Source organism: Stenotrophomonas sp. GD04054 (assembly GCF_029836955.1).
In the GTDB taxonomy this organism is placed as follows: domain Bacteria; phylum Pseudomonadota; class Gammaproteobacteria; order Xanthomonadales; family Xanthomonadaceae; genus Stenotrophomonas; species Stenotrophomonas maltophilia_A.
The window spans coordinates 1-49,648 of record NZ_JAOECR010000038.1 but is presented as its reverse complement, the minus strand read 5'-3'; the positions used below and the strand labels follow the sequence as shown (position 1 = coordinate 49,648).

At 66.0% G+C, this 49,648-nt stretch carries 39 protein-coding genes and 1 tRNA gene; 28 read left to right on the top strand and 12 right to left on the bottom strand.

Going from position 1 to position 49,648, the window contains the following annotated elements:
* The first annotated feature begins 117 nt into the window (after positions 1-117).
* Entirely contained in the window at positions 118-606 is a 489-nt protein-coding gene (locus tag N7573_RS16265) for a hypothetical protein (RefSeq protein ID WP_279913927.1), read from the top strand.
* Between the two features lie 27 nt (positions 607-633).
* On the opposite strand, the gene N7573_RS16260 is transcribed toward N7573_RS16265, so the two are convergent.
* Together N7573_RS16260 and yhbY are read right to left on the bottom strand one after the other, a co-directional pair.
* The gene (locus tag N7573_RS16260; RefSeq protein ID WP_012510659.1) at positions 634-1,008 is read right to left on the bottom strand and encodes an Mth938-like domain-containing protein; all 375 of its coding nucleotides are present in this window, start codon (positions 1,006-1,008) and stop codon (positions 634-636) included.
* Between the two features lie 13 nt (positions 1,009-1,021).
* The gene (yhbY, locus tag N7573_RS16255) at positions 1,022-1,327 is read right to left on the bottom strand and encodes a ribosome assembly RNA-binding protein YhbY (protein WP_004152868.1); all 306 of its coding nucleotides are present in this window, start codon (positions 1,325-1,327) and stop codon (positions 1,022-1,024) included.
* A 65-nt stretch (positions 1,328-1,392) separates the two neighbouring features.
* Here yhbY and rlmE point away from each other — a divergent pair, with 65 nt between their 5' ends.
* From rlmE to N7573_RS16180, 15 genes are all read left to right on the top strand, one after another.
* Positions 1,393-2,025: a 23S rRNA (uridine(2552)-2'-O)-methyltransferase RlmE gene (gene rlmE / locus N7573_RS16250; RefSeq protein ID WP_005409014.1), complete on the top strand. Its 633-nt coding sequence runs from the start codon at positions 1,393-1,395 to the stop codon at positions 2,023-2,025.
* A gap of 69 nt (positions 2,026-2,094) precedes the next feature.
* Positions 2,095-4,029 carry an ATP-dependent zinc metalloprotease FtsH gene (gene ftsH / locus N7573_RS16245; protein ID WP_162292081.1) on the top strand — a complete coding sequence of 645 codons (1,935 nt, stop codon included), beginning with the start codon at positions 2,095-2,097 and terminating at the stop codon, positions 4,027-4,029.
* Positions 4,030-4,131: 102 nt separating this feature from the next.
* Entirely contained in the window at positions 4,132-4,317 is a 186-nt protein-coding gene (locus N7573_RS16240; RefSeq protein ID WP_100471916.1) for a hypothetical protein, read from the top strand.
* 568 nt (positions 4,318-4,885) lie between these two features.
* Positions 4,886-5,782 carry a dihydropteroate synthase gene (folP, locus tag N7573_RS16235; RefSeq protein WP_279943218.1) on the top strand — a complete coding sequence of 299 codons (897 nt, stop codon included), beginning with the start codon at positions 4,886-4,888 and terminating at the stop codon, positions 5,780-5,782.
* Positions 5,782-6,735, top strand: coding sequence for a tRNA (adenosine(37)-N6)-dimethylallyltransferase MiaA (gene miaA / locus N7573_RS16230; RefSeq protein ID WP_279943217.1), 954 nt, complete (start codon positions 5,782-5,784; stop codon positions 6,733-6,735). The genes folP and miaA overlap by 1 nt, the downstream gene beginning before the upstream one ends.
* Positions 6,736-6,831: 96 nt before the next feature.
* The gene (gene hfq / locus N7573_RS16225) at positions 6,832-7,107 is read left to right on the top strand and encodes an RNA chaperone Hfq (protein ID WP_004152891.1); all 276 of its coding nucleotides are present in this window, start codon (positions 6,832-6,834) and stop codon (positions 7,105-7,107) included.
* 14 nt (positions 7,108-7,121) lie between these two features.
* On the top strand, positions 7,122-8,432 hold the full coding sequence (gene hflX, locus N7573_RS16220; protein ID WP_279913921.1) for a ribosome rescue GTPase HflX: 1,311 nt from the start codon (positions 7,122-7,124) through the stop codon (positions 8,430-8,432).
* Positions 8,433-8,554: 122 nt separating this feature from the next.
* A complete protein-coding gene (locus N7573_RS16215) occupies positions 8,555-9,049 on the top strand; it encodes a nicotinamide-nucleotide amidohydrolase family protein (protein WP_010484249.1) in 495 nt (164 codons plus the stop codon).
* A 34-nt stretch (positions 9,050-9,083) separates the two neighbouring features.
* Positions 9,084-10,766: a 2-polyprenylphenol 6-hydroxylase gene (ubiB, locus tag N7573_RS16210; RefSeq protein WP_049461320.1), complete on the top strand. Its 1,683-nt coding sequence runs from the start codon at positions 9,084-9,086 to the stop codon at positions 10,764-10,766.
* Positions 10,767-10,978: 212 nt separating this feature from the next.
* Entirely contained in the window at positions 10,979-11,614 is a 636-nt protein-coding gene (gene lexA / locus N7573_RS16205; RefSeq protein ID WP_032128412.1) for a transcriptional repressor LexA, read from the top strand.
* Between the two features lie 204 nt (positions 11,615-11,818).
* The gene (gene recA / locus N7573_RS16200) at positions 11,819-12,856 is read left to right on the top strand and encodes a recombinase RecA (protein WP_049449560.1); all 1,038 of its coding nucleotides are present in this window, start codon (positions 11,819-11,821) and stop codon (positions 12,854-12,856) included.
* A gap of 110 nt (positions 12,857-12,966) precedes the next feature.
* A complete protein-coding gene (gene recX, locus N7573_RS16195) occupies positions 12,967-13,458 on the top strand; it encodes a recombination regulator RecX (protein WP_279912516.1) in 492 nt (163 codons plus the stop codon).
* A gap of 109 nt (positions 13,459-13,567) precedes the next feature.
* The gene (alaS, locus tag N7573_RS16190; RefSeq protein ID WP_279912517.1) at positions 13,568-16,216 is read left to right on the top strand and encodes an alanine--tRNA ligase; all 2,649 of its coding nucleotides are present in this window, start codon (positions 13,568-13,570) and stop codon (positions 16,214-16,216) included.
* A gap of 147 nt (positions 16,217-16,363) precedes the next feature.
* The gene (gene csrA, locus N7573_RS16185; RefSeq protein ID WP_006432031.1) at positions 16,364-16,567 is read left to right on the top strand and encodes a carbon storage regulator CsrA; all 204 of its coding nucleotides are present in this window, start codon (positions 16,364-16,366) and stop codon (positions 16,565-16,567) included.
* Positions 16,568-16,645: 78 nt separating this feature from the next.
* A tRNA-Ser gene (locus N7573_RS16180) sits at positions 16,646-16,738 on the top strand.
* Between the two features lie 84 nt (positions 16,739-16,822).
* Here the strand turns inward: N7573_RS16180 and N7573_RS16175 are convergent.
* Complete coding sequence (locus N7573_RS16175) at positions 16,823-17,284, bottom strand: DUF4189 domain-containing protein (protein ID WP_180844142.1); 462 nt, start codon at positions 17,282-17,284, stop codon at positions 16,823-16,825.
* 121 nt (positions 17,285-17,405) lie between these two features.
* Positions 17,406-19,736, bottom strand: coding sequence for a TonB-dependent receptor (locus tag N7573_RS16170; RefSeq protein WP_279912519.1), 2,331 nt, complete (start codon positions 19,734-19,736; stop codon positions 17,406-17,408).
* Between the two features lie 139 nt (positions 19,737-19,875).
* Between N7573_RS16170 and N7573_RS16165 the strand changes: the two genes are divergently transcribed.
* The 3 genes from N7573_RS16165 (at position 19,876) to N7573_RS16155 (ending at position 23,711) form a co-directional block, all read left to right on the top strand.
* A complete protein-coding gene (locus N7573_RS16165; protein ID WP_279912520.1) occupies positions 19,876-20,814 on the top strand; it encodes a helix-turn-helix transcriptional regulator in 939 nt (312 codons plus the stop codon).
* A 111-nt stretch (positions 20,815-20,925) separates the two neighbouring features.
* Entirely contained in the window at positions 20,926-23,106 is a 2,181-nt protein-coding gene (locus N7573_RS16160; protein WP_279912521.1) for a TonB-dependent siderophore receptor, read from the top strand.
* Positions 23,107-23,228: 122 nt separating this feature from the next.
* Positions 23,229-23,711 (top strand): LuxR family transcriptional regulator, encoded by a 483-nt coding sequence (locus N7573_RS16155; RefSeq protein ID WP_110711893.1) that lies wholly within the window; start codon positions 23,229-23,231, stop codon positions 23,709-23,711.
* A gap of 51 nt (positions 23,712-23,762) precedes the next feature.
* Here the strand turns inward: N7573_RS16155 and aceE are convergent, their stop codons facing one another.
* Positions 23,763-26,435, bottom strand: a complete 2,673-nt coding sequence (aceE, locus tag N7573_RS16150) for a pyruvate dehydrogenase (acetyl-transferring), homodimeric type (protein WP_279912522.1) — start codon at positions 26,433-26,435, stop codon at positions 23,763-23,765.
* Between the two features lie 265 nt (positions 26,436-26,700).
* Positions 26,701-27,000: a hypothetical protein gene (locus N7573_RS16145; protein ID WP_032128423.1), complete on the bottom strand. Its 300-nt coding sequence runs from the start codon at positions 26,998-27,000 to the stop codon at positions 26,701-26,703.
* A 138-nt stretch (positions 27,001-27,138) separates the two neighbouring features.
* On the opposite strand from N7573_RS16145, the gene N7573_RS16140 reads away from it, so the two are divergent.
* From N7573_RS16140 to N7573_RS16125, 4 genes are all read left to right on the top strand, one after another.
* Positions 27,139-27,654: a sigma-70 family RNA polymerase sigma factor gene (locus N7573_RS16140; protein WP_032128424.1), complete on the top strand. Its 516-nt coding sequence runs from the start codon at positions 27,139-27,141 to the stop codon at positions 27,652-27,654.
* A complete protein-coding gene (locus N7573_RS16135; RefSeq protein ID WP_279912523.1) occupies positions 27,651-28,673 on the top strand; it encodes a FecR domain-containing protein in 1,023 nt (340 codons plus the stop codon). The genes N7573_RS16140 and N7573_RS16135 overlap by 4 nt, the downstream gene beginning before the upstream one ends.
* 141 nt (positions 28,674-28,814) lie before the next feature.
* On the top strand, positions 28,815-31,748 hold the full coding sequence (locus N7573_RS16130; protein WP_279912524.1) for a TonB-dependent receptor: 2,934 nt from the start codon (positions 28,815-28,817) through the stop codon (positions 31,746-31,748).
* 10 nt (positions 31,749-31,758) lie between these two features.
* Positions 31,759-33,354, top strand: coding sequence for an alkaline phosphatase D family protein (locus N7573_RS16125; protein ID WP_279912525.1), 1,596 nt, complete (start codon positions 31,759-31,761; stop codon positions 33,352-33,354).
* 113 nt (positions 33,355-33,467) lie between these two features.
* Here the strand turns inward: N7573_RS16125 and N7573_RS16120 are convergent, their stop codons facing one another.
* Entirely contained in the window at positions 33,468-35,576 is a 2,109-nt protein-coding gene (locus N7573_RS16120; protein WP_279912526.1) for a phospholipase C, phosphocholine-specific, read from the bottom strand.
* An 8-nt stretch (positions 35,577-35,584) separates the two neighbouring features.
* Entirely contained in the window at positions 35,585-37,963 is a 2,379-nt protein-coding gene (locus N7573_RS16115) for a TonB-dependent receptor (protein ID WP_279912527.1), read from the bottom strand.
* A 150-nt stretch (positions 37,964-38,113) separates the two neighbouring features.
* On the opposite strand from N7573_RS16115, the gene N7573_RS16110 reads away from it, so the two are divergent.
* Positions 38,114-39,643, top strand: coding sequence for an OmpA family protein (locus tag N7573_RS16110; RefSeq protein WP_279912528.1), 1,530 nt, complete (start codon positions 38,114-38,116; stop codon positions 39,641-39,643).
* 12 nt (positions 39,644-39,655) lie between these two features.
* Here the strand turns inward: N7573_RS16110 and N7573_RS16105 are convergent, their stop codons facing one another.
* Positions 39,656-40,582 carry a c-type cytochrome gene (locus N7573_RS16105; protein WP_201118728.1) on the bottom strand — a complete coding sequence of 309 codons (927 nt, stop codon included), beginning with the start codon at positions 40,580-40,582 and terminating at the stop codon, positions 39,656-39,658.
* Complete coding sequence (locus tag N7573_RS16100) at positions 40,579-41,925, bottom strand: cytochrome c (RefSeq protein ID WP_279912530.1); 1,347 nt, start codon at positions 41,923-41,925, stop codon at positions 40,579-40,581. Before N7573_RS16100 ends, N7573_RS16105 begins: the two co-directional genes overlap by 4 nt.
* A gap of 183 nt (positions 41,926-42,108) precedes the next feature.
* On the opposite strand from N7573_RS16100, the gene N7573_RS16095 reads away from it, so the two are divergent.
* Positions 42,109-43,227 carry an alpha/beta fold hydrolase gene (locus tag N7573_RS16095; protein WP_049400454.1) on the top strand — a complete coding sequence of 373 codons (1,119 nt, stop codon included), beginning with the start codon at positions 42,109-42,111 and terminating at the stop codon, positions 43,225-43,227.
* An 82-nt stretch (positions 43,228-43,309) separates the two neighbouring features.
* On the opposite strand, the gene N7573_RS16090 is transcribed toward N7573_RS16095, so the two are convergent.
* Positions 43,310-44,449 (bottom strand): MFS transporter, encoded by a 1,140-nt coding sequence (locus tag N7573_RS16090; RefSeq protein ID WP_049461323.1) that lies wholly within the window; start codon positions 44,447-44,449, stop codon positions 43,310-43,312.
* A 184-nt stretch (positions 44,450-44,633) separates the two neighbouring features.
* On the opposite strand from N7573_RS16090, the gene N7573_RS16085 reads away from it, so the two are divergent.
* Both N7573_RS16085 and N7573_RS16080 read left to right on the top strand, forming a co-directional pair.
* Complete coding sequence (locus tag N7573_RS16085; RefSeq protein WP_279913812.1) at positions 44,634-45,329, top strand: alpha/beta hydrolase; 696 nt, start codon at positions 44,634-44,636, stop codon at positions 45,327-45,329.
* A 147-nt stretch (positions 45,330-45,476) separates the two neighbouring features.
* Positions 45,477-47,681, top strand: coding sequence for a TonB-dependent siderophore receptor (locus N7573_RS16080; RefSeq protein WP_279913814.1), 2,205 nt, complete (start codon positions 45,477-45,479; stop codon positions 47,679-47,681).
* Between the two features lie 115 nt (positions 47,682-47,796).
* On the opposite strand, the gene N7573_RS16075 is transcribed toward N7573_RS16080, so the two are convergent.
* A complete protein-coding gene (locus N7573_RS16075) occupies positions 47,797-48,498 on the bottom strand; it encodes a pirin family protein (RefSeq protein WP_279913815.1) in 702 nt (233 codons plus the stop codon).
* 140 nt (positions 48,499-48,638) lie between these two features.
* On the opposite strand from N7573_RS16075, the gene N7573_RS16070 reads away from it, so the two are divergent.
* Positions 48,639-49,559, top strand: a complete 921-nt coding sequence (locus tag N7573_RS16070) for a LysR family transcriptional regulator (RefSeq protein ID WP_154352291.1) — start codon at positions 48,639-48,641, stop codon at positions 49,557-49,559.
* The last annotated feature ends 89 nt before the right edge of the window (positions 49,560-49,648 follow it).

Here is a 49,648-nt window from a genome sequence, read left to right as displayed (position 1 = left end):
CATGCTCGACCCGGGTACCGCAGAGTGGTCATTTGCGATCTTGTGTGTCGCAGGATCACCTTCACGGCGGACGGGATACCCGGCATTCTTGAGCGGCCCCAGTCAATCCGGTGCCCCATGCTCCGTCCTGCTTCCACTCTCGCGTTGCTCATCGTCGCGCCGCTGGCCTCCGCGGCCAGCGATCCGCGCGACGTGGTCACCCGTCTTTACGCGGCCGTCCAGGCGCCGGCTTCGGACGAAGCGACCATTCCGCCGTTGCTGGGCGATGCGCTGCGCTCAGCCATCGATGCGCAGCGCGCTTACGAGCGGACCTGTGCGGTGCTGGCCGCGCATGACGAGAAGCCGCACATGCTGGACCAGAGCCCGTATCTCATGGCGCCGGATCGGCCGGAAACGGTAAAGGTGGGGCTGCCCGCGACGAGCGGCGATGGCAGTTGGGTGTCCGTCGAAATGGCGATAGGCGACTATCGCTGGACCGACCGTGTCCTGCTGCAAAGGCAGGGCCAGGACTGGAAGGTCATGGACATCCGCTGGGGCCAGGGCGGCAACCTGATCGGGCGGCTGAAGCAGTTCTCGGCCTTCCGCTGCACCGCTTCTGGCGGCTAGCGCCGGGGCGCGCCCGACGCCTCGACCTCAGCCTTCCAGAATGAAAGCGGCCGCGACCTTGCGGCCTTCGCCCGCCAGGATGTTGAAGGTGCGCGCGGCGGCCGGATTGTTCATCACTTCCAGGCCGATGCCGCGTGACAGGCAGGCAGCCATTACCACTGCCGGCGGGAATACCTGGCGGTCACCCGTGCCGAGCACGATCAGCGCCGGGTTCAGCGCCAGGATCGGCTCCAGGTCAGCCAGCTGCAGCGCGGTGGCGCTCACTACCGGCCATTGCGTGACCAGCTGGTCCGGGGTCAGGAAGAAACTGCTGCCCAGCACCTGGTCATTCACCTTGGCCGAGCGGCCATCGGCGGCGCGCAGGCTGTAGGCGTAATCGGGCGGTTCGTGGTTCAGCTGCATGGCAGTAAGGCGATCAGCCGCGCGGCAGCACGATCTGGCGCTGTTCCTTGCTCGGGCGGTACAGCACGGCGACGTGGCCGATGCGCTGTACCAACGCGCTCTCGGTGGCTTCGACGATCTCGCCGATCATCACGTCACGGGCGTCGCGATCCTCGGCAGCGACCTTCACCTTGACCAGTTCGTGGCGCTCCAGCACTTCGTTCAGCTCAGCGATGAAGGCCGGGGTCACGCCCTTGCCGCCGGTCTGCAGCAGGGCCTTCAGGTCGTGGGCTTGGCCGCGCAGGAAACGGGTCTGGGAGGCGGTCAGGGCGATGGACATGCAGGAAAACACGGTTGAATGGGGCGATCAGGGTATCATGAGGACCCCATCAGCCCCTATTTTCAATGGCTACCCGCAGCAAAAGCAGCCAGCGCTGGCTCAAGGAACACTTCTCCGACCCCTTCGTGAAGAAGGCGCAGGCCGAAGGCATGCGCTCGCGCGCCGCCTACAAGCTTGAGGAGCTGCTCGAACGTGACCGGTTGCTGAAGCCGCACATGGTGGTGGTCGACCTCGGCGCGGCGCCGGGTGGCTGGTCTCAGCAGGTTCGGAGACAGATTGGCGACACCGGCCGCGTGCTGGCCCTGGACATCCTGGACATGCCGCCATTGGCCGGCGTGGAGTTCCTTCATGGTGACTTCAGGGAAGAAGCCGTCCTATCGCAGTTTGAAGCCATGCTCGGGGATCAGCCGGTAGACCTTGTGCTGTCGGACATGGCCCCCAATAAGAGTGGTGTGGGCGCGGTCGACCAGCCGCGGATGATGCACCTGGCGGAGCTGGCCCTGGATTTTGCCGACAACCACCTGAAGACCGGTGGGGCATTCCTGATCAAGCTGTTCCAGGGCGAGGGCTTTGACGACTACGTGCGCGATATGCGCCGCCGGTACGACAAGGTCTCCATCCGCAAGCCGGAAGCCTCGCGCAAGCGCTCTCCCGAGGTGTATGCCTTGGGTCAGGGAAAACGCGCCCACATGAAGTAAGCTCGCAATGTACGCAAGTTCGACCCCAACGCAACGCCAGCACTGAGAGGAACACCGGAGCCAATGAGGATGAACGACTTGACCAAGAACCTCCTGCTATGGGTGGTCGTCGCCGTCGTGCTGATGGTGGTCTTCCAGAGCTTCTCGCCCAAGACCTCCGGGGCTGGGGCGCAGGGTGCGTCGTACTCGCAGTTCCTGGACCAGGTGGACAGCGGCAACGTGCAGAAGGTCGCCTTCGGCGGCGACATGCGCGGCGGCACCAGCCAGCTGACCTACACCACCCGCGGTGGGCAGTCGTCGACCATCACCGCACCGTTCGATCGTGACCTGATCAACGTGCTGCGCACCAAGAACGTGGAGATCGTGCAGGAGGAGCCGTCCAGCGGCATCTCCCTGGGCGCGATCCTGATGAATTTCCTGCCGGTCATCCTGATCATCGGCTTCTGGTTGTTCATCATGCGCCAGATGCAGGGCGGTGGCGGCGGTGCCAAGGGCGCGATGTCCTTCGGCAAGTCGCGCGCCAAGCTGCAGGGCGAAGACCAGATCAAGGTCACCTTTGCCGACGTCGCCGGTTGTGACGAGGCCAAGGAAGAAGTGGGCGAGCTGGTCGACTTCCTGCGCGACCCGTCCAAGTTCACCAAGCTGGGCGGCAAGATTCCGCGCGGCGTGCTGATGGTGGGCCCGCCGGGTACCGGCAAGACGCTGCTGGCCAAGGCCATTGCCGGCGAAGCCAAGGTGCCGTTCTTCTCGATCTCCGGTTCGGACTTCGTGGAAATGTTCGTCGGCGTCGGCGCCAGCCGCGTGCGCGACATGTTCGAGCAGGCCAAGAAGCACGCCCCCTGCATCATCTTCATCGACGAAATCGACGCCGTCGGTCGCCACCGTGGTGCCGGCCTGGGCGGCGGTCATGACGAGCGCGAGCAGACCCTGAACCAGCTGCTGGTCGAGATGGACGGTTTTGAAGGTGGCGAGGGCGTGATCGTGATCGCCGCGACCAACCGTCCGGACGTGCTGGATCCGGCACTGCTGCGTCCGGGCCGTTTCGATCGCCAGGTCGTGGTCGGCCTGCCGGACGTGAAGGGCCGCGAGCACATCCTGAAGGTGCACATGCGCAAGCTGCCGTTGGCCGACGATGTCGAGCCGATGGTGATCGCGCGCGGTACCCCGGGCTTCTCCGGTGCGGATCTGGCCAACCTCTGCAACGAGGCCGCCCTGTTCGCAGCGCGTGGCAACGAGAAAGAAGTCCGGATGGACCACTTCGACCGTGCCCGCGACAAGATCCTGATGGGCGCCGAGCGCCGCTCGATGGCCATGAGCGAGGACGAGAAGACCCTGACCGCTTACCACGAAGCCGGCCACGCCATCGTCGGCCGCCTGGTGCCTGAGCATGACCCGGTCTACAAGGTCACCATCATTCCGCGCGGCCGTGCGCTGGGCGTGACCATGTACCTGCCGGAGGGCGACAAGTACTCGATGAACCGCGTGGCGATCCAGTCGCAGCTGTGCTCGCTGTACGGTGGCCGCGTCGCTGAAGAGCTGATCTTCGGCGAGGACAAGGTCACCACCGGTGCCTCCAACGATATCGAGCGTGCCACCAAGATGGCCCGCAACATGGTCACCAAGTGGGGCCTGTCCGAGCAGCTCGGCCCGATCGCCTATGGCGAAGAGGACGACGAAGTGTTCCTGGGCCGCTCGGTCACCCAGCACAAGAGTGTGTCCAACGACACGGCGCGCCGCATCGACGAGGAAGTACGCAACATCCTCGACAAGGCTTACGCCCGCACCACGCAGCTGTTGACCGACAACATCGACAAGCTGCATGCGATGTCGCAGCTGCTGCTGCAGTACGAAACCATCGACGCGCCGCAGATCGACGCCATCATGGAAGGCCGCGATCCGCCGCCGCCGGCCGGCTGGAACAAGTCGAACAAGGACGGTGGCAACGACAAGGGCGGCGACGCCCGTCCGCTGCCACCGATCGCAGGCCCGGCCGAGTCGCACTGACGGCCCGCTGCACGTGACACCAGACGAGGCCGGGGCGACCCGGCTTCGTCGTTTCCGGGCCACTGGCCCATTCCGAAAAACCGAACTGACGCTGGAGCCCGCATGTCCGCCCCGAAGCCCGAACCGATTTCCCACAAGGCCGAAATGGTCATCGCCACCGTGGTCGGCGTGGGTGTGGGCCTGGGGGCCGACAACCTGCTGCTGGGCTGCGTGGTGGGTATCGCGGTCGGCATCGTGCTGAGCATCGCCAAGACCCTGTACGTGGACCGCAAGCGCCGACGCCGTTGAGGGGTATCGGCAGGGCTGCGCCCTGCACCTGCTCCGAGCCAGAGCAACAGCAACAGCAACAGCGAGTTTCTGGGGATGGCGGGGCGGTGTGGGTTGGCAGGACACGCCGTAAACCCGTCCTTGGGGGCTCGATGGCGCCATCCATGGCGCCAACGGTCCTGCCAACCCACACCGCCCCACCCCTGACAATTTCCTGCTGCTGTTGGTAGGTGTCGACCTTGGTCGACACGATAGATCCACGTCATGCGTGGATGAATCTTCATCGAAATTGAATATCTCGATATCTGTGAGATCTGAGCCGAGCATGGCTCGGCTCTACAGAAATGCCGACAGATCGCAGAAATCTGTCGAAGGCGGGGTGGGTCCGGTTGCGGGGGCGTGAGCCGCATGGATGCGGCGACCGAGCTTACATGGACGTACTTGCAGCGTCTCCCGCAACCGGACCCACCCCGCCATTCCTCAGCAAACCTGCTGCTGCTCCGGCTGTTGCTGTCGCTCTGGCCTCTGCGGGTGCAGGGCGCCGCCCTGCCGAACTAAACTACCCGCCGTTGTCCCTGCAGGATTGCCCATGTTCGATACCTCGCCCCAGCTCGATTGCGCCGGCCGCATCCTGCGCCTCGACCGCGCCCGGGTCATGGGCATCGTCAACGTCACCCCGGACTCGTTCTCCGATGGCGGCGCGCACGACACCACCGAGGCCGCGGTCGCCCATGGCCTGAAGCTGGTCGAGGAGGGCGCGGACCTGCTCGATATCGGCGGCGAATCCACCCGCCCGGGCGCCGCGCCGGTATCGGTCGAGGAAGAGCTGCGCCGGGTGCTTCCGGTGATCGAGCAGCTGGCCGCCCGTACGCAGGTTCCGATCAGTATCGATACCTTCAAGCCGGAGGTGATGCGTGCGGCCGTGGCCGCCGGCGCCGGCATGATCAATGACATCTACGGCCTGCGCCAGGAGGGGGCGCTGGATGCCGCCGCTGAAGCCGGCGTGCCAGTGGTGCTGATGCACATGCAGGGCGAGCCGGGCCATATGCAGGCCGATCCGCATTACGACGACGTGGTCGCCGAGGTGCACGGTTTCCTGGTGCAGCGCCTGTTCGCTGCCGAGATGGCGGGCATCGCGAAGAAGAACTTGCTGATCGATCTCGGTTTTGGCTTCGGCAAGACTACCGCTCACAACATGACCCTGCTAGCGCGCTCGGAACGCTTCCTGGAACTGGGCGTGCCGATGCTGGCTGGCCTGTCGCGCAAACGCAGCCTGGGCGAACTGACCGGCCGCGACACGCCGTCCGAGCGCGTGGCGGCTTCGGTAGCCGCGCACCTGATCGCGGTCCAGCGTGGCGCGCGCATCGTGCGCGTGCATGACGTGGCGGCCACCGTCGATGCGCTGAAGATCTGGCAGGCGGTGGAAGCCGTGCCGACGCCGCGTGCCGACGCCACGCCGACGATCCGCTGGCCGGACGAAGACTGATGGGCATCGACCGGCGGCCGCTGGCGATCGCCGTCATGGGGCCGACCGCCAGTGGCAAGACCGCCACCGCGATCGCCCTGGCGAAGCAGCTGGATGGCGAGATCGTCAGCGTCGATTCGGCGCTGGTGTACCGGCACCTGGACATCGGCTCGGCCAAGCCGGATGCGGCCGAGCGCGCGCAGGCCCCCCACCATCTGCTGGACCTGCGCGATCCCTGGCAGACCTACTCGGCAGCCGAATTCGCCGCCGATGCCGGCCGGGTCGTGGCCGACATCGTGGCACGCGGCAAGATGCCGATCCTGGCCGGTGGCACTGGCCTGTACTTCCGCGCCCTGTTGCAGGGCCTGTCGCCGATGCCCGAGGCCGATCCGGCGACGCGCGAAGCGCTCAGCGCCGAGGCGGCCGAGCGTGGCTGGGCGGCGCTGCACGCAGAGTTGGCCAAGGTCGATCCAGCAGCAGCGGCACGCATCCATGCCACCGACCCGCAGCGCATCCAGCGGGCGCTGGAGGTCTATCGCCTGACCGGCACCCCCATCACTGAATGGCAGCGCCGGCCGGGCGTGGCGCCGTTGCCGGTGCGCACCCTCAAGCTGATCCTGGCGCCGCGTGACCGCGCGGTGCTGCACCAGCGCATCGAGGCACGCTTCGACGCCATGCTGGCGCAGGGCTTCCTCGACGAGGTGCGGGCGTTGCGCGCGATGCCGGAAATGGCTGCCGTGGAGGCGCCACTGGACCTGCCGGCAGTGCGCGCGGTCGGCTATCGCCAGGCTTGGGAGTACCTGGACGGGGAGGGCGATGCTGCCCGCTTCCGTGACAAGGCGATCTTCGCCACCCGCCAGCTGGCCAAGCGCCAGCTGACCTGGCTGCGCGGCGAGCTTGATGCGCGCTGGTTCGACCCCCATATCGACCACGAGCGCCTGGCCGGCGCGGTGTCGACCTTCGTCGCACGCTGAACCCCCGCCAGCCGTGTAACATCATCGGTCGGCGGGCGGCTCGGGGGCCGTGGCAACCGTCGGCAACCCAATAAGAACAATAATCAGGAGTGTGCAATGTCCAAGGGGCAATCGCTGCAGGATCCTTTCTTGAATGCACTGCGGCGCGAACGCGTGCCGGTTTCGGTGTACCTGGTGAACGGCATCAAGCTGCAGGGCACGATCGAGTCGTTCGACCAGTTCGTGGTCCTGCTGCGCAACACGGTCAGTCAGATGGTCTACAAGCACGCCATTTCCACGGTCGTTCCGGCACGCAACGTGAAGGTCGGTCCGGGCGGTGGTTACGTGCAGTCGGGTGAAGGTGGTCAGGCAGGTGATGAAGCAGACGAGTAATACCGGAGCGGTGAATGTTTGACCGCTCGAAGAAGGGTGAACACGCCCTGTTGATCCAGCCCCATTTCGGCAAGCTGGAAGACGATGTGCTTGAAGAGTTCGGTGATCTGGCCCGCTCGGCTGGGGCCAGCATCGCCGCGACGATCACGGCACGCCTGGACCGTCCGAATCCGTCGACCCTGATCGGCAGCGGCAAGCTGGACGAGATCAAGGCCGCGGCCGATGCCAGCGGTGCCGACCTGATCCTGGTCAACCATGCGTTGAGCCCGGGCCAGGAGCGCAACCTGGAACGCTTCCTCGAGCGCCGGGTGATCGACCGTACCGGCCTGATCCTGGACATCTTCGCCCAGCGTGCGCACAGCCACGAGGGCAAGCTGCAGGTCGAGCTGGCACAGCTGCGTCACCTGGCCACGCGGCTGGTGCGCGGCTGGACCCACCTGGAGCGCCAGCGCGGTGGTTCGATCGGCCTGCGTGGCCCGGGTGAAACCCAGCTGGAAACCGACCGCCGCCTGTTGCAGAAGCGGGTCGAGCAGCTGCAGAAGCGGCTGGAAAAGGTCGAGGTGCAGCGGACCCAGATGCGCCGTGCGCGCGTGCGCAGCGAGCTGCCGCGTGTCGCGCTGGTGGGCTACACCAACGCCGGCAAGTCGACCCTGTTCAACGCCATGACCGGCGCCGAGGCCTATGCCGCCGACCAGCTGTTCGCAACGCTGGATCCGACCGTTCGCCGCATTGCGGTGCCGGGCGGCAACGTGGTGCTGGCCGACACCGTCGGCTTCGTCCGCGATCTGCCGCATGATCTGGTCGCTGCGTTCCGCTCGACCCTGTCCGAGGCGCGCGAGGCCGATTTCCTGCTGCATGTGGTCGACGCTGCCGATCCGCACCGCGAGGAGCGCATCGCCCAGGTGGACGAGGTACTGACCGCGGTCGGTGCCGGTGACCTGCCGCAGTTGCTGGTGTTCAACAAGATTGACCGCATCGAGGGCGCCGACGTTCGCCACGATGGCCAGGACGGTATCCCGGATGAGTCGCGTCGCGAGCGGGTGTGGATTTCCGCGCGTGACGGGCAGGGCCTGGAGCTGCTGCAGGCGGTGCTGGGCAAGCGCCTGGGCCTGCAGCATGTTACCGGCGAACTGCGCCTGCCGCCGGATGCCGGCCGCCTGCGTGCGCGCCTGCACCAGCTGGAAGTGATCCGCAGCGAGCAGGCCGACGAAGACGGCTGGCTGCTGCAGGTCGACCTGCCGATTGCCGAAGCCGAAAAGCTGGCCGCCAGTGCCGACGGCGCGCCGATCCGGGCGCTGCTGCCGGAGAAACCGCCGGAGTGGTGAGGTAGCGGCCCATGCCCGGTAGTGCCGGCCGCTGGCCGGCAGCGCAACCGTGCCGGAGGGGCGCGACATCCAGCTGTCATCTGCGGTACAACGTGCAGGTTCTTCACCCCACCGTCATGCCGATGTCCATTCCCACCGACGCTGAACTCAACGCCCAGTCCGCCGCGCTCGGGCAGCGCCTGCAGCAGGCTTCGCTGCAGCTGGTGACCGCTGAAAGCTGCAGTGGTGGCTGGATCGCCAAGTGCATGACCGATATCGCCGGTTCCTCGGCGTTCTTCGACTGCGGCATGGTGGTCTACAGCTACGAGGCCAAGCAGCGCCTGCTGGGCGTGCGTGCGCAGACCCTGGAGCAGTTCGGCGCGGTCAGCCGCGAAACCGTGCTGGAAATGGTGTCCGGTGCGCTGGTCAATTCCGGCGCCGGTATCGCCGTGGCGGTGACCGGCATCGCCGGTCCTGGTGGCGGCAGCCCGGACAAGCCTGTCGGCAGCGTCTGGATTGGCTGGAAGCGCCGCGGTGGCTATGCCCGTGCCGAGCTGTTCCAGTTCGATGGCGATCGCGAAGCCATCCGCCGGCAAACCGTGGCGGCGGCATTGCGCGGTATCGACGCCCAGCTGTGACATGCTGCTCCGGTAATCGTCCGGAGCACGCATGATGTGGGAAACGCTGGGCACGGTCCGTGACCTGGGCCGACTGCAGGAAATCGCCGTCGTCCTGATCCGCTATGGCTTCGGCGATGTGGTGCGGCGCATCGGCCTGGCCAGCACGCTGGAGCGGGCAGGGCGCCTGCTGCACTGGAACGAGGAGCGGCAGGAACTGCTGCGGATGACCGCGCCGGTGCGCGTGCGCAGCGCGATGCAGGATCTCGGCCCGACCTTCGTCAAGCTCGGCCAGGTGCTGGCGACGCGCGTCGACCTGCTGCCGCCGGAATGGATCGCCGAGCTCTCTGAACTGCAGAACGCAGTACCGGCGCTGCCGTACGCGGATATCCGTGAGCAGCTCGAGGCCGATCTTGGCGCATCGCCTTCAGAAGTGTTCGCCTTCCTTGATGAAACCCCGATGGCCGCCGCCTCGCTGGCGCAGGCCCATCGCGCGCGTCTGCATGACGGTCGCGAGGTGGTGCTGAAGGTGCGTCGCCCCGGCATCCGCGATGTGGTCGAAGCGGACCTGCGGCTGCTGGCCCGCCTGGCCGAAATCGTTGAAGCCCGGCTTCCGGACCTGCGTCGTTACCGCCCGGCCGAGGTGGTGCAGCAGTTCACGGTGTCGCTGCGCCGCGAGCTGGATTTCGCCGCCGAGTGCCGCAATGCCGAGCGCATCGCGCGCAACTTCAAAGGCCGCGACGACATCCTGATTCCCGACGTGCACTGGCAGTGGACCTGCGAAAGCCTGAACGTGCAGGACTTCGTCGACGGCATTCCAGGGCGTGATCTGGCCGGCGTCGATGCGGCGGGGCTGGATCGGCGCGAACTGGCGCGGCGTGGTGCTGACATCGTGCTGAAGATGGTGCTGGAGGACGGCAGCTTCCACGCCGATCCGCATCCCGGCAACATCATCTACCTGCGTGACGGCCGCATCGGTGTGATCGATTTCGGCATGGTCGGTGCGCTGTCCGAAGTGCGTCGTTTCCAGGTTGCGCAGCTGCTGCACGGGCTGGTCGAGCAGGACCCGCAGGGCGTGGCCGACGTGCTGCTGGACTGGGCCGGCGGCGTGGAAGTGGACGAGAACCGGCTGCAGCACGACATCAGCCAGTTCGTCGACCAGTACCGTGGCGTGCCGCTGAAGGACCTGCGCATCGGTCTGATGCTGGGCGACATCACCCAGCTGCTGCGCAGCTACAGCCTGACCCTGCCGGCCGACCTGGCGCTGATGATCAAGGCGTTCCTGACCCTGGAAGGCATGGGGCGGCAGCTGGACCCTGATTTCGACATGGCCAGTGCCGCGCGCCCGTTCCTGGAACGGGTGGTGCTGCAGCGCTATGCGCCCAGGGCCCTGCTCAAGCGCGGCCGCCGCAGCTTGCTGGGCCTGGTCGACTTCGCCGGTGAACTGCCCCGCGACCTGCGCAAGCTGGTCCAGGCCGCCCGCCGTGGGCGCCTGCAGCTGAAGGTGGAAACCACGGCGCTGCAGGGCTTCGGCGAGCAGGTCAACCGTGCGGCGAACCGGCTGGTGATGGGCATCGTCACCGCCGCATTGATCATCGGCTCGTCGATCGTGATGCACAGCGTTGGCGGCGTCTCCAGCCGCTGGCTGCTGGCACTGGGCGTGTGCGGCTTCATCGGCGCCGGCTTCTGCGGCGTCTGGATCCTGTTTTCGATCTGGAGAAGCGGCAAGCACACATAGTGTGCTTGCCGCAGCGGTTCCCAACGGGAACCGCGGAATCGCTGCGCGATTCCTGTAGAGCCGACCGCTGGTCGGCTGCTTTTGCTCCGCCTTTGTCTCTGCCAGCCAGGCCGAGCCCGGCGACGATCGCCGAGCACAGCTCGGCACCACAGATGCCGCCGTGTCGCCCCCGGCACTTGCAGCCCCGCTCATTAGTAGTAATACTACTAACCATGGACCTGACCGACACCCAGCAGGCGATCCTGCAGTTGATCGCCGAGCGTATCGAGAGCGAAGGCGCGCCGCCGTCGCAGACTGAAATCGCACGTGCGTTCGGCTTCAAGGGCGTGCGCGCGGCCCAGTACCACCTGGAAGCCCTGGAGCAGGCCGGTGCGATCCGTCGCATCCCGGGCCAGGCCCGCGGCATCCGCCTGGTGCAGGCGCCACCGGTCGAGAAGCTGGCCGAGCCGGGCCTGCCCGACAGCGTCCTGCGCCTGCCGGTATTGGGCCGTGTCGCAGCCGGCCTGCCGATCGGTGCCGATATCGGCTCGGACGACTTCGTGGTGCTGGACCGGGTGTTCTTCTCGCCGGCACCGGATTACCTGTTGAAGGTGCAGGGCGATTCGATGATCGACGAGGGCATCTTCGACGGTGACCTGATCGGTGTGCACCGCACCCGCGATGCTCATTCCGGACAGATCGTGGTGGCCCGCATCGATGACGAGATCACCGTCAAGCTGCTGAAGATCGCCAAGGATCGTATCCGCCTGCTGCCGCGCAATCCCGACTACAAGCCGATCGAGGTGCTGCCGGACCAGGACTTCTCGATCGAGGGCCTCTATTGCGGCCTGTTGCGACCCAACCGTTGACCCGTTCCATAGCGCATTACCCCGCGGTCTTTTGTGGCGATTCTCTGGTTCCACTGAGGTTGGTACGGATGTCCGATAATTCTTTTCAGAGCGCCGGGCAGAATCTCAGCCTGTGCGATACGTCCGACTTAAAGTGAACCCATGGCAAAGAAGACCCCCAAAGACAGCACCTCCAACGACACGACCTCTGCAAGGACCAATCCGATGGACGAGAACAAGAAGCGCGCCCTCGCTGCAGCTCTGGGCCAGATCGAAAAGCAGTTCGGCAAGGGCTCGGTGATGCGCATGGGCGACCGCGTGGTCGAGCCCGTCGAAGCCATCCCGACCGGTTCGCTGATGCTCGACATCGCGCTGGGCATTGGCGGTCTGCCGAAGGGCCGTGTCGTTGAAATCTACGGGCCGGAATCCTCGGGCAAGACCACGCTGACCCTGCAGGCCATCGCCGAATGCCAGAAGATGGGCGGCACCGCGGCCTTCATCGACGCCGAGCACGCGCTGGACCCGATCTACGCCGCCAAGCTGGGCGTGAACGTGGACGACCTGCTGCTGTCGCAGCCGGATACCGGCGAGCAGGCGCTGGAAATTGCTGACATGCTCGTCCGTTCGGGTTCGGTGGACATCCTGGTGATCGACTCGGTCGCCGCGCTGACCCCGAAGGCCGAAATCGAAGGCGAGATGGGCGACCAGCTGCCGGGCCTGCAGGCCCGCCTGATGAGCCAGGCGCTGCGCAAGCTGACCGGCAACATCAAGCGCTCCAACACCCTGGTGGTCTTCATCAACCAGCTGCGCATGAAGATCGGCGTGATGATGCCGGGCCAGAGCCCGGAAACCACCACCGGCGGCAACGCGCTGAAGTTCTACGCTTCGGTGCGCCTGGACATCCGCCGTATCGGCGCGATCAAGAAGGGCGACGAGATCATCGGCAACCAGACCAAGATCAAGGTCGTCAAGAACAAGCTGGCGCCTCCGTTCAAGCAGGTCATCACCGAGATTCTGTACGGCGAAGGCATCAGCCGCGAGGGCGAGCTGATCGACATGGGTGTGGATGCCAAGCTGGTCGAGAAGGCCGGCGCCTGGTACAGCTACGGTGAAGAGCGTATCGGCCAGGGCAAGGACAACGCCCGTGGCTACCTGCGCGACAACCCGACGGTCGCTGCCAAGCTTGAAGCCGAGCTGCGCGAGAAGTTCCAGCCGACCGAAGCCACCCGTGAGGAAGGCGACGACGAAGGCGACGACGAATAAGGCTTGCTGTGGGGCAGGGCGGCGCCGTCAGTGACGTCGCCCTGTCCCGCAGGTTCGAATCGCCTAGGGATGGGCTGGGCGCCACGGATGGCGCCACCCTTGGAGCACCGATGTCCGACGCCGACGACATTCCCACCGGCCGCAAACGCCGGCCGCGCGAGCAGACGCCCGTGCAACGAGCGCTGGGCCTGCTGGTCCGCCGCGAGCACTCGCGCAAGGAGCTCACCCGCAAGCTGACCGCACGTGGCATCGAAGATGAAGCCGCGCAGGCTGCTGTCGCCAAGCTGACCGAAGCCGGCTGGCAGGACGACACCCGTTTCGCCGAGAACCTGGTGCGGATGCGCGCCAACACCGGTTATGGGCCGATCCATGTCCGCGCCGAGCTGGGCACTCACGGCCTGGACAGTGCCGCGATTGCCGCGGCGATGGACAGCTATGAAGGCGACTGGCAGGAAAATGCCCGTGATCTGGTCCGCCGACGCTTCGGCGAGGCGGGTCCTCAGGACCTGACGCAGCGGCGCAAGGCCGCCGATCTGCTGGCCCGGCGGGGCTTCGACGGCGACAGCATCCGCCGTGCGACCCGCTACGACTCGGATGACTGAGACTGGCGGCGCCGGGCCTGATACCCTTTAGGTTTTCGGCGGTCCCTCGCGACCCTGGCCAACGCGGCCGGTGGTCCGGGCCCGCCGGCCCGCAGACTGCCAGCCCCCAATGAACGCATCCGCCAAATTCACGACTTCCCAGATCCGCAGCGACTTCCTTGAATTCTTCAAGGGCAAAGGCCACACCATCGTGCCGTCGGCGCCGCTGGTGCCGGGCAATGATCCGACCCTGCTGTTCACCAACTCCGGCATGGTGCAGTTCAAGGACGTGTTCCTTGGCGCGGAGAAGCGCAGCTACGTGCGCGCGGCCGACGTGCAGCGCTGCCTGCGCGCGGGCGGCAAACACAACGACCTCGACCAGGTCGGCTACACCGCACGCCACCACACCTTCTTCGAAATGCTGGGCAACTGGTCGTTCGGCGACTACTTCAAGAAGGATGCGATCGCCTGGGCCTGGGAACTGCTGACCCAGGTCTGGAAGCTGCCGGCCGAGCGCCTGCTGGTCACCGTCTACCAGACCGATGACGAAGCGTACGCGCTGTGGCGCGACATGGTTGGCGTGCCGGAAGAGCGCATCGTGCGCATCGGCGACAACAAGGGCGCACCGTTCGCCTCGGACAACTTCTGGCAGATGGCCGACACCGGTCCGTGCGGCCCGTGCACCGAGATCTTCTACGACCACGGTGACCATATCGCCGGCGGCCCCCCGGGCTCCCCGGACGAGGACGGCGACCGCTTCATCGAAATCTGGAACCTGGTGTTCATGCAGTTCGACCGCCAGCCGGATGGCACCCTAGTGCCGCTGCCGGCGCCGTGCGTGGATACCGGCATGGGCCTGGAGCGCCTGGCGGCGATCCTGCAGCATGTGCACACCAACTACGAGATCGACCTGTTCCAGGCGCTGATCCGCAAGGCCAGCGAACTGACCGGCACCGCCGACCTGGAAAACAAGTCGCTGCGCGTGATCGCCGATCACATCCGTGCCTGCTCGTTCCTGATCGTCGACGGCGTGCTGCCGTCCAACGAAGGTCGTGGCTACGTGCTGCGCCGTATCATCCGCCGCGCCCTGCGCCACGGCTGGATGCTGGGCGTGCGCCAGCCGTTCTTCAGCAAGCTGGTGCCGACCCTGGTCGAGCAGATGGGCGAGGCCTACCCGGAACTGCCGGCGGCGGTGGACACCGTCACCCGTGCGCTGCAGGCCGAGGAAGAGCGTTTCGCCGAAACCCTCGATGCCGGCATGAAGATCTTCGAGGACGTGGCCGGCAAGGCCAGCAATGGTGTGATCCCGGGTGTTGACGCGTTCCGCCTGTATGACACCTATGGCTTCCCGCTCGACCTGACCCAGGACATCGCCCGCGAGCGCGACCTGACCGTCGACATTGCCGGCTTCGACGCCGCGATGGAACAGCAGCGCGAGACCGCACGTGCAGCCGGCAAGTTCGGCGGCGGCGTGACCCTGCCGGCCGAGCTTGTGGCCACCCTCAGCCCGACCGTGTTCCTGGGCTATGACCGCCTGCAGGCCGACGGCCTGAGCGTGCTGGCCCTGCTCAAGGACGGTCGTCCGGTGCAGTCGGCCGATGCCGGTGATGCGGTCATCGTGATCACCAACCAGACCCCGTTCTACGCCGAATCCGGCGGCCAGGTCGGCGACACCGGCGTGCTCACCGGCAACGGCGTGCGCCTGGTGGTGGAAGACACCCAGAAGTTCGCCGGCCAGTTCCATGGCCACGTCGGCACCCTGTCCGAAGGCGGCCTGAAGGTCGGTGACGTGCTGTCCGGCCAGGTCGATGGCGAGCGCCGTGGCGCCACCATCCTCAACCACTCTGCCACCCACCTGCTGCACGCCGCCCTGCGCGAAGTGCTCGGCACCCACGTGCAGCAGAAGGGCTCGCTGGTCGCTCCGGACCGCTTGCGTTTCGACTTCTCGCACTTCCAGCCGATCAGCGCGGAAGAGCTGGCCGTGATCGAGCGCAAGGTCAACCAGCAGGTGCGTGCCAACAACGCTGCCGAAGTGCACAACATGGGCATGCAGGAAGCGCTGGACTTCGGCGCGATGGCCCTGTTCGGCGAGAAGTACGGCGAACACGTGCGCGTGCTGAAGATGGGTGACTACTCCACCGAGCTGTGCGGCGGTACCCACGTCAACCGCACCGGCGACATCGGCCTGTTCAAGATCACCTCCGAGGGCGGTGTCTCCGCTGGCGTGCGCCGTATCGAAGCGGTCACCGGTCAGGGCGCCCTGGACTACGTGGACGCCGAAGAGGCCCGCCTGGCCGAAGCCGCCGACCTGCTCGGTGGCAGCGCTGCCGACGTGGTCGAGAAGATCCGTGCCCTCGGCCAGCGCCAGAAGCAGCTGGAGCGCGAACTGGAAGCCGTGAAGGCCAAGGTTGCCGCCGGTGCTACCGCCGACCTGTCCGGCCAGGCTGTCGAGGTTGCCGGTGTGAAGGTGCTGGCCGCCCGTCTGGAGGGCTTCGATGCCAAGGCCCTGCGTGACGCCATGGACCGCCTGAAGCAGCAGCTGGGCGATGCGGTGATCGTGCTGGCCGGCGCCCAGGACGGCAAGGCCGCCCTGGTCGCGGGTGTGAACGGCAGCGCAATGGGCAAGGTCAAGGCCGGGGAACTGTTGTCCCATATCGCCGGTCAGATCGGGGGCAAGGGCGGCGGACGCCCGGACCTCGCCCAGGGTGGTGGCGAGGACGGGCCCGCCCTTGCCACTGCGCTGGCTGCAGTCGTCGAATGGGTCAGCCCCCGCCTGTGATGAACCTGGCCGTCCCCCTCCTTGTAGGAGCGGGACGGCTGACGGTACCATTGCGAATCTTTTCCCTTTGTCGTGGTAGCGCTTCTTGACGGAGCGTCAAGCCGGTGGGGGATACCCTTCCACACGGTTCCATGGAGACTTACAAAAATGTTGATCCTGACTCGCCGCGTCGGCGAAACCCTGATGATCGGAGACTCGGTGAGCGTCACCGTGCTTGGCGTCAAGGGTAACCAGGTGCGTATCGGCATCACCGCGCCGAAGGACGTCGCTGTGCATCGCGAAGAGATCTATCAGCGCATCCAGCGCGGTGACGAAGCCGGTGGCGCCGGTAGCGAAAATTCTGCCGAATAACGCTTTACCTTCGCACTCGATTAACGTTATGATTCACGCCCCGCTGAGGTGCAACGCACCAGACGCGGAGAAAACCCCGGAGTGATGCCCGAGTGGCCGAAGGGGCTCCCCTGCTAAGGGAGTATAGGGTCAAAAGCTCTATCGAGGGTTCGAATCCCTCTCACTCCGCCAGATACAAAGAAGCGCCTGCAGATCCTCGATCTGCAGGCGTTTTTCTTTATCCGACACTCGAAAGTACAGCCGGCGTGGAGCTGGCTATCCTGGCTGATCGGTGCGGATGGCAGGCGTTGGCATGGGCGCGGGCGTCGCCGCTGGTGCCGGAGCGGGCGCACCGGGCAGCTGTGGCGGTTCAAGATAGCGAGGCGGGGTTTCCCGCCACAGCAAGGCAAGCGTGCAGTCGTTGGCACGTTCCCTGCACATTCTTTCGGCCTTCCGCTGCGCGGCGTCCGCGGTCTTCTCACCCAGTGCAAAGCCCAACGCAATCGTGCCGGTCGCTATGGCCGAATAGCCTTCGCTGCTGGTGCTGGCGGACTGACCGCAATTGCGCGATCGCGCTGCGCAGTAGTGCAGCGACTGCTGCATCGCAGTGGTGAGGGAAGATTGGTTCATCGAATAGCCGTAGCGGCCATCCTTGTCGTAGGTGATCGCAGACGCAGCACTTGCGCCTGATGAAACGGACAACAACAGTGCCAGTGAAACCGCATGCTTCCAGTTCATCACGCTCTCCTTCTCTGCCGATGGTGAATCAACCGGGGAGCGTGGTGCAACCACGCAGGGGGTGCGATGGACGACGCCTGCAGGCCGTCTGCCTGCAGGCGTGTACCGATGCATCCGGTTGTCAGAGCTTCACCGTCACACCCACCTGGAAGCCCCGCCCGGGCAACGGTGCGATGTACTTCAACGGCGAGTTGTGCGGCCGTGCTTCTTCATTGAGCAGGTTGCTGCCGTTGACGAACACCTCCACGCCGGCGATGTAGCTGTTGCGTACCGGCAGTTCGCGGCTGACCTGCAGGTCGACCAGGTTGAACGCATCCAGTGGCACCTCCTCGCTGACGTTGCGGCCGAGGTACTTCTGCCTGTCGTAGTAGGTGCTGGACAACTGCGCCTTCCAGCCCTCGCGCTGCCACTGCAGGTTGGCGCCGTAGCGGTTGGTCGGCATGTTCGGCAGGTACTCGCCGTCATTGTGGGCACGCAGCGAATCGGGGCGGTCGGCCTTGTTCTTCACCAGGTCGGCGAAGGCGGACACATTCAACGTGCCGAAGCGGCCCAGGTCCAATGCCTGCGAAGCATCGATCTCGAAGCCCTTCACCGTGGTGTCGGTCTGCTTCCAGTACTTCAGTGGCAGGCGGTTGGCGGTCTGCAGGCCGGAGTAGCCGAGGTAGAGGTAGTTCTCGTACCGCATCCGGTATGCGGTGGCGGACAGCTCGAAACCACCGAGGTGGAACAGGCCGGTCAGTTCCAGGTTCTTCGCGCGCTCCGGTTCCAGGTTCTGGTTGCCTTCTTCCTGTGTCATCACCGAATAGTGCGCGTTGCTGGCATACAGCTCGTTGATCTCCGGGGCGCGCTGTGAGGATGAGTAACGGATCTTGGCTGAGAACAAGGGGCCGAGCTCGACGTACGAGCCGAGGCTGTAGCTGTTGAGCCGGTAGTCGCGGTTCTGCAGTTTGGTGTTGGCGGCATTGCGCGCGGTCTTGAAGCGGCTGGGCTGCAATTCGTGATCCACACGCTCGTGGCGCACGCCGGCATCGAAGGTGGCCCAGTCGAAGTCCAGCGTCTCCTTCAGGAACACCGCATTGCTGCGCGTGTCCACGTCCGGTAGGTAGCGCTGCGAGCCGCTGCCGGTGACATCACGCGACTGATGGCTGAAACCGAGCAGGCCGCTGAGAGGGCCGATGCGTTGATGGCTGAGCAGCAGCTCGGCCTGGGTGCTCTCGAAATCGTAGTCGTTGGCCTTGGTGGCGCCCAGCCGCTCGCCTGAGGTGTTGTCCAGCTTGGAAACACGGAGTTCCGCGCGCTCGAACCACGGCAGTGGATCACTCAGCAGGGCTTCCAGTGCGTAGCGCTGCTGCTTGATCACCACGCCCACCGGCAGGCCGTCGGCGTAGTTGGAGCCGAACGACAGGTTCTGCATCGAAAAGCCCGGCACGCCGTACTCGCTGTCCTTGGCATCAATGCTGACACCGACGTAACCGCGGTCGAAGAACAGCGTCGAACCGAAGGCCACCTGCGAATTGCGTGCATAGCTGTTGCCCAGCCGGTGGTGGTAATCGGGCGTCACATCGTTGTTGATCTGCTTCTGCACGTATGAAGGCGTGCCTGCGACGTAGGCCGGGTTGACCGGATTGACGTAGGTGCGGCGCTGCCAGACCGAGGTCGGATTGTTGGTGTAGAACGAGAAATCACCATCGGCCCAGTCCGGGTTCTCGGTCATGAACTGGTCGATGTATGGCTGCGAGGCTTTGTTGTAGATCTGCTGGACGCGCGCCTCTTTCTGGCAGGCGTCGGCCAGTGCCGAGTTGACGCCCCCGCCTGCCGGGAACAGCCCGGTGTTGCAGACGCTGGCCTTGCTGTTGCCGGGGATGTCGTAGTGCGAGATGCGCTGCCGCGACACCTGCAGATTGGTGGAGATGTTGCGCTGATTGTTGAAGTTCATGCGGAAGCCCTGCGCGTCGGCCGCGTTGAAGCCCTTGCGCAGGACCAGTTCCATCGACTGATCCCTGTCTTCCATGCTGCGCGAGATCAGGCCCGAGTCGATCTCCACGCTGCCGCCGATCGCATTGCCCCCATAGCGCACGGTGTCGGAAGACTTGTTGACGGTGACACTGCGTACGAACAGCGGATCGAACGGGATGTTGATGTCACCGCTGATCGCGTTCATGCCCAGAATCGATTGGCCGTCCTGCAGGATCTGCACGCGGTTGCCGCTGAGGCTGCGGATGACCGGGGCGCCCGCATTCGGCCCGAAGGCGCTGCTCTGCACACCGGAGACGTGTTCGAGCAGGCCGCCGAGGGTGCGGTTCTGCGCCTGCGGATTGTCGACGGTGACCCGGCTGTCGATGCGCGAAGGCTGGGTGGCCTGGACCTGGAGGGTGGGGAGGGTGGGTTCGTCCGCGGCCTGGGCGGTGTGGACGGCGAACAGAATGGCTGCAGCAAGGAGATGGCGGCGCATGACACGATCCGTGAAGTTGATGTGAAATGTTATAACGTAACTATTTGTATCGACAAGGGCGGATTGGGCCTTGCCATCGGGACTGGATATGAGAACGGTTCTCATATGAGAATGGCGGGTGATTCTTCACGGGCGCACCATGCACAGCCTCACCCTCGCCGACCTGGACCGCTTGGGCCGCAGCAGTGGTTTCCGCTATCGGCTGCCAGCACTCGCGTCCGCCACCGATTCGGGCGCGCTGTGCGTGGTCGAGGGCAGGGTGGAACAGCGCTGCTTGCGCCCTGGCATCAGCCTGGCGCTGTCGGACGTGGTCGCGCATCAGCCGTTCGAGGCGACTTCGGAGGCACCCCCGCCGTTCGCTGCGATCGTGATGCTGGAAGGTCGTGCCGGAGCACGCCTGGAAGGGCAGGCTGTGATCGGCATGAACCGCGGCGCCGGCGCGATGGTGTTGGCCGATGCCACGCCGATGACTGCGATTCATCCGGCCGGTCAACGGATGCGCAGTCTGAATGTCTCGCTGGATGCACCGGCCGAGATGGATGATCCGGTGATCAGCGAACTGCTGTTGCAGGCTCATCGCCATGGTCGCCGGCGGCTGCACAGCTGGCAGGTACCCGCGCAACTTGAACATGCCGCCGAACAGTTGCTGTCGGGGACCTGGCAGGGCGCAATGCATGCGCTGCTGTGCGAGGGTGTGGGCCTGCAGATGCTGGCGATGGCGTTGGGTGCGCCTGCCCAGGAGGCATCGCCGGACCAGCGTGTTTCAGCACGTGATCGCCGCATGCTGCAACGGGTGATCGACTGCCTGCAGGCATCACCTGCGGCTGACCACAGCCTGGAGGATCTGGCGCGCCTGGCCTGCATGAGCCCGAGCAGCCTGCGGCTGAAGTTCCAGCAGGTGCACCGGTGTTCGGTGTTCGCCTGGCTGCGCGAGCGGCGCCTGCAGCTGGCCTGCGAGCAGCTGCGGCAGGGCTGCAGCGTGCAGCAGGCCGCACACTTCGTCGGCTACCGGCACGCCACCAATTTCGCGACCGCATTCCGCGCGCGCTACGGCATCGCGCCCAGCGAGCTTCGCTGAGTCCGGACCACCGTCGGCAGTGCGCATACGCCTGCTGCGTCCGCGCATACGTGCGCTCACGCTCAAATGACAATAATTCTCATCCAGCCTTTCCTTCCCGCTGGATCTCCCATGCCTGCCTGTTTCCGCCCGTGTGCCCTGGCTAGCGCCATCGGCACGACCCTGGCGCTGTTCAACGCTGCCCACGCCGCCGAACGCACTCCGTCCGTAACGCCTTCCCAGCTTCCAACCGTGCAGGTCACGGCCGACCTCGATGGCAGCACCGAAACGTCGCGTTCCTACACCACCGACTCGATGGGCACGGCGACTGGACTGTCGCTGACCTCGCGGCAGACCCCGCAATCAGTCAGCGTGGTCACCCGCCAGCAGATCGAGGACCGTGGCCTGCTCAGCACCGCCGATGCCTTGGCGACCGCACCTGGCATCTCGGTCACGCGCAGCGACGCCAACCGCTACTCGTTCTCCGCACGCGGCTTCGACATCGACAACTACCAGTTCGATGGCGTGGTGATGCCGGTGCTGTCGCCGTGGAATTTCGGCGAGAACAACCTGGACATGGTGGTGTATGACCGCATCGAGATCGTGCGCGGCGCCAACGGCCTGATGACCGGCGCCGGCAATCCCTCGGCGGCAGTGAACTACGTGCGCAAGCGCCCGCTGCGCGAGTTCGCTGCCAGTGGTGGCATCAGCCTCGGCAGCTGGGACGCACGGCGCGCGTGGGCGGATGTGTCCAGCCCGCTGAGCCGGGAAGGGCGTGTGCGTGGTCGCCTGGTGGCCGCGCAGGCAGAGGGCGACAGCTACACCGCTGGCCTGGACAGTACGGCGAAGACGCTCTACGGCGTGGTCAGCGTGGACTTGGGCGAGGACACCGGGTTGATCGCCGGCATCTCCTACCAGGGCAACGACAACCGTGGCTTCGGCAGCGGCTTCGCGCTGTTCAACGCCGATGGCACGCGCACCCGTTTCGACCGCTCGGTATCAGCCACCGCGCCGTGGGCACGGATGAGCACCGACACCCGCAATGGCTTCTTCGACTTCAACCATCGTTTCGGCAACGACTGGCAGGCGCGCGTGTCCTACAGCCGCTCGCATACCGACATGGAAATGAAGCATCTCTATCGCGGTGGCTACCCCGATCCGGTTACCGGCGCCATGCCCAATGGCAACAGCTTCACCCGCTACGACGGTCCGGTGCGACGCGAAGCGATCAGCGCCAGCCTGACCGGTCCGTTCCAGCTGTTCGGCCGCCAGCACATTGCGTCCATCGGCTGGTCGCGCTCACGCGATGAAATCGCGCTGGGGCAATACCGCGCGCTGGCGCCGCTGGCGCCGCTGCCGCCGTTGGCCAGCTATCTGGACTGGCACGGGCCGGGCACGCCGGAGCCGACGTGGGCCAGCAGCAAGACTCAGGCCGATGACCTGGACAACCATCAGAGCGGTGCCTACGCGGTGGCGCGGCTGTCGCTGGCCGATCCGCTGCACGTGATCGTCGGTGGCCGCATGAGCAACTGGGAGACCGACCAGGTCTACTTTGGCACCAAGCGGAAGTACCGCTACCGCAACGAGTTCGTACCGTATGCCGGCGTGGTCTGGGATTTCAACGGCTACAGCAGCGTGTACGCCAGCTACACCGGCATCTTCAAGCCGCAGAACAACCGCAACGAATCCGGGCAGATCCTCGATCCGGTCAGTGGCCGCAGCTATGAGCTGGGCCTCAAGGGCAGCTGGCTGCAGGAGCGCTTGAATGCGTCGGCGGCGCTGTTCCGCACCCAGCAGGACAACCTGGCCGAGGCCACTGGCGGTCTGGTCGAAGGCAGCACGCAGGCGGCCTACCGTGCGGTGAAGGGCGCAACCGTGGATGGCCTGGAACTGGAGCTGGCCGGCGAGCCGCTACCGGGCTGGAGCCTGGGTACCAGCTTCACCACCTTCATCGCGCAGGATGCACAGGGACGGGCGATCAACACCGCCAAGCCGCGCAGCCTGTTCAAGCTGTTCACCACCTGGCGGCTGCCGGGTGCCTGGGACCGGCTGACGATCGGCGGTGGCGTTGACTGGCAGAACCGCATGTACCAGACCGCCACCGCGCCAGGGAATCGCCGTGTGCCGGTGGAGCAGCCCGGCTACGCGCTGGTGAACCTGATGGCGCGCTATCAGTTCAGTTCCAATGTGTCGGCCGCAGTCAACATCAACAACCTGTTCGACCGCCACTACTACTCGCAGATCGGCTTCTACAACCAGGGCTGGTACGGCGCGCCGCGAAACGTGATGTTCACTGTGAAGGTTGGCTATTAAGGCACGGCGTTGCCCTCCGTTCAGCGCCCTGCCTTGTGCGGGGCGCCGATGCTGTGCAGCATCCGGATGCTGCGCCCCACAGTGCTTCACGCAGCGTCCTCTTCACGGGAACGGAGCAACGTATGAAGCTGTTGTCCGCTGTGTTGTTGTCTGCGCTTTCATTCCCCGCCGTTCCGGCACTGGCAGTGGAGGCGTCTCCTTCACCGCTGTTGGGGCGCTGGTCGCTGGATATCGCTACGTCTGCGTTGCCCGAGGCGCAGCGCCCGAAGCAGGTGGTGCTGGAGTTCAAGGACGCCGGTGCGGGGCGTTGGAGTTCACACGTGGACATCGTCCTGCACGACGGCAAGACCATGAAGTCCGACGGCACGCTGGCGCTGGACGGCACGCCGGGGCCCTTGTCCGGCACCTATGGCGCAGACAAGGCCAACCTGAAACTGCCAGCGCCGAACACCCTGGTGATGCAGCTGGTGGACCACGGCACGCCGGCCTCCACCCGTATCTATACCGTCGCGGCCGACCGCTCGACGATGACCGAGACCAAGGCGTTCTACGGCCACGACGGTACGCCGATCCTGCAGACCAATCTGTTCAAGCGAATGCCCTAGCGTTGCCGCCGGCACCACGCCCGTAGAACGGGCGTGGTGAATGCAGCAGCCTTACACCGCAGCCGGGTCGCGCTTGCCGGTGTCGATGCCGTACTTGTCGATGGCGTCCTGCATCCGCGCGCGCTCGATGCGGCCTTCGTCGGCCAGTGACTTCAAGGCGGCCAGCACGATGAAGTGGCGGTCCACTTCGAAGAACGTGCGCAGCGACTCACGCGTGTCGGAGCGCCCGAAGCCATCGGTGCCGAGCGCGGTGAAGCGGCGGTCGTTGATGAAGGGACGGATCTGGTCGCCGACGATCTTCATGTAGTCGGTGGCCACCACCACCGGGCCTTCATGGCCCTGCAGGCACTGCTGCAGGTAGGGCACGCGGGGCTCCTCGGCCGGATGCAGCAGGTTCCAGCGCTCGGCAGCCAGGCCATCGCGGCGCAGTTCGGTCAGGCTGGTCGCGCTCCACACATCGCTGGCGATGCCGAAGTCCTGCTGCAGCAGTTCTGCCGCGGCTTCCACTTCGCGCAGGATCGAACCGCTGCCCATCAGCTGCACGCGTGGCTGCGAGTCGCTGTCGGCGGCCGTCGGGTGCAGCAGGTACAGGCCCTTCAGGATGCCGGCCTCGGCGCCCTCGGGCAGCGCCGGCTGCGGATAGTTCTCGTTGAGTACGGTGATGTAGTAGTAGATGTCTTCCTGCTCGACGTACATGCGGCGCAGGCCGTCGTGGATGATCACCGCGAGCTCGTAGTTGTAGGTCGGGTCGTAGGACACGCAGCTCGGGATCACCGACGACAGCACGTGGCTGTGGCCGTCATCGTGCTGCAGGCCTTCGCCCATCAGCGTGGTACGGCCGGAGGTGGCGCCGAGCAGGAAGCCGCGGGTGCGCGCATCGGCGGCGGCCCAGGCCAGGTCGCCGACGCGTTGCAGGCCGAACATCGAGTAGAAGATGTAGAACGGAATCGTCGCCAGCCCGTGGTTGCTGTAGGCGGTACCGGCGGCGATCCACGAACAGATCGCACCGGATTCGTTGATGCCTTCCTGCAGGATCTGGCCGTCCTTGGCTTCCTTGTAGTAGCTCAGCTGGCCGGCATCCTGAGGGGTGTACAGCTGGCCCAGGTACGAATGGATGCCGATCTGGCGGAACAGGCCTTCCATGCCGAAGGTGCGCGATTCATCGGGCACGATCGGAATCACCAGCTTGCCCAGTTCCGGGTCCTTCAGCAGGCTGGTGAGGATGCGCACGAAGCCCATGGTGGTGGACTGGCCGCGATCGCCGCTGCCCTGCAGCTGGGTGTTGAAGATCGACAGCGGCGGCAGCGGCAGCGGATCGACCTTGGCCAGGCGCGCCGGCAGCTGCCCGCCCTGGATGCGGCGGCGTTCGGCGAAGTAGGTCGCCTCGGCGCTGCCCGGCTCCGGACGCAGGTACGGCATTTCCTCCAGCTGCTCATCGCTGACCGGCAGGTTGAAACGGTCGCGGAACGCACGCACCGCGTCGGCGCTCATCTTCTTCAGCTGGTGGTTGATGTTCTGGCCTTCGCCGGCTTCGCCCATGCCGAAACCCTTGACCGTCTTGGCCAGGATCACGGTCGGCCGGCCGCTGGTATTCACGGCCTGCTGGTAGGCGGCGAACACCTTCTGCGGATCGTGGCCACCACGTGCCAGCGCCCAGATGTCGTCGTCGCTCATGTGCGCGACCAGCTCCAGCAGCTCGGGGTAGCGGCCGAAGAAATGCTCGCGCACGTAGGCACCGTTCTGCGACTTGAAGGTCTGGTAGTCGCCGTCCACGCATTCCATCATGCGCTGGCGCAGCAGGCCGCTGTGGTCGCGGGCCAGCAGGTCGTCCCAGCCGCTGCCCCAGATCAGCTTGATCACGTTCCAGCCAGCCGCGCGGAAGGTGCCTTCCAGTTCCTGGATGACCTTGGCGTTGCCACGCACCGGACCGTCCAGACGCTGCAGGTTGCAGTTGACCACGAACACGATGTTGTCCAGCCGCTCGCGGCCGGCCAGCGAGATCGCCGCCAGCGATTCGGGCTGATCCATCTCGCCGTCGCCGAGGAAGGCCCAGACCTTGCGGCCCTGGTGTTCTTTCAGGCCGCGGTATTCCAGGTAACGCATGTAGCGCGCCTGGTAGGCGGCGGTCAGCGGGCCCAGCCCCATCGACACGGTGGGGAACTGCCAGAACTCCGGCATCAATCGCGGGTGTGGATACGAGGACAGGCCTTCGCGCCCGGCTTCGCGGCGGAAGTTGTCCATGCGCGCCGGATCGATGCGGCCTTCCACGTACGCGCGGCCATAGATGCCCGGCGCGGAGTGGCCCTGGATGTAGATCATGTCGCCGTCGAAGGTGTCGGTACGGCCACGGAAGAAATGATCGAAGCCCACGTCGTACAGTACTGCCGCCGACTGGTAGGTGGCGATGTGGCCACCGACGTTGGAATGCTTGCCGGCACGCAGCACCATCACCATCGCATTCCAGCGGATCATCGCGTTCAGGCGGCGCTCGATGGCCAGATCACCCGGGTAGGCCGGCTGGCGCTCGGGCGGGATGGTGTTGACGTAGGCGGTCCAGGCACGGGTATGCAGGTCGCCGTGCTGCTGTGCATCCAGCTCGCTGAGCTGGTCGATCAGGTAGTGCGCGCGCGGCCGGCCACCGGTCTGCATCACCGCTTCCAGTGATTCACGCCACTCGCGGGTTTCCAGCGGATCGGTATCGAAGGGAATGAGCGCTTGGTTCATGACTGTCTCCAGAGGGCGCCGGTCGGACTTCTGCCTGGGCGACAACACCGGCAGGGCGCACAGCACTGGAGCGGGGTCGCAACGGCGGGGCCGTGACGCGAAGGGCGACCGTGGCGGCCGCCGAGAAGACAAGCGTAGGCCTGGCCCCCCGGCTTCGATAGGCGGGCAGAGCTTGGGTCTCTGGCAAGCAAGGGTTGGCACGGCGCGCCGTATCATGGCCGGGTGCGCCGGGTGCGCCGGGTGCGGCCGCTGATCAGGCCGCTGATCAGGCCGGGGACAGGCCCGGGAAGAACATCGGGATGACCGCCACACCAACCCCCAGCAGGCACCAGGCCACGATCGGCAGCCAGCCTGAGAGCTGCTGGCAGCGTTCCGGCAAGCGGCGCCCTCCGATCCACAGCAGCAGGGTGAGCAGGCCCAGCGCGTAGGCGAGGGCGACGACCACCGGATGCACGTGGACGACACGGCTGGGCGGCCACATCTGCTGCTGGTAGGCGGTGGTGTGTGCGACCAGCAGCAGGAACAGCAGGCTGCTGAGGGTGTTGATGGCGGTGCGGGCGTTCATTGCGGGGCACTCCTTGTGCCGGCTGCCGGAAACTGCAGAGGCGGCATTCTAGCGGCTGCCTGCCGGCAGTTGAAACGCCACTGTCATCGATGGCCGTCACCCTGCGGGGCTTTCCAGCCTTGGGGTGGTTGGCCGGCCGTGAACAGCGTGAGGATCTGGGAGAAGAGCTATGCGCTGCGGCGGCGGCTGCTGCGCGGCTTCTTCCTGCGCCGGGGTTCTGCCAGCGAAGATGCCGAAGATCTGGCGCAGGAGGTTTACCTGCGGCTGCTGCGCAGCACCGGTGAACATGCCGACGCGGTCGAAAACCCGGAAGCCTACCTGTTCACCGTGGCCGCCAATCTTGCACGGGAGCACGCGCGCGCGCGTTCGTCGCTGCCGCCGCTGGAGGACGTCGACCTCCTGGCCGAAGTGTTGAAGAGCGAAGAAGACATCGAAGGCGAATTCGAGCGCGCGCAGCGCTGGAGCGATATCCGCAGCACCATCGCACGGCTGCCGGCGACCACGCGGCGGGTGATGGAGCTGCATTATCGCGACGGGCTGGACTGCCCGGCAATCAGCCAGCAGCTGCAGGTCTCGGTGCACATGGTGCGCAAGCATATCGGCAAGGGGCTGGACGCCTGCAGGAAGGCGCTGGGCGCCAGGGAGCTCACATGAAACGGAATCCATCGGGTGCGGCCGACGACGTGATCGCCAGCGAGGCCATGGATTGGTTCCAGCGCAATCGCGAGGGCGTGCTGGGCGAAGCCGAGCGGGTTGCGTTGCTGGACTGGATGAAGCGCTCGCCGGAGCATGTGCGCGCCTATATGCACGCGCTCGCACTGCACCGGCAGGTTGGTGAGGCGCTGCAATCGGCATTGGCTGAAGAGGCCTCGGTGCCGCCACAGCAGGCCGCTGCCAAGGTCGTGCCGCTGTTCGGACACGCACAGGCCCCGCTGCGCAGTGCGCCGCACAGCCGTCGCACGCGTTGGTGGGTGGCGGCTGCCGCAGCCTGTATCGCCCTGCTCGGCGTGGGCCTGGTACCGCAGCTGATGCCTACCGAGCAGCTTTACAGCGCCGGACATGGAGAAATTCGCGACCTGGTGCTGCCCGACCAGACCCAGGTGCGGCTCAACGCGGACAGCCGCCTGCGGGTGCGCATGGGCGGGTTCAGCCGCAGGGTGGAGCTGCTGCAGGGCGAGGCCACGTTCGACATCGCCCTGGACCGACGGCCGTTCGAGGTGCAGGTGAACGGATTGCAGATCCGCGATATCGGCACGGTGTTCGACGTGTCGCGACGGCTGCAGGGCACCCGCATCGGTGTGGTTTCCGGCGAGGTGGAAGTGTGGAGCCACGGTGCGGATGCGCGGCGTCTTGCACAACTGGGCAAAGGCCAGGTGGTGCAGGTCGACGCGCGCAGCCATGCGGTCGAGTCGTTGGATGTGCCGTTGTCGATGCTGTTGGACTGGCAGCAACGCAAGGTCTCTTTCCTGGACGAGCGGCTGGATGAGGTGGCCGCCGCCTTCAACCGCCACAACCAGGTGCAGGTGCGGGTGCTGGATGAAGGTGCGGCGTCGGCGCGGTTGTCCGGCAGCCTGGACGCGCATCGCATCGGTGCGCTGCAGGCCTTCCTCGAGCGCGATCCGCGTTTCGTGGTGCGGCGCGAAGGCGACACCGTGCGGGTTGGCAGTCGCTGAGGTCGACATGGCCGTGGGCTGTCAGAAAAAATTCATCAAATCCGCGTTCTCCACTTCGGTGGATGCGGGCTCTTACTTGGGAGAAGCCGCTGCCGAGTCACGCAGCGGCACCTGCTGCCTTCTCTCTTCCAAGGACCCGTGATGCGCAACACGCTTTACCTGTCGATCATCCTCGCCCTGTCTCCCTGCAGCGTGCCGCTGGCGGCTGCGGCCACTGCCGATGGCCTCGAGGCCCGCGTTTCGGCGCCGATCGCGGCGCAGCCGCTGGCGCGCGCGCTGGAGCAGTTGTCGCGCAGTTCCGGCGTGCAGTTCCTGTATTCGGGCAGTGGTGAAGTGCACATGGCCGGGGCGGTGCCGCGCGGTGCCACCGTCAAGCAGGCGCTGGACGCGCTGCTGGCAGGGACCGGCCTGGGCTACACCGTGGTGGATGGCAACGTCATCGCCATTGATCCTGCGCCGGCACACAACGAACCGAAGCCGGCCGCGCCGAAGCCGCGCGAGGCCGAAGCGGTGGTGGCGCCGACCCTGGGCACGGTGAAGGTGATTGCTGCGCATGAGGTGATCGACCAGAAGAAGACCTCGCCGGTGATCAAGGATTCGGTGGTCTACGACGAGATGGACAGCTACGGCGACGAGACCCTGGCCGAGAGCCTGATGGCCGCGCCGGGCCTGAGTGCCGTGGAGGATGCCGGTGAGCCCCGTTACGTGACGGTGCGTGGCGTGCAGGCCAACCTCAACTACACCACCATCGATGGCATCGCGATTGCCAGCGTGGGTGGCAGTGGCTCGGGTGAGCGCATGAACAACCTGCAGCTGATTCCCAGCGACATCGGCACCCGCACCGACATCTACAAGAGCTTCAGCGCGGAGCAGGCGCCGGATGCGATCGGCGGCGTGATCGACATCATCAGCCGCAGTGCCTTCGACCGGTCCGGCAAGTACGTGTTCGCCGATGTGGCCGGCATCTATTCCACGGCGGAGACCAATGTCGAGCGCAGTGCCGGTGGCAACCACGAGACCCTGGGGCATTTCGGCAAGAGCGCCAAGATGGTGTTCTCCAACCAGATCGGTGCCGACCAGGAATTCGGCCTTGTTGCGGTAGCGCGCTATGAGCAGCGTTCACGCAACAGCGTCAAGCGCTGGGTGGAGTCGAACTACTACTACAACGACGCCGGCAAGTACCTCACCGACGGTACCACGGGGCCGGACGAGGCCAAGGGCTGGAACGGGCTGCGTGCGCCGGGCAACTTCAGCACCGGCACCTATACCAACTTCATCACCAACTTCGGTGGCTCGGCCAAGCTGGAATGGAAGCCATCGGACGATCCTTTCTACGCATCGTTGCTGCTGTACTCGTACCGGTTCTACGAGAACTCGACGATGAACAAGACCGATCTGTACGGCAACGCCAAATTTCCGATCCGCAACCAGACCGAAGACAGTGGCACCACCCAGATCAACAGCATCTACATCAAGAACCGCCACGACCGCTGGGACCGCAGCAACCGTGGCGCCATCGCCAGCTTCAACTGGGATATCGGTGATCGCTCGCGGCTGACCCTGCGCGGTGGCCACACCGAAGAGACCTTCCACAACAACCAGGTCTACTGGGGTGTGCGCGCCTACCCAAGCAATCTGTTCGTCGACTACGAGAACGACAGCCACGGTTTCCCGAACGCAGTGGCGGTTTCCGATTCCAGCCTGTTGACCAGCTCGGCGTTCAAACTCAACCCGGCACAGGCCTATGTCTCGCCGCGCGACGCCAAGGAGAGCATCGACAACCTGCGTGCCGACTTCAGCTACAACATCGACGCCGATGCGCGTGGCTTCGGTCTGGCCGCCGGCGCCGAATACCGCCATCTGAAGATCTGGCAGGACATCGACTTCGACTACTTCAAGAGCAGTGCCACGCTCAACGATTATCTGTATCCGGGTTCGACGCTGCTGGGCAGCGTGCCGGGCTTCCCGCTGATCGACAACCGCAAGTGGAACGAGGAACTGCTGCTGAAACTGGGCAACAACAATGCGGTGTATCCAAATGCCAACTTCACCAGCGACTACAAGTACGTGGAGGACATCACCAATGCCTACGTGTCCGCACACTACGCCTGGGACCGACTGCTGCTGATCGGCGGCCTGCGCTACGACCACACCCGCTTCGATGCCTACAGCCCATTCAGCGATGATGGCGGCACTACGTATACCTCTGCCTTCCGCAATACGAGCGGTGGCTACAACAACCTGCTGCCTTCATTGAATGCGACGTTCAAGTTGAGCGAGGACCAGCGCCTGCGCTTCTCCGCCAGCCGAACGCTGGGCCGGCCGACACCCAGCAACATCGCCCAGGCCACCAGCACCAGCTGTGGCGATGACGAGGAGGGCAGGGGCTTCTGCACCATCAAGCAGGGCAACGCCAACCTGCAGCCGCGCCGTTCCACCAACATCGACCTGGCGTGGGACCTGTACTTCAACGGCAACAACGGCCTGGTCTCGGTGGCTCTGTTCGACAAGGTGATCAAGGACGACATCTACACCCTGACCACCTTCGAGAATGTGGGTGATACGCGCTACCGGGTCACCCAGCCGATGAACACCGACGAGTCCAGGCTGCGCGGTGTCGAGTTCGCGGTGGCCAACCGCAACCTGCAGTGGGGCCGCCAGCGCTTCGACATGTACTTCAACGCCACGCGGCTGGAAGGCCAGACCAACTACCGCATCAGTGATGGCACCGAACGCCGCCTGGACCGCCTGCTGTACCAGCCGGACTGGTCGCTCAATGGGTCGGTGATCTGGCGCATGCCGTGGAAGAGCGCACAGCTGCGCCTGTCCGGTACCTACCGCAGCCGGATGCTGGTCGACTTCGGCGATACCCAGTGGCTGGATTCGTACTACGACCCGTACATGACTTTCAACATGGGCTTCAGCCACAAGGTCAGTAGGCACGTGACGCTGAAGTACGAGGCCAAGAACCTGTTCAACACACAGCCGACCTACAGCACCGGCCCGAACGGGCGCTTCCGTACCGAGATCGACGACTACGGCCGCTTCTTCTATTTCCACATCATCTACAACTGAGGGCGCAGCCGTGGATACGATCAATCGCAGGCGATTCCTGGCCCTGGCCGGCCTGTCCGCTGCCGGCGCGTGGATGAGCACGGCGCACGCGCTGGCCGCACAGACCGATGCCGCCGCGCTGAACCCGCGCAACCTGCTGGCGTCGCCGCGGTTCGCCAGCACGCCGTTCACCCTGGGCGTGGCCTCGGGTGATCCCTCGGCCGATGGCATGGTGCTGTGGACACGGCTGGCGACCGAGCCGCTGGTGTTCGGCGGTGGCATGCCGACCCGGCCGATGGTGGTCGAATGGCAGCTGGCGGCGGACGAGGGCATGCGCAGGGTGGTACGCCAGGGTTCGGCGATGGCGCATCCCGAACTCGGCCACGCTGTGCACGTGGAGCTGGGTGGGTTGGCGCCCGCACGGCCTTACTGGTACCGCTTCACCGTAGGCGGCCACGCCAGTGCGGTCGGTTGCACCCGCACGCTGCCCGCAGCCACGGCCGCAGTGGATCGCGTGCGTTTTGCGGTGGCCGGTTGCCAGCACTACGAAGAAGGCCACTACACCGCGTGGCGGCGCATTGCCGAGGAACCGCTGGATTTCGTCTTCCACTACGGTGATTACATCTACGAAGGCGAAAGCCAGCCGGGCCTGCGGAAAATGAACGGCCAGCCGTTCACCAACCTGCGCAATCATGTCGGGCCGCAGACCTACACGCTGGACGACTACCGTCGCCGCTACGCCCAGTACAAGAGCGATGCCGACCTGCAGGCCGCGCATGCGTCGGCGCCGTGGTTCGTCACCTTCGATGATCATGAAGTGGACAACAACTGGGCCGGCGCCGAAGACCAGGACGATACGCCCAGCGAAGTGTTCCTGCTGCGCCGTGCACAGGCGTTCCAGGCCTACTACGAGAACATGCCACTGCGCCGTTCGGCGTTCCCGCGCGATGGCCACATGCAGATGTACCGGCGCGCACGCTATGGCACGCTGATGGACCTGCACCTGCTCGACACACGCCAGTACCGCAGCAAGCAGGTAAACATGGCGCTGCGCGAGGAGGTGGAATCGCCGGAGCGCAGCATTGTGGGTGCGAAGCAAGAGCGCTGGCTGTTCGACGGCCTGGCCGATGCCGCACCGCGCTGGCACACCATTGCCCACCAGGTGGCGTTGGGCAACTACATGCGCGAGAAGGACGGGATGGTGCAGTCGTCCGACGACCAATGGTCGGGCTATCTGGACAGCCGCCGGCGCCTGCTCGATCACATCCAGAAGGTCGGATTCGGCAACGTGGTGACGGCGTGTGGCGACGCGCACCGGCATTACGCCAGCGACCTGGTGCAGGACCATCGTGATTCAGGCGTGGTCTCCAGTGAGTTCCTCGCCACTTCGATCACTTCCGGCGCCGACGGCCAGGGCGTGGATGCGTACGCAAGGAATCAGCTCGCGCACAGCCCTTATCTGAGGGCGACCACCGACAAGCGTGGCTATGTGCTGTGCGATGTCACCCGTGATGCGTGGATCGGCGACATGAAAACGCTGGATACCGTGATGCAGCCAGATGGCGCACTGCAGAGCTGGAAGCGCTATGCGGTGGAGCACGGCCGCCCGGGATTGCAGGAGGCCTGATCAGGCACGCCCCCTTGTAGAGTCGAGCCATGCTCGACTGCTTTTCCAGGCAATGATCGAACAGCGATCGAAAAGCAGTCGAGCATGGCTCGACTCTACAAGGGTGGATCGGCTCAATCGTGCTCGAAGCGCAGTGGTTCGCTGCCCATCGCCGGGTCACTGGTGCCAGGACGCCCATCCTCGGCACGGCCCGCCAGACGCAGCACACTCTCACCTGCGCTGACCTGCAGGTCATACCAGCCGGCGGTAGGCGTTGCATCCCACGCCAACGAAGTCTCTGCATGCGCGGGCAGTGCCAGCGTCTGCTCGGGCATGTGCCCGGCATAGGCACCGGCATGCACGCGCACTTGCTGTGCACTTTCACCCAGATTGCGCAGGTGCAGCCGCAGCTGGCCGTCGGCGCGCTCGACCGACGCCTGCACGATGGGCCCTTTGGCAGCACCCTGGAAGTGACGGTGGAAGCCGTTCGGGCCAAGCAGCCACAGGTCGTAACGCCCCTGTGCATCCAGCGCCCAGCGTTCGCGCAGCGGCGAGCCCGGTACCAGCGTATAGCGGCGTGGCACCGCACCCAGCCGCAGTCGGTCGTACACATGCAGGACCGCTGCCGCACCTCCGCAGGACAACATCAGTTCCACGCCCGATGTGTTGATCGCGGCAATCGATGCCTGCGGCCGGTAGGGCAGGGCACGCGCCGGACGTACGCCACGTTCCTGTTGCGCCGGTTCCAGCCCCTCCGGCAACGCTGGCACGGTGCGTCCTGGCAGGGCGGCGGCACGTGCGGCCGCCGCGCTCACGTCGGGCAGGCCGCGTACGAACGGACGGGTATCGCGCTGGGCGAAGTCGAAGGCGTTGCTCAGGTCTCCGCAGACCGCACGGCGCCAGGGTGAGATATCCGGTGCGGCCACGCCGAAGCGGCGTTCGATCAGCCGTATGACCGAGGTGTGGTCGTACACCTGCGAATCGACCCAGCCACCGCGGCTCCAGGGCGAGATCACGTACAGCGGCACGCGCGGCCCCAGTCCATACGGGCGACCGCGCAGTTCTGCGGCGTCGTACTTCTCGTCGCCCGGTGCCGGATGGCGGTGGTACTCGCCTTCGGTACTGACCGAAGACATACCCGCCCAGCCACCGTTTATCGGTGAAGGCGGTGCCGGTGGCGGCATGTGGTCGAAGAAGCCGTCGTTCTCGTCGAACATCAGCAGCAGGGCGGTGCGGCTCCAGACCTCCGGATCGGCGGTCAGTGCATCCAGCACGCGCGCGGTGTACGCCGCGCCCTGGGCCGGGCTGGAAGGGCCGGGATGCTCGCTGCCGGCCGCGTCGGCGATGATGAAGCTGACCTGCGGCAGACGCCCACCGACCACGTCCTGGCGCAGCTGCGCCAGGCCACGGGTGCTGACGCCACGTGCGCGCAGCTGCGGGTCATGCCCCGGCGCAGCGCGGTAGGCCTGGCGGAACGCCTCGAAACCGGCCAGCGGGTTGTCGGTGAAGTTGTCGGCCATGTCCTGGTAGATCTGCCAGGAGACGCCCGCCTTCTGTAGGCGTTCGACATAGCTGGTCCAGCGATACGACGCCGGATGCCCGCCGTGCTCGGGGAAGTTGTCGTGCGAGTTGGCGATCACCGGGCCGCCAGCACGCGCGTGTGCATCATTGTGACCGGTCCACAGGAACACCCGGTTCGGGTTGGTTCCGGCCTGCATCGCGCAGTGGTAGGCGTCGCAGATCGTGAAGGCATCGGCCAGGGCAAACTGGAAGGGCAGGTCGCTGCGCTGGAAATAGCCCATCGAATGGTTCTGCTTGGCCTTCGGCCATTGCCCCATGCGTCCATGGTCCCATGCGCGCTGCGCATCCGGCCAGGTGTGCGGCGTGCCTTCCACGCGCATGTAGCCGAAGTGCGCAGCGGTATCCAGCGGGAACGGTGCGATCGCGCGGGTGCCGCTGGCATCGGGTTGCAGCCACAGGCTGCGCGTGCGGCCGCCGGTCTGCAGTGCCGGCGCGGGAGCCACGAAGCGATCGCCGAACCCCCGTACGCCCGGCAGCGTACCGAAGTAGTGGTCGAACGAGCGGTTCTCCTGCATGAACACCACAATGTGCTGCAGGTCTTCGATGCTGCGCGTCTGCGCGGCGGGGGCGATCGCTGCGGCCCGGGCGATGCTGGGAAGCAGCGGAGAAAGGCCGGCGGCAACGCCGGCCTGCAACAACCGGCGTCGGCCGATATCAGTCACGGGCTCACTCACAGGTCCACACGGAAGGAGATGCCGACAGTGCGCGGGGCGCCGATGAAGGCGTTGTCGCGGCCGTCCACCCCTGCAAGATACCGCTTGTCGGTGAGGTTGCTCACCACCAGGTTGGCACCCATGCCCTTCAGACGCGGCGACAGGCCCTGCAGGTCGAAGCCGATATTGGCGTTGAACACGGTGGCCGAGGGCAGCTTGTTGACGTTGGTGGCATCGAGGTAGCGCGTGCCGAGGTAGCGACCGGACAGGCCGAAGTTCCAGTTTTCGCCCTGCCAGTCGGCCGACAGCACCAGGGTCTGTTCGGGCTGGCCGATCACCTTGGCACCGTCGACGATGCCCAGCTGGGTATCACGTGCGGCATCGCCACTGCCCAGGTACTTGGAGCGGTTGTAGGTATAGGCGGCGTTGAGACGCCAGCCGTTGTCCCAGCCATAGCCGAACGCCGCCTCCAGGCCGTTGCTTTCCACGCCACCGAAGTTCTCGTAGACACCGTCGGTCTCGCCCAGGTAGTCGATGCCGCTGACGAAACCGGCCGGCAGATAGACGATGCGGTTGTCGAACTTGATGTTGTACAGGGTGACCGAAGCGGTCAGCGGCCAGCGGCTGATACGCATGCCCACTTCGATGTTGTCGGCGGTTTCCGGTTCCACGTTGCGGAAGCGTTGCGGGTCGGTCTCGCCGAGTACGCCGGAGGGGATGGCGGCGAAGTTCTGCGAGAAGCCAGCGAAAAGCTCCATGCCTTCCACACCGGGTGCCCAGGTGAAGCCGGTGGACAGCAGCGGATCGGACTTGGAATCGGATTTGACGTGCTCGCTGGCACCGATCACGCGGCGGCGCGACTGGTCGACGAAGAACTGCTTCACGCCCAGGCGTGCGCTGAACGGCCCGAAGCGGGCCACGTCCTCGACGTAGTACATCTGCTCGTCAACCTTGTACTTGTCCTCGAACTGCACCCAGTAAGGCTGGTGGTCGAAGGCAATGTCCTGGCCGACGTTGAGCAGGCGGTGCCAGTCGCGGCGGGCAGAACGGTCCAGCTTCTCCATCCACAGGCCGCCGCGGATCGTGTTGTCGACCGCACCGAAGGTCTGCCGCCATTCGACGTCGGCGGTCACGCCCATGCGGTCGTTGTCGTAGTGGGTGTGGCGATACGACTGCGCGCCCAGTACGTTGCCGGCATAGCAGTTCGGATCGTACTCGGCAGTGAAGCCCAGCCGCGGGCTGCAGCTGGCAAGGCGCTGCGCGGCACTGCCATCGGGATTGACGAAGAAGATCTGGCCGCGGTTACTGCCGCCGTACACGGTCTTTCCACCGATGTACTCCGACTCCGGGCGACCGGCACCATCATCGCTGACCTGCGCCAGGTAGGGGGGCAGCCAGTCGCCACGACCTTCCATGCGGTGCCCGTAGGCCGCCACCGAGGCCTTGAAGCCGTTGCCGCCGTCGAAGGCCGCGCGCAGGTAGCCGAAGGTGTTCTCGCGCAGCGCACGCGAGCCGGAACGGTAGTTCTGGTCCAGGTAGGGAATGCCGGTGAGGGTGCCGACCAGGTTGTCGCGGTCCGGATTGGTGGCGAAGCCCTTCGGCGAGACGCTGGTGTATTCCGGCTCGTCGGCATCGTTGTAGGACAGGTAGCCGGTCAGCGTCCAACGGTCCAGCTCGGTGATGAACTTGCCGGCAATGTGGTCGTTGCTGGTCTTGCCGCTGCCATCGATCCAGTCGTGCACACGTGCGGAAGAAGCGCTGACCCAGGCGCGGGTATGGCCGCCGAGCAGGCCGGTGTCGTAGCGCACGTAATACTTGCGCGCCTCGTTGTCACCGGCACCGACCACGAAGCGCAGGCGGCTGTCCTGCAGCGGATCGCTGGTGAGGAAGTTCAGGGTGCCGCCGAGGGCTTCGTTCGAGCGCGAGGAGATATCGGCGGTGCCCTGGCTGACTTCCACTGTTTCCAGGTCCAGGGTATCGATGTAGCGGTTGGCCAGTGAACCGCCGCCGTATCCCGAGCCGCCATTGGGCAGACCGTCGATGGTGGTGCCGATCTGCTGGGTATCACGGTTGGTCACGAAGCCGCGCATGCTGATCTGCGTGCCCCACACCGACGAGCCTGTGGCATCGGCCTCGCTGACCACCACGCCGGGCACTTCGTTGAGCGCGTCGTTGACGCTGCTCATCACGGTCTGCCGGTTCAGCGTCTCCGCGCGTACCGAGGTCTTGGCGTAGCTGGTGGCTTGGCCGATCACCTGGACCTGGTCGAGCGTGCGTGCATCGCTGCTGCGCGCTTCGCCCGTCTCGCCCTGCGGTGCTTCTGCGAGGGCGTCCAGGGCGGGGGCGATCAGCAGGGCCAGCAGCGAGACACGGGGAAAACGCGCAATCGTTCGCATCGAAACCGGACCTTCAGAGGGAGGAAACCCCGGAGTGTCGGCAGCGGCAATGACATCGGCATGACGTGGCAGCGCAGGAACGATGGCACTGTGGGGGCGGTCACGGCCTTCGGGTATGCTCGGCGCTTCAATGGACCTGAGGTGGTGGCGATGCAGAAGCGATCGAAGATCTGGTTGAGTGGTGCAGCCGTGGTGCTGCTGGCAGGATGCAACCGGACGCCCTCGGATGGAGGAGTGGCACCGCCTGCGCCAGCTACGGCGGACGAGGCCGCAACACCGGCCGCCGACCCAGCCGGTTCAACAGCCGCCGCCGATGGCGCCGCACTCACCGACCGTGAGGGCAAGGCTGTGCCGCTGGTGCCCTTCGACCCAGCCAGCGTGCCGCTGAGCGACGCCCCGCTGGGCGAATTGCCGTTCTTCAGCCTGCCGCAGGGCTATGCACCGCAGAACGCGCCGCACCCGCGCGCCTGGGCGCGTTTCCCGTTCCGCATGGGCGAGGGTGTGCATTGGGTGGAAGGCCCGAGCTGGTCGGCACGCATCGTGACCGACAGTGAGGCGGCCCCCGACAAGGCGTTCTCTGCGCTGGAAGTGCAGCGCAACTTCGACGGTGTGATCACCGCCGCTGGCGGCCGCAAGGTCTTTGAAGGCACGCTGCTGCGCGACATCTATTACGGCCCGCAACTGGAAGGCGAGATCGGTGGTGGCTTCATCGATGCGGTGAACGGTGAACAGGACGCACCCACCACCGTCTACGTGCTGCGCCAGGCCAACCGCACCGTGTGGGTGCAGCTGGCGGTGGACAGCAACGGCGCCGGTCTGGTGGTCGTGGATGACGTTCCGTTCAAGGCCACCGCGCAGTGGTCGGACAGTTTCCCGCACCTGTCCCTGCCGGCCGGCTATCGTGAGCGCAACACGCCCGAGCAGCGTGATTTCGATGCCTTCCCGTTCTGGACCGGAGATCACTTCGAACCGGTCGAGGGCCGCACCTTCGCTGCCGATTTCGACAAGGGCGAGCGCGAGTACTCGATGCATGAAGTACGCCGCAACCTTGAAGTGATGATGGCCCAGGTCAACGGCACCAAGGTGTTCGAGGGGCGCATCCCGCACGAGGCGGCCGAGGGCGTGTCGAAGCAGGTGCAGTCGTCCTACGGCAACGCGGCCAGCTACAGCTGGGACAACTACGACACCGTGGTCTATCGCGTCGATCTGGCTGATGGCCGCCAGGTGTGGGTGCATGCTCGCCTCGAATACCTCAGCGCGGGCTGGGTCGTGGTCGAGCGCAAGGGTTTCACCCAGACCGCGGCGCTGCTGCCGGCCGATGCGTTGAAGAAGAAGCTGGACAGCGACGGCCGCGTGGCGATCCAGGTCAACTTCGCCACCGACAAGGCGCAGATCCTGCCGACGTCCGAACCGCAACTGGCGCAGGTGCTGGACCTGCTGCGTGCCGACCCGTCGCTGAAACTGTCGATTGAAGGCCACACCGACAACAGTGGCGCGGCCGCGCACAACCGCAGCTTGTCCGAGGATCGTGCGCGGTCGGTGGTGGCGGCGTTGACCGCCAAGGGCATCGCCGCCGACCGCCTGCAGGCGGCCGGCTTCGGTGCCGACAGGCCGGTAGCCGACAATGGCAGCGAGCAAGGCAAAGCGCGCAATCGCCGGGTCGAGCTGGTCAAGCGCTGAACCACGCCCTCCTCAGTACCGCGCGTCCTTGGGTTTCGGGTCGCGCGGCCAGTCCTTGGCCTTGTTGGCGAAGTCCGGCCGCGGTTGGTTGATGAAGTAGCTGGCGATGTCCACCGCATCCTGGTCGGGCATCACCTGCTGCCCCAGTGGCGGCTCGCGGGTCACCGCCGGCGGCATGTTGTGCTTGACGAAACCGGCCGCCTTGTACAGGCGCGCCATGCCGGCGCCGATGTTGAAGCTGTGGTCGCCCCACAGCGGCGGGAAGGCGATATCACCGCTGGCGTCGCGCCGGCCTTCGCCGTTGTCGCCATGGCAGGCGGCACACTGCACGGCGTACAGCGCCTGGCCACGGATCGGGTCCGGGGTCAGCGTGCTGTCGATGGGGCCCTCGCTGGGGGCGGCCACCTTTGCACCGTCTGGCACTGGACTGCTCAGCCACGCCATGTAATCGAGCATGGCGCGCATCTGCGGTGAGTCCTTCGGTAGCGGCTTGCCGTTCATTGAGCGCTGCAGGCAGCCATTGATGCGCTCGGTCAGCCCGATCACCTTGCCCGGGCGCGGCATGTAACGCGGATAGGCGCCGCCGCCGGTGTTGAAATAGTGGTTGCCGAACGGTCGCTTGCCCTCGGCCATGTGGCACGAATTGCAGTTCAGATCGTTGCCGACGTTGTCCGGCAGCAGCCGTGCGGTCTCGTTGAGGAGGCGGCGACCAAGCATCACCGATTCGGCATTGCCGAGCCCGGCGATCTCCTCGGCGCTGGGTGCATGGTAGTGGCCGACCACCTTGCCCTGCGCATCGAGGATATCGATCGTGCTGGCTACGGCGGCATCCAGGTCCGGGTACAGATGGCGATAGGCGAGGGTGCCGGCGCCGGCCAGCAGCACGAGGGTGACCACGCTGCCGATCAGCAGGCGGGAGCGTTTGCGCGAACGTTTCATCGTGCGGCCTCCTGCGGAACGTAGTGCACCGGCTTGTCACGCACCACCCGGCGCATGCGCGCCACGTCGACCTCGCTTACCGCGCTGGCCTGGTTGCCCCAGCTGCTGCGGATGAAGGTCAGGATCTGTGCCAGCTGTGCATTCGGCAGCTGCTCGAAACCGGGCATGGTGAAGGCCATGCGGTCGTGCGGGGTATGCGGCGTGCGGCCGCCGATCAGGGTTACCTGTACCAGCGAGCTGGGATCATCGGCGAACACGATCGAGTTGCCGGCCAGCGCCGGGTAGACCCGTGGCATGCCGCGGCCGTCGGCGCGATGGCAGGCCTGGCAATGCTCGGCATAGGCCAGCGAGCCGGCCACGCGATAGTCGCCACTGCGTAGTGCGGCGGTGGTGGTGTCGGTACCCGGGGACCACTGTGCGTTGCGGCCCTCGCGTGCCGGCAGCTGTTTCAGGTAGCGGGCCATCGCCAGCAGGTCGGCGTCGGACAGGTACTGGGTGCTGTGCTCGACCACGTCGGCCATGCCGCCGAAGGCCGCGGAGCGATCGGTGCGTCCGGTGCGCAGGAAGTCGACGATCTCGCCCTCGTTCCAGCTGGCCAGACCGGTTGATTCATTGCGCAGGTTCTTCGCATACCAGCCTTCCAGCACCGAGCCGGACAGGAACTGGCGGCTGCCATCATCGGCCATCGCCTTTTCCTGGAACGCCAGGCCGCGTGGCGTGTGGCAGGCGCCGCAGTGGGCCAGGCCTTCCACCAGTTCGGCGCCGCGCTGCTGGCTGGCATCCAGCGACGGATCCGGGTTGAACGTACGCGGGCGTGCGAACAGCAGCTGCCACCAGGCCAGTGGCCAGCGCATGTTGGCCGGCCACGGGATCGTGCTGTCGGCGTTGCCCTGCTTCACCGGCTGCACCGAGCCCATGAAGTAGGCGTACAGCGCCTTGATCTCGGCATCGCTGGCGATCACGTATGAGGCATACGGCATTGCCGGATACAACGGCTGCCCATCGTGACGGATGCCGCGACGGACCGCGCGCTCGAAGTCGGCGTAGTCGTAGGCGCCAATGCCGGTGTCCGGATCGGGCGTGATGTTGGTCGAGTAGATCGTGCCCATCGGCGTCTGCATGCCGAGGCCACCGGCGAACGGCTTGCCGCCCGGCGCAGTGTGGCAGGCGGCGCAGTCGGCGGCGCGCGACAGGTACTGTCCCTGCGCGATCAGCGTCGGATCGTGGATGTCGACCTGCGCCGTCTGTCGCGGTGCGAACCAGTAGGGCGTGGTGCGGGCGATGCCGTAGGCGGCGGCAAACGTGGCGGCCAGGGCAATGGCGAGCTTGAGCGAGGTGCGCATGGCGGCACTGTGGGCAATCCCGCGCGCGCGTTCATTGATCCGGATCAATGACTGAACGGATACAGCTTGTACACCAAGCTGAATCGTTCCTGCGTTGTCATCAAGCCGTCATCCGCGCGCGATAGATGGCCCACGCCCGCGTCGCTAACCTGCCACGCTGTCGCACCTTTTCCCCGATTGCCCATGAAGCGCCTGCTGCTGTTGTTGCTGGCGTGCGCCGGCCTGTGGCTGGCTGCATGCTCGTCCTCGATCAATGCCTCGTCCACCTCGCTCGCCGATCGGCTGATCGCGCCGGGTGGCGTATCGACCCTGCTCGATCGCCCGCGCATTGCCGCGGCCATCGCCGAACTGCCCAACCGCCATGGCTTCGCGCCGGGCCGCGATGGCGTGCCGATCTTCTGGCGTGTGTTCGATCCCGGCGATTACGGCGCGCGTTACCACTACCTGCCGCAGCGCCACGAGAACGGCCTGCCGCTGGATACCGGCCTGAGCCTGGCAGTACCGCAGCCGTTCCGCGCGCAGGCCCCGCGCGGCACCGTGGTGCTGCTGCACGGTTGGATGATGAACGGCGATTCGATGCTGCCGTGGTCGCTGCAGCTGGCCGAATCCGGCTATCGCGTGATCACGCTGGACCTGCGCAACCATGGACAGTCCGGTGCAGGTCCGTCCGGATACGGCACCTATGAATCCGACGATGTGGTGGATGTAATCGGCGAGCTGCGTGCACGTGGTGAAGTAACCGGCCCGCTGTACCTGTTCGGCGTGTCCTATGGCGCCGCCACAGCGGTGTTCACCGCCGACAAGCTGGGCGACCAGGTGGAAGGCGTGGTGGCGATGGAATCGTTCGCCAATGCCGGTGTGGCGATCCGCACGATGATTCCGCACCTGATGGGACTGCAGCCGGAAGGCCTGAAGGCGCAGGCGGTGGCGTCGTACGCGCGCTGGCGCTACGGCGGCCAGGACATCAACCAGGTGATCGCCGCCGCCAGCCGCCGCATCGACGTCGATCTGGACCGCGTGGACGTGGCGCGCGCGCTGGCCGATACCCGCGCCTGCGTGCTGCTGCTGCACGGCCAGGGCGACCAGCACATTCCGGTCAGCCAGGGCCGCGAACTGGCGCAGGCCAATCCGCGCGCGCACTACATCGAGATGCGCGGCGAGGACCACATCACCCTGCCGCTGCGGCTGGACCTGCTGGCCGGAGTGGTCGATGACTGGATGGCACGCGACGAGCACCATCCGCAGAGCGCGTGCCCGGCGCCCCAGCTGCCGGCCCAGGCCGAGTGGCTGACACGCAGCTGAGAAAAGGGGACGGAGGGGATTAAGTCGTTTCCCGCACAGCTGGGCCAGAAACGACTTAATCCCCTCCGTCCCCTTTTTTCTGTCAGGCCACCCGTCTTGCCAGCGAGCGCGCAGACGCCGCGACGCCCAGCAGCAGCGCGGCCACGCAGAGGAAGGCGAAGCCGAGGCTGGTAGCGTGTGCGAGTGCGCCGATCGCTGCCGGTCCGGCGAGGATGCCGGCGTAGCCCAGCGTGGTGACCGCGGTGATGGCGATGCTCTCCGGCATCACCCGCTGTTGGCCCGCCATCGAGAACAGCGCCGGCACGATGTTGGCGCAGCCCAGCCCGACCAGTACGTAGCCGGCCAGCGCCACCGGGAACGATGGCACCAGCGTCGCCAGGGTGAAACCCGCAGCAGCGGTGATGCCGCCGAAGACCAGGGTGCGGGTCCGGCCGAGGCGCTCGACGATGCCGTCGCCGAACAGGCGCATCGCGGTCATCGCCAGGGTGAACAGTGCGAAGCCGGCACCGGCCTGGTCACGTGGCACCTGCCGCACTTCGGCGAGGAACACCGCGCTCCAGTCCAGCATCGAGCCCTCGGCGAGGAACACCACGAAGGCCAGCACGCCGATGAACAGCACCACGCCATGCGGCAGTGCCAGCAGGGGGCCTTCATGCAGGATCCGTTGTGGGCGCCAGTGCGGTGCCGACAGCACTGCCACCAGCAGCAGAGCGGCCACGGACACCAGCGCGGCCAGCCACAGTGGCGTACCCAGGATCAGCATGCCGGTCATGCAGCCGGCGCCGACGAAGCCGCCGATGCTGTAGAAGGCATGGAATCCGGACATCATCGCGCGCCCGGCGTCGCGCTCGACCGCGACCGCCTGCATGTTCATCGCACAATCCAGTGCACCGACGCCGGCGCCGAACACGAACAGGGCCGCGCCCAGCGCTACCGGAGAGGGCGCCAGCACCAGCAAGGGCAGGGCGCACAGCATCATCGCGCAGGTGATCACCATCACCCGGCGGCATCCCAGCCGCCCGGTCAGCGCACCTGCCAGTGGCATCGCCAGCAGTGAGCCGAGCCCGAGGCACAGCAGCACGGCGCCGAGGCTGGCGTCGGACAGCCCGGCCTTGGCCTTGGCGTAGGGCACCATCGGCGCCCAGGCGGCGGTGGCGAATCCAGGGATGAAGAAGGCGGCACGGGTGGCGTGCTGCTGGGCACGTGGGGATGAGGGCGTCATGCGCGGTGCGAAGCTCCAAGGATCATCCATGAAAACGTTTTCAAGCGGGATCGGCAAGTGCCATGCATGACATCCAGCGACGCATACGATTGCAGTGACCCGAATGCGTCACCGCTGATTAACGCCAAAGACGGACAGTGGCGACACGGTCGGCATTCCGCCGGCCGCTGCCGGAGATCCGTACATGAGCACGACACCCACCATCCTCCTCGTCCATGGTTTCTGGGGCGGGGCCGCACACTGGGCCAAAGTGATCCTGGAGCTGCATCGCAACGGCCATGACCGCGTGCAGGCGGTGGAACTGCCACTCACCTCGCTGGCCGACGATGCCGGCCGCACCCGGAAAATGATCCGGCAGATCGACGGGCCGGTGCTGCTGGTCGGCCACTCCTATGGCGGCGCGGTGATCAGCCAGGCCGGCAACGAGGACAACGTGAAGGGCCTGGTCTACATCGCCGCTTTCGCGCCTGATGCCGGCGAGAGCCCCGGTGGCATCACCCAGCAGCACCTGCCGGAGGCGGCGCCGAACCTTGCGCCGGACAGCGATGGCTACCTGTGGCTGCGTGCGGACAAGTTCCATGAGAGCTTCTGCCAGGATCTGAGCGAAGAGGAGGGCCGGGTGATGGCGGTGACCCAGAAGGCGCCGCTGGCCAGCACTTTCGGTGATGCGGTGAGCGACCCGGCGTGGAAGCACAGGCCGAGCTGGTACCAGCTGTCCCGCCATGATCGGATGATCGCGCCGGAGAACCAGAGGGCAATGGCCACGCGCATGCAGCCCAAGCGACTGCTGGAGCTGGATGCCAGCCATGCCTCGCTGGCCTCGCAGCCGAAGGACGTGACCGCACTGATCCTGGAGGCCTGCGCCGCCATCGGCGGCTGAGCCTGCGGCAGCGCGCCGCACCACAGCACACCGCACGACAGCCGGGGCGCAGGGGAGTACACTCCTGCGCCTGCGGCCATCCGGCCGCGTCCCCGTCTTCCCTCCAGCCGCCGCCAGAGGATCCCACCCGATCGTGGAGGTCCCGCCGTGCTGTCTGTGCCTGATGCCCGTATTCCGTCCCAATTGCCGCGTCGCCGTGCGTTGCCGCAGGCGCTTGCCCAGGGCCTGCTGATCACCGCACTGGCCAGCAGCGGCATCGCAGCCGCGCAGTCCGCCGCCGAGCCGGACAAGGCCGCCGAGGCCCCGGCGTCGCAGACCCTGCAGACCGTGCAGGTCACCGCCAACCTGCTCGGCACCATCACCGAGGGCAGCGGCGCGTACACGCCCGGCACCATCGCCACCGCCACCCGCCTGGTGCTGACCCCGCGGCAGACCCCACAGACCATCAGCGTCATTACCCGCGCTCAGATGGACGACTTTGGCCTGAACGGCATCGATGACGTGATGCGGGTGACCCCCGGCATCAGCATCGTGACCTACGACAGCGAGCGCACCGAGTACTACGCGCGCGGCTTCGCCGTGCAGAACTTCCAGTACGACGGTATCCCGATGTCGCGTGACTCGGCCTATTCAGCGGGCAACACGCTCAGCGATACCGCGATCTATGACCGCATCGAAGTGCTCAAGGGCGCGACCGGCCTGCTCACCGGCATGGGCGATCCGGGCGCGACCATCAACCTGATGCGCAAGAAGCCGGGCAAGGAGTTCGCCGGCAGTGCGACGCTGGGTGTCGGCCGCTGGGATGACTATCGTGCCGAGATCGATGTTGGCGGCCCGTTGACCGCCGATGGACGCGTGCGCGGTCGTGCGGTGGGCGCCTGGCAGGACAAGCATTCCAATCTCGACTTCTACCAGCGCACCAGCAAGGTGGGCTACGCGGTGCTGGAAGCCGATCTGGGCGAGCGCACCCTGCTGACCGTGGGTGGCGATGCGATGGACAGCGACCCGAAGGGCTCGACCTGGGGTGGCATCCCGCTGCTGGACAGTGCCGGCAACTTCAATGACATGCCGCGTTCGTTCAACAACGGCACCCGCTGGAGTGGCTGGCGCCAGTATGTGCGCACCGGCTTTGCCACGCTCGAGCATACCTTCGCCAACGATTGGGTGGCCAAGCTGCAGCTCAACCACCAGGTCAACGGCTATGACGCCGCACTGGCCGGCGCCGCCGCCGGCAATCCCGATCCGTTGACCGGCGAGGGCGTCAGCCTGTGGCTCGGCAAGTACGTTGGCAAGACCGTCAGCAATGCTGCCGACTTCTATGTGAGCGGTCATTTCGGCCTGTTCGGGCGGGAGCATGAGCTGGTGGTCGGTGGCAGCGCCTCGCGCAAGCGCTGGACCAATACCGGCTACGGCCCGCAGGCGGGGTTCCCGGATACTGTGCCGGACTACAGAACCTGGAATGGCGACATTCCCGAGCCGGAGTGGCAGCGCAGCTACAGCAACAACGAAGTGACGCGTGAGAACGGCCTGTATGTTGTCGGCCGTTTCGACGTGGCCGATCCACTGAAGGTGATCGTGGGCAGTCGCCTGGCCAGCTACCGCTCGCCGGACACGCGCGAGACCGGCGTGTTCGTGCCGTATGCCGGTGTGGTCTACGACCTCGGTGAGCACTATTCGGTGTACGCCAGCTACAGCACCATCTTCAAACCGCACAGCGAACGCGACGAGCAGGGCAAGGCACTGGATCCGCTGGAAGGCCGCAGCTACGAGATGGGCCTGAAGGCCGAGTTCCTCGATGGGCGCTTCAACGCCAGTGCGGCGCTGTTCCAGCTCGACCAGGACAACTTCGCCCAGCCCACTGGTGGCAAGACACCGGACGGGCAGGATGCCTATCGCGCCCTGATGGGCGTGCGTACCAAGGGCTACGAGCTGGAAATGTCGGGCCAGCTGGCCGAGGGCTGGCAGGTGCAGGGTGGGTTCTCGCACAAGATCGCCCGCCAGGCAGGTGCCAAGGTGACCACACTGGAGCCGGAAAACCAGTTCAGCCTGCACACCAGCTACCGCCTGCGCGGCGACTGGAAGGGGCTGACGCTGGGCGGTGGCGCGCGCTGGCAGGATTCCACTTTCGGTGAGATCACCAACCCGGCCACGCAGGCCAAGGTGGTGCATCGCACCCAACCCTACTGGCTGCTCGATGCAATGGCGCGCTATGAATTCAACGATCGCCTGTCGGCCACGCTCAACGTCAACAACCTGCTGGACAAGCGTTACTACACGATCTTCAGCTGGTACAGCACCTACACCTGGGGTGAGCCGCGCAATGTGCGGTTGGCGATGACGTACAAGTTCTGACGCCGGTGGTGCTGTAGAGCCGAGCCCGCGCTCGGCTGGCTGTCAAACCGCAGCCGAGCATGGCTCGGCTCTACAAATACGCCCGCGATGCTTTTCGGCATCGCGGGCGTTGTCGTTACAGCGGCAGGTCGAACACCAGCACTTCGGCGTCGTTGCCGTTCTCCAGGGTCAGCTGCGCTTCGTCGCTGACCTGCAGTGCATCACCGGCTTCCAGGGTGATGCCATTGACCTGCAGCTGGCCTCGGGCCACCTGCACATAGGCGCCACGGCCGTTGCCGAGGGCGTGGTGCAGCTTCTGGCCGCCATCGAGGATGGTGGCGAAGATGCGGGCATCCTGGTGGATGCGCAGCGAACCATCGGCACCGTCCGGCGAGGCGATCAGGCGCAGCTGGCCGCGCTTGGTTTCCGGTGCGAAGTGGGTCTCCTCGTAGGACGGGGTGATGTTCTCTGCGTCCGGGAAGATCCAGATCTGCAGGAAGTGCACGGTCTCGTCGGCGGAGTGATTGAACTCGCTGTGGCTGACACCGCTGCCGGCGCTCATGCGCTGCACGTCGCCGTAACGCAGCACCGAGCCGGTGCCCATCGAGTCCTTGTGCTCCAGCGCGCCGCCCAGCACATAGGAAACGATCTCCATGTTGCTGTGGCTGTGGGTGCCGAAGCCCTGGCCGCCGATCACCTTGTCTTCGTTGATCACCGGCAGCGGGCCGAAGCTGACGTAGCGGGGGTCGTAGTAGTTGGCGAAGGAGAAGGTATGGCGCGAGGACAGCCAGCCATGCTCGGCCAGGCCACGGGTAGCGCTCTTGCGGATCTGCAGCATGATGGAATCTCCTTGTTCGATGGTTTCGATGGGGCGGGGTGGGCTTGTAGCCGCTGTGTTTCCCCGTTGGAGAGAAGTATCCGCTTGCGCCCGGGGTTTGAAAAACGGATAGTTTTGACAGCCATCATCGAAAAATTCGAATGCTCAAACTCAGTCTCGATGCCCTGCAGATCCTGGACGCCATCGACCGCCGCGGCTCGTTCGCCGGCGCCGGCAAGGCTCTGCACAAAGTGCCTTCGACCATCTCCTACACCGTGGCCAAGCTGGAGGAGGACCTGGGCGTACAGCTGTTCGACCGGGTCGGCCCGCGCGCCGAGCCGACTGAGGCTGGCCGCGCGCTGCTGGACGAAGGCCGCCACCTGCTGCGCGCAGCCCGGGAGCTGGAACTGCGGGTGCGCCGGGTGGCATCGGGCTGGGAGACCGAACTGACCCTGGCGGTGGACTCGGTGTTCCCGACCTGGTTGCTGGGCCCGGACATCGCCGCCTTCCGTGAGGCTGAGGCGCCGACCCGGCTGCGGCTGATCGGTGAGGCACTGTCAGGCACCTGGGAGGCCTTGCTGGATCGCCGTGCCGACCTGCTGGTCGGCGCGCCGGGCGAGGGGCCCAGTGGTGGCGGTTACGTGGTCGAGCCGCTGGGTACGGTGGAGTTCGTGTTCGCGGTCGCCCCCGGTCATCCGTTGGCTGCAGTGCCGGGCGTGCTCGGACGCGAGCAGCTGGTCGAGCACTGCGCGATCGCGGTCTCCGATTCGGCGCGGCGGCTGCTGCCGCGCACGGTCGGTCTGTTGATGGGGCAGGAGATGCTGACGGTGCCGGACATGGCCAGCAAGCTGAAGCTGCAGTGCGAAGGCGTGGGCTTCGGTTTCCTGCCCGAGCCGTGCGCGCGCGCGGCGGTGGCGCGTGGCCAGCTGGTGATCCGCGAGGTGGAGGAGCACAAGCCGGAGGAAACCTTCTGGCTGGCCTGGCGCACCGGTGAGGATGGCGCCGCTCTGCGCTGGTGGCGCGAGCGCCTGCGCAGGCCGGAGCTGCTGTCACAGTGGTGGCAGGCAATGGCCAAAGGGTAGGGGTTTGGCAGGGCTGCGCCCTGCACCCGCTACGAGCTGGAGCAACAGCAACTGCAGAAGCTGGTTTCCTGTGGGGAGGCGGGGTGGGT

Coding starts and splice junctions, on each gene's coding strand:
- aceE (WP_279912522.1), bottom strand. CDS start 26,435: ATGAACCAAGCGCTCATTCCCTTCGATACCGATCCGCTGGAAACCCGC.
- ftsH (WP_162292081.1), top strand. CDS start 2,095: ATGAACGACTTGACCAAGAACCTCCTGCTATGGGTGGTCGTCGCCGTC.
- N7573_RS16175 (WP_180844142.1), bottom strand. CDS start 17,284: ATGAACTGGAAGCATGCGGTTTCACTGGCACTGTTGTTGTCCGTTTCA.
- N7573_RS16265 (WP_279913927.1), top strand. CDS start 118: ATGCTCCGTCCTGCTTCCACTCTCGCGTTGCTCATCGTCGCGCCGCTG.
- N7573_RS16135 (WP_279912523.1), top strand. CDS start 27,651: ATGAAACGGAATCCATCGGGTGCGGCCGACGACGTGATCGCCAGCGAG.
- N7573_RS16260 (WP_012510659.1), bottom strand. CDS start 1,008: ATGCAGCTGAACCACGAACCGCCCGATTACGCCTACAGCCTGCGCGCC.
- lexA (WP_032128412.1), top strand. CDS start 10,979: ATGGACCTGACCGACACCCAGCAGGCGATCCTGCAGTTGATCGCCGAG.
- N7573_RS16070 (WP_154352291.1), top strand. CDS start 48,639: ATGCTCAAACTCAGTCTCGATGCCCTGCAGATCCTGGACGCCATCGAC.
- ubiB (WP_049461320.1), top strand. CDS start 9,084: ATGTGGGAAACGCTGGGCACGGTCCGTGACCTGGGCCGACTGCAGGAA.
- N7573_RS16160 (WP_279912521.1), top strand. CDS start 20,926: ATGCCTGCCTGTTTCCGCCCGTGTGCCCTGGCTAGCGCCATCGGCACG.
- N7573_RS16145 (WP_032128423.1), bottom strand. CDS start 27,000: ATGAACGCCCGCACCGCCATCAACACCCTCAGCAGCCTGCTGTTCCTG.
- hfq (WP_004152891.1), top strand. CDS start 6,832: ATGTCCAAGGGGCAATCGCTGCAGGATCCTTTCTTGAATGCACTGCGG.
- recA (WP_049449560.1), top strand. CDS start 11,819: ATGGACGAGAACAAGAAGCGCGCCCTCGCTGCAGCTCTGGGCCAGATC.
- N7573_RS16100 (WP_279912530.1), bottom strand. CDS start 41,925: ATGCGCACCTCGCTCAAGCTCGCCATTGCCCTGGCCGCCACGTTTGCC.
- N7573_RS16165 (WP_279912520.1), top strand. CDS start 19,876: ATGCACAGCCTCACCCTCGCCGACCTGGACCGCTTGGGCCGCAGCAGT.
- N7573_RS16075 (WP_279913815.1), bottom strand. CDS start 48,498: ATGCTGCAGATCCGCAAGAGCGCTACCCGTGGCCTGGCCGAGCATGGC.
- alaS (WP_279912517.1), top strand. CDS start 13,568: ATGAACGCATCCGCCAAATTCACGACTTCCCAGATCCGCAGCGACTTC.
- N7573_RS16105 (WP_201118728.1), bottom strand. CDS start 40,582: ATGAAACGTTCGCGCAAACGCTCCCGCCTGCTGATCGGCAGCGTGGTC.
- recX (WP_279912516.1), top strand. CDS start 12,967: ATGTCCGACGCCGACGACATTCCCACCGGCCGCAAACGCCGGCCGCGC.
- N7573_RS16155 (WP_110711893.1), top strand. CDS start 23,229: ATGAAGCTGTTGTCCGCTGTGTTGTTGTCTGCGCTTTCATTCCCCGCC.
- N7573_RS16215 (WP_010484249.1), top strand. CDS start 8,555: ATGTCCATTCCCACCGACGCTGAACTCAACGCCCAGTCCGCCGCGCTC.
- hflX (WP_279913921.1), top strand. CDS start 7,122: ATGTTTGACCGCTCGAAGAAGGGTGAACACGCCCTGTTGATCCAGCCC.
- miaA (WP_279943217.1), top strand. CDS start 5,782: ATGGGCATCGACCGGCGGCCGCTGGCGATCGCCGTCATGGGGCCGACC.
- rlmE (WP_005409014.1), top strand. CDS start 1,393: ATGGCTACCCGCAGCAAAAGCAGCCAGCGCTGGCTCAAGGAACACTTC.
- N7573_RS16095 (WP_049400454.1), top strand. CDS start 42,109: ATGAAGCGCCTGCTGCTGTTGTTGCTGGCGTGCGCCGGCCTGTGGCTG.
- N7573_RS16240 (WP_100471916.1), top strand. CDS start 4,132: ATGTCCGCCCCGAAGCCCGAACCGATTTCCCACAAGGCCGAAATGGTC.
- N7573_RS16170 (WP_279912519.1), bottom strand. CDS start 19,736: ATGCGCCGCCATCTCCTTGCTGCAGCCATTCTGTTCGCCGTCCACACC.
- N7573_RS16115 (WP_279912527.1), bottom strand. CDS start 37,963: ATGCGAACGATTGCGCGTTTTCCCCGTGTCTCGCTGCTGGCCCTGCTG.
- N7573_RS16130 (WP_279912524.1), top strand. CDS start 28,815: ATGCGCAACACGCTTTACCTGTCGATCATCCTCGCCCTGTCTCCCTGC.
- yhbY (WP_004152868.1), bottom strand. CDS start 1,327: ATGTCCATCGCCCTGACCGCCTCCCAGACCCGTTTCCTGCGCGGCCAA.
- N7573_RS16090 (WP_049461323.1), bottom strand. CDS start 44,449: ATGACGCCCTCATCCCCACGTGCCCAGCAGCACGCCACCCGTGCCGCC.
- folP (WP_279943218.1), top strand. CDS start 4,886: ATGTTCGATACCTCGCCCCAGCTCGATTGCGCCGGCCGCATCCTGCGC.
- csrA (WP_006432031.1), top strand. CDS start 16,364: ATGTTGATCCTGACTCGCCGCGTCGGCGAAACCCTGATGATCGGAGAC.
- N7573_RS16110 (WP_279912528.1), top strand. CDS start 38,114: ATGCAGAAGCGATCGAAGATCTGGTTGAGTGGTGCAGCCGTGGTGCTG.
- N7573_RS16085 (WP_279913812.1), top strand. CDS start 44,634: ATGAGCACGACACCCACCATCCTCCTCGTCCATGGTTTCTGGGGCGGG.